General features: G+C 37.2%; 56 protein-coding genes and 1 tRNA gene (1 of these 57 running past the window's edge). 30 read left to right on the forward strand and 27 right to left on the reverse strand.

Translation table 11 applies throughout. From position 1 onward, the window contains the following. Positions 1-304 precede the first annotated feature (304 nt). The 4 genes from BTA34_RS13670 (at position 305) to BTA34_RS13685 (ending at position 3,096) form a co-directional block, all read left to right on the forward strand. Positions 305-381, forward strand: a tRNA-Ile gene (locus BTA34_RS13670). 425 nt (positions 382-806) lie between these two features. Continuing rightward, positions 807-1,166 carry a hypothetical protein gene (locus BTA34_RS13675; RefSeq protein WP_151436032.1) on the forward strand — a complete coding sequence of 120 codons (360 nt, stop codon included), beginning with the start codon at positions 807-809 and terminating at the stop codon, positions 1,164-1,166. Between the two features lie 86 nt (positions 1,167-1,252). After that, positions 1,253-1,972, forward strand: a complete 720-nt coding sequence (locus BTA34_RS13680) for an enterotoxin A family protein (RefSeq protein ID WP_151436033.1) — start codon at positions 1,253-1,255, stop codon at positions 1,970-1,972. 206 nt (positions 1,973-2,178) lie between these two features. Continuing rightward, on the forward strand, positions 2,179-3,096 hold the full coding sequence (locus BTA34_RS13685; RefSeq protein WP_151436034.1) for a bestrophin family protein: 918 nt from the start codon (positions 2,179-2,181) through the stop codon (positions 3,094-3,096). A gap of 82 nt (positions 3,097-3,178) precedes the next feature. On the opposite strand, the gene BTA34_RS13690 is transcribed toward BTA34_RS13685, so the two are convergent. Genes BTA34_RS13690 through BTA34_RS13700 form a run of 3 tightly spaced genes read right to left on the reverse strand, consistent with a single transcriptional unit; the run spans position 3,179 to position 5,695 of the window. Continuing rightward, on the reverse strand, positions 3,179-3,352 hold the full coding sequence (locus BTA34_RS13690) for a DUF2474 domain-containing protein (RefSeq protein ID WP_151436035.1): 174 nt from the start codon (positions 3,350-3,352) through the stop codon (positions 3,179-3,181). Then, entirely contained in the window at positions 3,336-4,343 is a 1,008-nt protein-coding gene (gene cydB, locus BTA34_RS13695; RefSeq protein ID WP_151436036.1) for a cytochrome d ubiquinol oxidase subunit II, read from the reverse strand. The genes BTA34_RS13690 and cydB overlap by 17 nt, the downstream gene beginning before the upstream one ends. Continuing rightward, on the reverse strand, positions 4,343-5,695 hold the full coding sequence (locus tag BTA34_RS13700; protein WP_151436037.1) for a cytochrome ubiquinol oxidase subunit I: 1,353 nt from the start codon (positions 5,693-5,695) through the stop codon (positions 4,343-4,345). Before BTA34_RS13700 ends, cydB begins: the two co-directional genes overlap by 1 nt. 670 nt (positions 5,696-6,365) lie before the next feature. Here BTA34_RS13700 and BTA34_RS13705 point away from each other — a divergent pair. Continuing rightward, on the forward strand, positions 6,366-8,651 hold the full coding sequence (locus BTA34_RS13705; RefSeq protein ID WP_151436038.1) for an FdhF/YdeP family oxidoreductase: 2,286 nt from the start codon (positions 6,366-6,368) through the stop codon (positions 8,649-8,651). A 62-nt stretch (positions 8,652-8,713) separates the two neighbouring features. Here the strand turns inward: BTA34_RS13705 and BTA34_RS13710 are convergent, their stop codons facing one another. Continuing rightward, entirely contained in the window at positions 8,714-9,607 is an 894-nt protein-coding gene (locus tag BTA34_RS13710; protein WP_265576342.1) for a LysR family transcriptional regulator, read from the reverse strand. 231 nt (positions 9,608-9,838) lie between these two features. After that, complete coding sequence (locus BTA34_RS13715) at positions 9,839-11,365, reverse strand: methyl-accepting chemotaxis protein (RefSeq protein WP_151436040.1); 1,527 nt, start codon at positions 11,363-11,365, stop codon at positions 9,839-9,841. Positions 11,366-12,497: 1,132 nt separating this feature from the next. Here BTA34_RS13715 and BTA34_RS13720 point away from each other — a divergent pair. The 5 genes from BTA34_RS13720 to BTA34_RS13740 all read left to right on the forward strand — a co-directional run bounded on the left by BTA34_RS13720 (position 12,498) and on the right by BTA34_RS13740 (position 18,314). Continuing rightward, a complete protein-coding gene (locus BTA34_RS13720; RefSeq protein WP_151436041.1) occupies positions 12,498-12,797 on the forward strand; it encodes a helix-turn-helix domain-containing protein in 300 nt (99 codons plus the stop codon). 323 nt (positions 12,798-13,120) lie between these two features. Next, the gene (locus BTA34_RS13725; RefSeq protein WP_151436042.1) at positions 13,121-13,684 is read left to right on the forward strand and encodes a fimbrial protein; all 564 of its coding nucleotides are present in this window, start codon (positions 13,121-13,123) and stop codon (positions 13,682-13,684) included. Between the two features lie 65 nt (positions 13,685-13,749). Then, positions 13,750-14,469 carry a molecular chaperone gene (locus BTA34_RS13730; RefSeq protein ID WP_151436043.1) on the forward strand — a complete coding sequence of 240 codons (720 nt, stop codon included), beginning with the start codon at positions 13,750-13,752 and terminating at the stop codon, positions 14,467-14,469. 38 nt (positions 14,470-14,507) lie between these two features. Further along, positions 14,508-17,147, forward strand: coding sequence for a fimbria/pilus outer membrane usher protein (locus BTA34_RS13735; RefSeq protein ID WP_151436044.1), 2,640 nt, complete (start codon positions 14,508-14,510; stop codon positions 17,145-17,147). Positions 17,148-17,150: 3 nt separating this feature from the next. Further along, positions 17,151-18,314 carry a fimbrial protein gene (locus BTA34_RS13740; protein WP_151436045.1) on the forward strand — a complete coding sequence of 388 codons (1,164 nt, stop codon included), beginning with the start codon at positions 17,151-17,153 and terminating at the stop codon, positions 18,312-18,314. Positions 18,315-18,385: 71 nt separating this feature from the next. Here BTA34_RS13740 and BTA34_RS13745 read toward each other — a convergent pair whose 3' ends face one another. Further along, positions 18,386-19,915: a methyl-accepting chemotaxis protein gene (locus tag BTA34_RS13745; RefSeq protein ID WP_151436046.1), complete on the reverse strand. Its 1,530-nt coding sequence runs from the start codon at positions 19,913-19,915 to the stop codon at positions 18,386-18,388. Between the two features lie 416 nt (positions 19,916-20,331). Here BTA34_RS13745 and BTA34_RS13750 point away from each other — a divergent pair, with 416 nt between their 5' ends. After that, entirely contained in the window at positions 20,332-21,006 is a 675-nt protein-coding gene (locus BTA34_RS13750; RefSeq protein WP_151436047.1) for an HAD family hydrolase, read from the forward strand. Positions 21,007-21,080: 74 nt separating this feature from the next. Here BTA34_RS13750 and BTA34_RS13755 read toward each other — a convergent pair whose 3' ends face one another. From BTA34_RS13755 to BTA34_RS13780, 6 genes are all read right to left on the reverse strand, one after another. After that, positions 21,081-21,656 (reverse strand): TerD family protein, encoded by a 576-nt coding sequence (locus BTA34_RS13755; RefSeq protein WP_151436048.1) that lies wholly within the window; start codon positions 21,654-21,656, stop codon positions 21,081-21,083. A gap of 79 nt (positions 21,657-21,735) precedes the next feature. Then, on the reverse strand, positions 21,736-22,314 hold the full coding sequence (locus BTA34_RS13760; RefSeq protein ID WP_006536043.1) for a TerD family protein: 579 nt from the start codon (positions 22,312-22,314) through the stop codon (positions 21,736-21,738). Positions 22,315-22,367: 53 nt separating this feature from the next. After that, positions 22,368-23,408 (reverse strand): TerC/Alx family metal homeostasis membrane protein, encoded by a 1,041-nt coding sequence (locus tag BTA34_RS13765; RefSeq protein WP_151436049.1) that lies wholly within the window; start codon positions 23,406-23,408, stop codon positions 22,368-22,370. A 34-nt stretch (positions 23,409-23,442) separates the two neighbouring features. Further along, positions 23,443-23,898 carry a tellurite resistance TerB family protein gene (locus tag BTA34_RS13770; RefSeq protein ID WP_151436050.1) on the reverse strand — a complete coding sequence of 152 codons (456 nt, stop codon included), beginning with the start codon at positions 23,896-23,898 and terminating at the stop codon, positions 23,443-23,445. A 25-nt stretch (positions 23,899-23,923) separates the two neighbouring features. Continuing rightward, positions 23,924-25,066: a TerD family protein gene (locus BTA34_RS13775; protein WP_151436051.1), complete on the reverse strand. Its 1,143-nt coding sequence runs from the start codon at positions 25,064-25,066 to the stop codon at positions 23,924-23,926. Further along, positions 25,067-25,651 carry a TerD family protein gene (locus tag BTA34_RS13780; RefSeq protein WP_151436052.1) on the reverse strand — a complete coding sequence of 195 codons (585 nt, stop codon included), beginning with the start codon at positions 25,649-25,651 and terminating at the stop codon, positions 25,067-25,069. It lies immediately after the preceding gene. A gap of 323 nt (positions 25,652-25,974) precedes the next feature. Here BTA34_RS13780 and BTA34_RS13785 point away from each other — a divergent pair, with 323 nt between their 5' ends. The 12 genes from BTA34_RS13785 to BTA34_RS13840 all read left to right on the forward strand — a co-directional run bounded on the left by BTA34_RS13785 (position 25,975) and on the right by BTA34_RS13840 (position 38,389). Continuing rightward, a complete protein-coding gene (locus tag BTA34_RS13785; RefSeq protein WP_151436053.1) occupies positions 25,975-27,042 on the forward strand; it encodes an ATP-grasp domain-containing protein in 1,068 nt (355 codons plus the stop codon). A gap of 14 nt (positions 27,043-27,056) precedes the next feature. Further along, positions 27,057-28,193, forward strand: coding sequence for a phosphoribosyltransferase domain-containing protein (locus BTA34_RS13790; RefSeq protein WP_265576092.1), 1,137 nt, complete (start codon positions 27,057-27,059; stop codon positions 28,191-28,193). Then, a complete protein-coding gene (locus tag BTA34_RS13795) occupies positions 28,186-28,956 on the forward strand; it encodes a hypothetical protein (protein ID WP_151436055.1) in 771 nt (256 codons plus the stop codon). The genes BTA34_RS13790 and BTA34_RS13795 overlap by 8 nt, the downstream gene beginning before the upstream one ends. Before the next feature lie 2 nt (positions 28,957-28,958). After that, positions 28,959-30,035, forward strand: coding sequence for a cysteine protease StiP family protein (locus tag BTA34_RS13800; protein ID WP_151436056.1), 1,077 nt, complete (start codon positions 28,959-28,961; stop codon positions 30,033-30,035). Then, on the forward strand, positions 30,035-30,979 hold the full coding sequence (locus BTA34_RS13805) for an HpcH/HpaI aldolase/citrate lyase family protein (protein ID WP_151436057.1): 945 nt from the start codon (positions 30,035-30,037) through the stop codon (positions 30,977-30,979). The genes BTA34_RS13800 and BTA34_RS13805 overlap by 1 nt, the downstream gene beginning before the upstream one ends. Before the next feature lie 282 nt (positions 30,980-31,261). Beyond that, positions 31,262-31,747 carry a tellurium resistance protein TerW gene (locus BTA34_RS13810; RefSeq protein WP_151436058.1) on the forward strand — a complete coding sequence of 162 codons (486 nt, stop codon included), beginning with the start codon at positions 31,262-31,264 and terminating at the stop codon, positions 31,745-31,747. A gap of 537 nt (positions 31,748-32,284) precedes the next feature. Next, a complete protein-coding gene (locus tag BTA34_RS13815) occupies positions 32,285-32,923 on the forward strand; it encodes a vWA domain-containing protein (protein WP_151436059.1) in 639 nt (212 codons plus the stop codon). A 17-nt stretch (positions 32,924-32,940) separates the two neighbouring features. After that, positions 32,941-33,582 carry a TerD family protein gene (locus BTA34_RS13820; protein ID WP_151436060.1) on the forward strand — a complete coding sequence of 214 codons (642 nt, stop codon included), beginning with the start codon at positions 32,941-32,943 and terminating at the stop codon, positions 33,580-33,582. Beyond that, the gene (locus tag BTA34_RS13825) at positions 33,582-34,220 is read left to right on the forward strand and encodes a vWA domain-containing protein (RefSeq protein WP_075672662.1); all 639 of its coding nucleotides are present in this window, start codon (positions 33,582-33,584) and stop codon (positions 34,218-34,220) included. Before BTA34_RS13820 ends, BTA34_RS13825 begins: the two co-directional genes overlap by 1 nt. Positions 34,221-34,325: 105 nt before the next feature. Continuing rightward, the gene (locus BTA34_RS13830; RefSeq protein ID WP_151436061.1) at positions 34,326-35,366 is read left to right on the forward strand and encodes a TerY-C metal binding domain-containing protein; all 1,041 of its coding nucleotides are present in this window, start codon (positions 34,326-34,328) and stop codon (positions 35,364-35,366) included. Next, a complete protein-coding gene (locus BTA34_RS13835; protein ID WP_151436062.1) occupies positions 35,366-36,862 on the forward strand; it encodes a PP2C family serine/threonine-protein phosphatase in 1,497 nt (498 codons plus the stop codon). Before BTA34_RS13830 ends, BTA34_RS13835 begins: the two co-directional genes overlap by 1 nt. A 27-nt stretch (positions 36,863-36,889) precedes the next feature. Beyond that, on the forward strand, positions 36,890-38,389 hold the full coding sequence (locus tag BTA34_RS13840) for a helix-hairpin-helix domain-containing protein (protein WP_151436063.1): 1,500 nt from the start codon (positions 36,890-36,892) through the stop codon (positions 38,387-38,389). A 67-nt stretch (positions 38,390-38,456) separates the two neighbouring features. Here BTA34_RS13840 and BTA34_RS13845 read toward each other — a convergent pair whose 3' ends face one another. After that, complete coding sequence (locus BTA34_RS13845) at positions 38,457-38,873, reverse strand: TonB family protein (RefSeq protein WP_265576093.1); 417 nt, start codon at positions 38,871-38,873, stop codon at positions 38,457-38,459. Between the two features lie 257 nt (positions 38,874-39,130). On the opposite strand from BTA34_RS13845, the gene aes reads away from it, so the two are divergent. After that, the gene (aes, locus tag BTA34_RS13850; protein WP_151436065.1) at positions 39,131-40,099 is read left to right on the forward strand and encodes an acetyl esterase; all 969 of its coding nucleotides are present in this window, start codon (positions 39,131-39,133) and stop codon (positions 40,097-40,099) included. A 47-nt stretch (positions 40,100-40,146) separates the two neighbouring features. On the opposite strand, the gene BTA34_RS13855 is transcribed toward aes, so the two are convergent. After that, positions 40,147-40,860 carry an NUDIX hydrolase gene (locus BTA34_RS13855; protein WP_151436779.1) on the reverse strand — a complete coding sequence of 238 codons (714 nt, stop codon included), beginning with the start codon at positions 40,858-40,860 and terminating at the stop codon, positions 40,147-40,149. 153 nt (positions 40,861-41,013) lie between these two features. Here BTA34_RS13855 and BTA34_RS13860 point away from each other — a divergent pair, with 153 nt between their 5' ends. Together BTA34_RS13860 and BTA34_RS13865 are read left to right on the forward strand one after the other, a co-directional pair. Then, positions 41,014-42,033: an SPFH domain-containing protein gene (locus tag BTA34_RS13860; protein WP_151436066.1), complete on the forward strand. Its 1,020-nt coding sequence runs from the start codon at positions 41,014-41,016 to the stop codon at positions 42,031-42,033. Beyond that, complete coding sequence (locus tag BTA34_RS13865; protein WP_151436067.1) at positions 42,033-42,977, forward strand: sugar kinase; 945 nt, start codon at positions 42,033-42,035, stop codon at positions 42,975-42,977. Before BTA34_RS13860 ends, BTA34_RS13865 begins: the two co-directional genes overlap by 1 nt. Positions 42,978-43,039: 62 nt before the next feature. Here BTA34_RS13865 and BTA34_RS13870 read toward each other — a convergent pair whose 3' ends face one another. The 7 genes from BTA34_RS13870 to BTA34_RS13900 all read right to left on the reverse strand — a co-directional run bounded on the left by BTA34_RS13870 (position 43,040) and on the right by BTA34_RS13900 (position 49,901). Next, the gene (locus BTA34_RS13870; protein ID WP_151436068.1) at positions 43,040-43,804 is read right to left on the reverse strand and encodes a class I SAM-dependent methyltransferase; all 765 of its coding nucleotides are present in this window, start codon (positions 43,802-43,804) and stop codon (positions 43,040-43,042) included. Positions 43,805-43,894: 90 nt separating this feature from the next. Continuing rightward, complete coding sequence (locus BTA34_RS13875) at positions 43,895-45,517, reverse strand: ABC transporter substrate-binding protein (RefSeq protein ID WP_151436069.1); 1,623 nt, start codon at positions 45,515-45,517, stop codon at positions 43,895-43,897. Positions 45,518-45,545: 28 nt separating this feature from the next. Beyond that, entirely contained in the window at positions 45,546-46,478 is a 933-nt protein-coding gene (locus BTA34_RS13880) for an oligopeptide/dipeptide ABC transporter ATP-binding protein (RefSeq protein ID WP_151436070.1), read from the reverse strand. 1 nt (position 46,479) lies between these two features. Next, positions 46,480-47,274, reverse strand: coding sequence for an ABC transporter ATP-binding protein (locus BTA34_RS13885; RefSeq protein ID WP_151436071.1), 795 nt, complete (start codon positions 47,272-47,274; stop codon positions 46,480-46,482). Beyond that, positions 47,275-48,135, reverse strand: a complete 861-nt coding sequence (locus BTA34_RS13890; protein ID WP_151436072.1) for an ABC transporter permease — start codon at positions 48,133-48,135, stop codon at positions 47,275-47,277. Between the two features lie 5 nt (positions 48,136-48,140). Further along, a complete protein-coding gene (locus BTA34_RS13895; protein ID WP_088494600.1) occupies positions 48,141-49,076 on the reverse strand; it encodes an ABC transporter permease in 936 nt (311 codons plus the stop codon). A gap of 465 nt (positions 49,077-49,541) precedes the next feature. After that, positions 49,542-49,901, reverse strand: coding sequence for a hypothetical protein (locus BTA34_RS13900; RefSeq protein ID WP_151436073.1), 360 nt, complete (start codon positions 49,899-49,901; stop codon positions 49,542-49,544). A gap of 503 nt (positions 49,902-50,404) precedes the next feature. On the opposite strand from BTA34_RS13900, the gene BTA34_RS13905 reads away from it, so the two are divergent. From BTA34_RS13905 to dhaM, 4 genes are all read left to right on the forward strand, one after another. Continuing rightward, a complete protein-coding gene (locus BTA34_RS13905) occupies positions 50,405-50,665 on the forward strand; it encodes an ogr/Delta-like zinc finger family protein (protein WP_151436074.1) in 261 nt (86 codons plus the stop codon). A gap of 272 nt (positions 50,666-50,937) precedes the next feature. Further along, a complete protein-coding gene (gene dhaK / locus BTA34_RS13910) occupies positions 50,938-52,002 on the forward strand; it encodes a dihydroxyacetone kinase subunit DhaK (RefSeq protein WP_151436075.1) in 1,065 nt (354 codons plus the stop codon). 30 nt (positions 52,003-52,032) lie between these two features. Next, entirely contained in the window at positions 52,033-52,665 is a 633-nt protein-coding gene (dhaL, locus tag BTA34_RS13915; protein ID WP_151436076.1) for a dihydroxyacetone kinase subunit DhaL, read from the forward strand. A gap of 41 nt (positions 52,666-52,706) precedes the next feature. Continuing rightward, positions 52,707-54,155: a dihydroxyacetone kinase phosphoryl donor subunit DhaM gene (gene dhaM, locus BTA34_RS13920; protein ID WP_151436077.1), complete on the forward strand. Its 1,449-nt coding sequence runs from the start codon at positions 52,707-52,709 to the stop codon at positions 54,153-54,155. A 105-nt stretch (positions 54,156-54,260) separates the two neighbouring features. On the opposite strand, the gene BTA34_RS13925 is transcribed toward dhaM, so the two are convergent. The 6 genes in view from BTA34_RS13925 to BTA34_RS13950 are tightly spaced (at most 26 nt apart) and all read right to left on the reverse strand, a layout consistent with a single transcriptional unit that may run on beyond the window. After that, on the reverse strand, positions 54,261-55,112 hold the full coding sequence (locus tag BTA34_RS13925; protein ID WP_151436078.1) for a hypothetical protein: 852 nt from the start codon (positions 55,110-55,112) through the stop codon (positions 54,261-54,263). Between the two features lie 6 nt (positions 55,113-55,118). After that, positions 55,119-55,655 carry a fimbrial protein gene (locus tag BTA34_RS13930; RefSeq protein WP_151436079.1) on the reverse strand — a complete coding sequence of 179 codons (537 nt, stop codon included), beginning with the start codon at positions 55,653-55,655 and terminating at the stop codon, positions 55,119-55,121. After that, entirely contained in the window at positions 55,655-56,146 is a 492-nt protein-coding gene (locus BTA34_RS13935; RefSeq protein WP_151436080.1) for a fimbrial protein, read from the reverse strand. The genes BTA34_RS13930 and BTA34_RS13935 overlap by 1 nt, the downstream gene beginning before the upstream one ends. 16 nt (positions 56,147-56,162) lie before the next feature. Beyond that, on the reverse strand, positions 56,163-56,648 hold the full coding sequence (locus BTA34_RS13940) for a fimbrial protein (RefSeq protein ID WP_151436081.1): 486 nt from the start codon (positions 56,646-56,648) through the stop codon (positions 56,163-56,165). 4 nt (positions 56,649-56,652) lie between these two features. After that, positions 56,653-57,399, reverse strand: coding sequence for a molecular chaperone (locus BTA34_RS13945; protein ID WP_151436082.1), 747 nt, complete (start codon positions 57,397-57,399; stop codon positions 56,653-56,655). A 26-nt stretch (positions 57,400-57,425) separates the two neighbouring features. Then, positions 57,426-57,671: the 3' portion of a fimbria/pilus outer membrane usher protein gene (locus BTA34_RS13950; RefSeq protein ID WP_151436083.1), read on the reverse strand. It continues 2,250 nt past the right edge of the window; the window shows 246 of its 2,496 coding nt (coding positions 2,251-2,496); its start codon lies off the right edge, out of view — the gene reads right to left on this strand; it ends in the stop codon at positions 57,426-57,428.

Below are 57,671 nucleotides of genomic sequence, written 5' to 3' on the forward strand. Positions count from 1 at the left end.
CAATAAAAGTTATAATAAACGCCTGTGATATCACAGGCGTTTTTTTATGGGATTTCGATACGGTATCAACAATCTATCTAATCTAGGATAGATTTCACCTACACATATTTATAAAAAATAGCCTTATTATTTATATTATTGCACCTGTGCGTAAGCTTACCTATAAATCGTTACGCTATGTTATTGATATCACAGTTATTCTCTGTTTTATTTTTTTATTGTTTAGATTGAACAGAATTTGCGCATACAGTCATTCAAAGGCTAGACCTCGTGCCAAATGGCACGTATAATCACACTCCATTAAGGCCCCTTAGCTCAGTTGGTTAGAGCAGGCGACTCATAATCGCTTGGTCACTGGTTCAAGTCCAGTAGGGGCCACCAAATTTTAGCTGTTAAATCAGCACATTAAGCCACTTCTTAGCAAGTGGCTTTTTTGTTTCTACAAGCCATTGCCCCATTTTTGCCCATCAAATATTTTTAACTACGTTAATATTTATAGAATCGCTATATTAAAACTCGTTAAATCACAAAAAATAGTTCCCAGAAAAACATAACATATTCTATTTCTATTTATTTACATTAGATAAAATCCCCAAAACACTTTCATTCTGTAAATATTATTTTTCCATTGCAACATGTTAAAAAAACATATTTTATAAACGCACCAACTCGGTATATTTAAATCGCCTCCATTACTTTGATGTACATATTTGATCCACATTAAACATCAATTATTGATCTAATGGAATGGAATGGAATGCACTGCAATTACATACAAATACTGCAAATAAATATCGAGGTTATAAATGAAAAAATTACTAATTATTAGTCTTCTTTCCTTTTCAGCATTTTCTCATGCCGGTACTGATTTTGAAGGTTACTGCAAAGAATTAAATGGAAGCGTAAAAAATGGCAAAATTTCCAGCTTCTCCGTTGTGACTAATAGTTATAATAATGGAAAAAAGCCAGTGTTAGCAGCCAATATAAAATTTACCCCTGAAACTGGTGGCTCATATCATTATGGCATTATGTACAATGCAACAACACTTTACGATATCGCTAAGGTTTCATTTCTGACACAGACAGATATAGCCGTATGTGTTGGGGAGGAAAAGACTTTTCCTGGTAAAGATGCCTTATATATGATTGGATTATCAAAACATTAATTATCCCAAAATAAAAAATTATGGCTAAATAAAAAAGAGAAATAACATGGCACTCTAAAGCTTTTATAAAAGAATAAGAGGTTATAATGAAAAAAATAATTTTAATTATATTATTTATTTTATTTAATATACAACTATCATATGCAAGACCTGTCAGTAAAGTGTACCGAGCAGATTCAAGGCCACCCGAGGAGGTATTTAAAAAAGGATTTGTCGCTTGGGGAAATAATATCAATTTCCATTCCCATGTAAACGGTGTTTCAGGGCGAAGAGGAAGTAAAGACTCTGCATTTATTCCGACAACATCAAGTTTTAAATCAAGTGAAAAATTCGCAAAAGATTTACTTAATGTCTCAAACGATAATAAATCTTATATTTATAAAATAAGAGCAACAAATAATTTTTATTCTGCACTTGATACTGTTTATTATTATCATGATAAAATTAAAGAACGTGTTAGTGATATGCTAAGAGCAGTATTAACTGAAGAGCAAGAATATTCTGCATATATAAATATTCCAAATCAATTAATAGAACTTGTCACTATTTACACTAAAGAAGGTAGTGAGATCCTTGAAGAAACAATGGTAAATCCTCATTATTCACCAGAAGAAACACATTCCTCTGATGAACCCTATAAAGGTTATAACCCATTAAAGATAGATAATTTACCTCATCTAGTGATGGGATTATCCCTGACTAATATAAACAATGAGTTAGCAGAAGCATCCGCAGTGTTACCTTCATCTTCATTCACTTGGGGTTCTGTACTAAGTACAGTTATGGAGGTGGCTGAAGCATTATGATTAATAAATCAAATCAACTATGCCTGTATTATTACATTAACGATACTCATGTTTAAGAATATAAATTTATCTTTCTGGTTCATATAGGTATATATGAATCAGAATTTTCATACTTATTAATTTTTTAATAGAATTAATTGGCTTATTACTTCTTTTATTGAGATAATATTCTCACAATTCAAATCTTGTCTTATATAATTACTATTATGGTTATACGTCCTAATCAACACTGGTTTTTTCGGTTATTTGATTGGCATGGTTCTGTGCTTTCAAAAATAATCTTTCGTTTATGTCTTAATGTTATCATGTCAATTATCGCCATTTTGATTTATCAATGGTATGAACAATTAGGCATACACTTAACAGTTGCTCCTTTTAGTTTATTAGGTATTGCTATCGCGATATTTCTTGGTTTCAGAAATAATGCAAGCTATAGCCGACTTGTGGAAGCTAGAACTCTATGGGGTAATATGTTAATTACCCATCGTAATATATTAAGAAATATAAAAGCATTATTACCTGAAGATAAACAATTTAATCGAGACTTTTCTAATCTACTCATTGCGTTTAGTTGGAGCTTAAAACACGAGTTAAGAAAAACAGATCCAATGGTTGATCTTTACCGCTTATTACCTCGAACTTTATTTAATGAAATAATGAATAGCCCTTATCCCACTAATCGTATTTTATTACATATCGGTTTAAAAATAGGCGAACTGAGAGATGACAAAATGATAAGTGACGTTATCTTTCAATCAATTAATAAAGATATTAATAATTTATCTGATGTACTCGGAGGTTGCGAACGGATCTCAAATACCCCAGTTCCATTTGCTTACACTCTGATATTGCAACGCACTGTTTATTTATTTTGTGCATTACTGCCTTTTGCGTTGGTAGCAGATCTCCATTATATGACGCCATTTGTATCAGTGTTTATTTCTTATACTTTTTTATCTTGGGATTCATTAGCTGAAGAATTAGAAGATCCTTTTGGGATATCTGCAAATGACTTACCCTTAAATGCTATTTGTAATACAATTGAAAGAAACTTATTAGAGATGCAAGATATTACGCCATTACCAATAACAGTAAGACCAGATAAACATTATAATTTATTGTGATTGATAAATTTAAAATAGAAAGCATAAAAAAGACAGTGTCAATTAATAACACTGTCTTTTTATTTATTAATGCCTCAAGTTATTAATGTGTTCTCATTCCCGCACTGTACATTAATAATTTAAATAAAGAGGCGATAATCGCAAGGCTTAATACACTTAAAGACCAAATAATGATCATCCACCCAATTTGTTGATACCAATGTGCTTTCTTTTGCGCTGGTTTTATTGTTAAAAAATGACTAATGATAGTTTTCATTGGGTTCCACCTTTCCGCGAAATACATAATAACTCCAACTGGTATACGCTAAAATCACTGGAATAATGATAACGGCACCAACTAACATAAATTTCTGACTTAAGACTGGTGAAGCCGCATCCCAAATGGAAATTGTTGGTGGAATAATATGAGGGAAAATACTCACTCCCAACCCAGAAAAGCCAATAAACACTAATAAAAGTGATAATAAAAATGGCAAATAATGACCATAATTATAAGCACTACGCACAATTCCCCAAGTACAAGCTAATACGCATAAAGGCACAGGTAATAAAAAGAATAAATTAGGTAAGCTAAACCAGCGCTGTGCAATATCTTCATGTGCTAATGGTGTCCATAAACTGACTATCGCAATCGCAACAAGTAATGCAATCGCTAAATAAACGGTGATTGAACACATTTTACGGTGTAGTTGATGTTCCGTTTTCATTATTAGCCATGAACTGCCTAAAAGCGCATAAGTAATTAATAAAGCAAAACCACAAAAAAGAGGAAATGGCGCTAACCAATCTAGTGCAGAGCCACTAAAACTACGCCCTGTTACTTCAAAACCGTTAATTACTGCCCCTACTGTAACACCCTGACAAAACGTCGCGAGAAAAGAGCCGCCAATAAAAGCCAAGTCCCAAAACTGACGATGTTTAGGTAATGCATTAACACGAAACTCAAAGGCCACACCACGAAATATAAGACCGATTAACATTAACGTTAATGGAATAGTCAACGCATCAATAATCACAGCATAAGCCAGAGGAAATGCACCATATAACGCAGCACCGCCTAAAACCAACCATGTTTCATTACCGTCCCACACTGGAGCAACACTATTGACCATAATATCTCGTTGTATTTTATCTTTCGTAAACGGCAAAATAATGCCAATACCCAGATCAAATCCATCGGCGATAATATACATCAGCGTGGCAAAAATAATGATGGCAAACCAAATAATCGAAAAATCAATATTCATTATTTTTCACCTTGATTTAAGGAAGTCGGATAAGTTTCAACAGGACCTTTTTTCATTAAGTGCATCATATAAAAATAGCCGATACCAAATACTGAGAAATACACCAAAATAAAAGCCAATAAACTCAAACTCATTTGTAAATCACCATGGGCAGAGACGGCATCTTTAGTTCGTTGCAACCCATACACAACCCATGGTTGACGGCCAATTTCTGTCGTAAACCAACCCGCAAGGATAGCAATCAATCCCGTAGGTCCCATCAATAATGTAAATCGTAAAAAAAGTGGGGAGTTATAGAGTTTCTTTTTCTTGCGTAAAATAACACTTAATAGACCAAGGCAAATCATCAACATACCAAGCCCTGCCATGATCCTAAATGACCAAAATATAATGGTGGAATTTGGTCTATCTTCAGGAGCAAAGGTATTTAACGCAGGTATTTGCTTTTCAAGACTATGAGTAAGAATAAGGCTACCTAAATACGGAATTTCAATCGCATATTTTGTTTTTTCTTCTTCCATATCAGGAATACCAAACAAAATAAGAGGGGTTGCTTCTTTCGATGTATTATCCCAATGCCCTTCAATTGCAGCTATTTTCGCTGGCTGATGTTCAAGTGTATTTAATCCATGCGCATCACCAACAAAAGCTTGTATTGGTGCAATAATCAGCACTAACCATAACGCCATTGATAACATTTTACGTACTGCTGCTGTATCTTTCCCTTTTAATAAAAGCCATGCCGCACACGCAGCAATAAATAAAGCGCTAGCTAAAAATGCCCCAATTGACATATGTAATAGGCGATAAGGAAATGAGGGATTAAAAATAATCTGTAACCAATCGATAGGAACGACGACACCATTTTCAATTTCATAGCCTTGTGGTGTTTGCATCCAGCTATTTGATGACAAAATCCAAAATGTTGAAATAATAGTGCCTAATGCCACCATGCAGGTTGCAAAAAAATGGAGCTTACGCCCTACTTTATTCCAACCAAATAACATAATACCAAGAAATCCCGCCTCTAAGAAAAAAGCGGTAAGGACTTCATAGGTCAACAATGGCCCTGTAATACTGCCTGCAAATTGAGAAAAACCACTCCAGTTTGTCCCAAATTGGTACGCCATGACTAGCCCCGATACCACGCCCATACCAAAATTGACGGCAAAAATTTTCACCCAAAATTGATATAAAGTGAGATAACTCGACTCTTTTGTTTTTAGCCACAAACCTTCTAATAAAGCTAAAAAGCTTGCCAAGCCTATTGTAATGGCAGGGAAAATAATATGAAAAGAGACCGTGAAAGCAAATTGTATTCTTGCTAAGTGAAATGCATCTAATCCAAACATAATGCCCCACCTAGTATAAATCTATTTGTCATAAATTTATTCATTTCTATTTTCCTATTTGTGTTTTTCTCAAATAAATTATTATTAACGCTTTATTATTAATACCAACTACCTTTATTCCATCGCTGAAAAATTAAAGATAAAAGTATTTAATTTATATTTACATATATTATTCATATAATCGCCTTTCTATTTTCTAATAAAAAATAGAAACAACAATAGACGCTGTATATTTAAATATACATCGATAATAAAATTACACCTCATTGATTAATAAGTATATTTCAAAAAATGCAGAGTTGAAGAGTGTATATTCACTAACGTGTTAATATTTTTAACCAGCCTATAACAGTTAGTCAAATAAATTGATTTTATTAGACGATAGATATGCTCTATCGTGCCTTGAAATATAGCGATAAAGCACTATTTAGAATGTTACTTTCGTTGACAACTAAGACACATTGATTTAACTTTTTAAACAACAGAAAATTCGTATGTTTATATAACCTCAAGCTTACTTACTTATTAACTATTAATGTTAATAAGTTTAAATATATTATTTAATTTAGATACCAATATATATTTAATTATATAACCATATTGATTTTCATATTCACCTGCCAATATTTTCATAAATAAATATTATTATTTACGTTTTAGGAATGTATATATGAGTAAAAATAAATTGCCTATTCCTGGAGTGAAACCGTATAACGGACCCGCTGGAGGATGGGGAGCATTAAAAGCAACAGCAATCGCGGTACGCACTCAAATGGATGCGCTTATTGCACCTAAAACATTGCTTAATACCAATCAACCTGATGGCTTTGATTGTCCAGGTTGTGCATGGCCAGATAAAGAGCATCACTCTACTTTTCAATTTTGCGAGAATGGCGCTAAAGCCGTTACTTGGGAAGCGACAAAAAAAAGAGTCACACCAGAATTTTTAGCACAAAACACAGTTACTGAATTACTAAAAAAATCAGATTTTGAACTTGAAGGTTACGGTCGTTTAACTCACCCACTTTCTTACGATCCTATTACTGATACACTTATTCCTGTCTCTTGGGATCACGCCTTTAGTCGTATTGGCGAGCTATTAAGAGACATCCCTTCACCAGATAGTGTGGAATTTTACACATCAGGTAGAGCTTCAAATGAAGCCGCTTATTTATTCCAGCTTTTTGCTAGAGAATATGGTACCAACAATTTTCCAGATTGTTCAAATATGTGCCATGAACCCACCAGCGTAGGGTTACCACAATCAATTGGTATTGGTAAAGGGACTGTTTCTTTAGATGACTTCGACAACACACAATTAATTATTGCCATTGGTCATAATCCCGGCACCAATCACCCTAGAATGATGGGAACATTACATGAAGTTGCTCGTCGAGGTGTACCAATTGTTGTTTTTAATCCATTAAAAGAACGAGCATTAGAGCGATTTACAGATCCTCAAAGCGTAATTGAAATGGCAACCTATAGCTCAACCAATATTGCATCATCTTATTATCAGGTTAAAGCAGGAGGTGATGCAGCCGCGTTAAAAGGCATTATGAAAACCTTATTAACATGGGATAATGAGCGTGGCGATATTCTTGATCATGATTTTATCGCAGAACATACTCAAGGATTTGAAGCCGTTATTGACGATCTTAACCATACCACTTGGCAAGATATTGAAAGTGAAAGTGGGCTATCACAAGCCGAACTTGAAAGTGTTGCACTACTTTATGCAAATTCCCCAGCCACCATTATTACTTATGGTATGGGTATTACCCAACATAATAAAGGAACCGCAAATGTTCGCTTAATTGCCGATTTATTATTAATGAAAGGCAATATCGGTAAAAAAGGAGCAGGAATATGCCCACTACGCGGACACTCTAATGTTCAAGGTAATCGAACTGTAGGGATCACTGAAAAACCCTCTACAGAATTTCTGCAAAAAATAGAACAAACCTTCGGTTTCAAACCACCTTATAAACATGGTCATGATGCTGTTAATGCCATGCAAGCAATGGTTGAAGGTAAAGCAAAAGCATTAATTTGCTTAGGCGGTAATTTTGCTGTGGCATTGCCTGATCCAGAGCTTTCCTTTTCAGCAATGCGAAAACTGGATCTCAGTGTTCATATTGGAACAAAACTAAATCGCTCTCATTTATTAACCGCTAAAAATACCTTTATTTTACCTTGTTTAGGTCGTACTGAATCCGATATACAAGCATTAGGACGCCAATCAATCACCGTTGAAGATTCTATGTCGATGGTACATGCGTCTTCAGGTAAATTAACACCCGCATCTCCTTTGCTAAAATCGGAGCCAGCTATTGTTGCTGAAATGGCTGCCACTACGTTATCTAATAGCAAAACGCCTTGGATGAGATTTACTGAAAGTTATGATCTTATTCGTGACATGATTGAAAAAACGATCCCAGGTTTTGATAACTATAATCAACGCATTCGAGTACCTGGTGGATTTCGTATGCCACTTCCTGCGGTGGATAGAGTATGGGATACGCCAACAGGCAAAGCGATGTTTTCTGTTTTTGACGGAGTTAACGAGAATGAACCTGTCGCTGGAGAAGATATATTACGCCTAGTCACTATACGTAGTCATGACCAATATAATACAACAATTTATGCATTAGATGACCGCTATCGTGGTATTTTCGGTAGACGTGATGTGCTCTTTATGAGCGAGGTTGATTTAATCTCAAGAGGCTTAAAAGAAGGCGATAAAGTGACTATTGAAACCGTAAGTCAAAATAGAAAGCTACAGCTTAATGATATTACTGTTGTTTCATTTAGTATTGCACCGGGTACGGTTGCAGCTTATTACCCTGAAGCTAATATTCTTATTCCGCTGGATTATATTGATAAAGAAAGTGGAACACCTTCATATAAAGCGACACCCGTTAGAATTTATGCCCAAAAAGCACAAGTTGCCTAATATTTTCATTTAACTAAAAAATAAAAAGCTGAGTCTATTTAGGCTCAGCTTCTCTTTATTATCTACAAGCTCATATCAACTAAATAAGCACGCATTTCAGTAAAGCATTTTTCAATCAGTATCGATCGAGGCTCTTCTCGCCGAATAATAATACCAAGAGGAGAATTTATTGTGGCGTCAGCAATAGGCACTACATCCAAATTTGGGCTGAGTTTTTCCATTCCTTTTGAAATAGGCACTATGGATGCGCAAAATCCTGTATCGACAGATTGCATAAGATGAAGTGTCGAACTGCTTTCAACTAACACTTTGGGATGCAGATTATAACGCTGAAATGCCAAATCAACAGATTGCCTAAAATGATTTGATTTATTAAGCAATGCTAAAGGCAGTTTGACTGCTTCCTCCCATGAAATCGTTTTTGCCGATGGCATAAAATAATTACGATGGAATAAAAGCCCTAATTTCGTTTGCTTTAAAGCATAAATTTCATGTTGCTGGGCATTCGCTTTTTCTAAATAACAGATACCAATATCAAGCCGATTACTATTAAGACTGTCGATTATCTCCTCGCTATTTGTCGAAGAGACTTGAAAGCGAATTTCAGGAAATGTCGATGAGATTTTCTGCAACATTTGCATCGGATTTAAATTGGTCAAAGGCACAATACCGATACGTAATTGACCTAACAGTTGTTGTCGAAAATTTGCAGCTTCTGCTTGTAATCCATCATAAGCAGACTCCATAGTTTTCGCCCATTTCAAGATTTTTTCGCCTTCTTGCGTAAATCCTTCAAAGCGAGAACTTCGCTTGATAAGTACTACATCAAGCTCTTTTTCTAAATTACGTAATCGCATTGATAAGGTCGGCTGAGTCACATGGCACATCTCAGCAGCTTGACCAAAATGTTGCGTTTTATCTAAAGCGATTAGATAAAATAATTGTTTGATGTCGATATGCGATAACCTCGTAATAAGCAGGTGAATTGGAGAAAATGCAACTTTTCATATTATGTCGTCAACAATACGCAAAAATTTGCTTATCTACCAACCATTTTCTCAATAAAGTCATAATAGAAAGGAAATAAAAGAGAGGATTAAATAATGTTTCAAAAATAAAGCTCACCCTCATATTTCGATGAAAGTGAGCTTGTTTTAAATACAATATTAACTGACTAACTTAACGGATTAATACTGTTCTTTGATTTGAAAGACTGAAACTTTGTCTGTTAAGTTTTGTGCTTTCTCATCTAAAATCATTGTTGAAGTTGCACCTTGTTCAACTAAAGCCGCATTTTGCTGAACAACAGAATCCATTTGGTTAATGGCTACTGCTATCTGTTCAATACCTACTTTTTGCTCTTCTGATGCAATACTAATGCCCTGCATGATATCGCTCACTTTCGTAATAGAAGAAACGATATCCTGCATATGCTCGCCCGTTTTATTTACCAATTCTCTACCATGAGCGACATCCGCAACAGATTCTCTGATAATTTGGTTAATTTCGCGTGCAGCATCCGCACTTCTTGCCGCTAAATTTCTCACTTCTGTTGCAACAACAGTAAATCCACGACCTTGCTCACCTGCACGCGCCGCTTCAACAGCTGCGTTTAATGCCAGAATATTAGTTTGGCTTGCTATGTTGTTAACCACATCATTGATTTCAGCAACTTTTAATGTTCCTACCTCGATTTTCTTCATCGAGTCAATGGCATCACTCATAATGTTAGAGCCATCAATTGCTAAATCGCGGGTTTCTGCGGTAATAGAGTTTGCTAAAATCGCATTATCAGTATTATTCACTACAGCGATTTTTATCTCTTCCATACTTGCTGCTGTTTGTTGCAGAGCGCTTGCTTGCTCCTCAGTACGAGAAGAGAGATCTTGGTTGCCAGAAGCAATTTCTGCTGAACCTTTTTTGATCTCTAGCGCTTCGTCTTTAACAAGTTGAATCGTCGATGTAAGCGCAGTCTGCATATCCCCAACATTAGAGAATAAGATTCCAAACTCATCATTACGTTTCTTAGGTAGAGTGAAACTTAAATCGCCCTTTCCTACTTTCTGCAAAATAGCCGACAGTGTATTCAAATTAAAGATAAACGTTTTATTTACCCAACGGATGACAACATAAAGGATCACTAAAATGGAGATCAAAGCAATAAACGTTGCATAAATAGAAAGTGTTACCATCCACTGTTGTTCAGCATTAATATCATCATTAACTTTCTGAGTAATAATTAAATACTCATCAAAGAGTTTAGATAAGCGGGTGAAATCTTTTGATAAATCCACATCCTCATATTCTAAGGTGTCCATTGGCGCAATGATTTGATCAAGAAGCTGTAAAAACAGTGCAGATAACGCTTGTGCATTTTTATCGGCTTCAGGGCTTATTTTTTTCTCTTCAGCCCAATTGATTATCGTTATTTTTGATTTTTCCCCTAACGCTTTGGCTTCTGCCACTAATGATGCTTTAGTTCTTTCTTTCTCCGCGGTCATTGTCCCCAGATTCATCAAGAAATTAACGTGTGAGCGTATTGTTGCTAACTCATATCTTGATTCCTGTACGCGACTTAATCTATTGGTTAACGAATCAAGTGATGCATAGTTATTTTGCATTCTATAAATAAAGAACGATGATAGTACTGATGACAGTAAAAATATAAATAAAAGCAATATCGAGCCAACTTTGGCTGATTTTTCAATACTCATGATTATCCACCTCACAATATAAAATGACACAAAGGTACTGATATATCGGCAGTGGATAGATTTTATTTACACATTAATCAGAATTATCGATACAAACACTTATTACAGATCTCAATCAATGATGCCAATCAGTTTTTTATTCTGTTTTCAAACCAGTAATGCAGATCATATACCATAATGAAATAGTATTTCAGTGTTATTAATTGGTTGGCAACTGGGGCTTGATTTTGATTAAAACCCAAAATCAGTAAAAAATTTAAGTTCCTAACAAAACAATAAACATTGTTTAGCAATTAATACTTCTTAAGTATTTTTACGATCCAGTGCGTAAATTTGGTATAAATAGCTTCAGAAAAAGGCACAAATGCAGTATATACACTTAGGATATTATTAACAAAAAATTATCATCTTAAAAAGAATAGAAGAGAGAAGTTAGTACTCAATTTATACATCTACTTTCTGATCGTAAGAGAAATAAGTCATTTTAGAAAATAAACCAATCATCATTGCAACTAATACTTAAAAATAAGCTCCTTTTCTTTGTATAGAACAATCAAATTACTTTCTTTTTAATATCCCCTTCAATAATTATTGCGTTAGATCAATTTTTTACATTTCATTTATTCTAATAAAAAATAGGTTAAACATATTATTTAGAAAAACACATAACCGATTTTCATCATATAACCTAAATTTTAATTTTATTCAGAGAATTCTTACATTCTACACTTTTCATAAATACCCATAATACGCGTAAAATACTTTTACTTACAATAACTAACCCTTTCATACAATTCATCTTATAAAGATTAAAAATGAAATATAAAATAACATATAACTTACCAAACAACATTTTTCACCCAAATAAAACTCATATAATGAGTATCATAATTAGTCTGTAGTTTCATTAAATTACTTAACGTATTGATATGCTTATCACTTACAAAAACTTAAGTATAACCTTACAATAATTACTCCCTTGATAGGCTAAGCCTATTACAAATAGTAATCGCATAGAGTAAACCATTTTTACGCAATAATTTATGTGTAATATAGTTATTCAAACTTAAATGACTAATTTTAATATGTGATAACTTCTATATATTAGACCTCATGTTATTGGAATTAATTTATGAACGATCTAGACACTAAAGTAGGCCTTTTTTTTAAGAAGGCTAGAAAAGAGAAGAAATTATCAGGTCGTGAACTGGCAAAAATAATCTCTGTCAGCCAGCAACAAATATCACGTTATGAAAACGGTAAAAATAGTATGTCACTTAGCTTAATAAATAAGTTACTTATTATTTTTGATAAATCATGGGATGATTTGAATCGTGAAGTAATAAGCACCTACAACGAAAAAGGACCAATCTCACAACCTAAAAAAAAGGATTATGAATTGAGTGCTAATGTTATTAGTCAGCTAAATTAAAAAACAAACATTTAACACGATTATGTAAATATCAGTATAAATAATTAACCATGAAAATAAAATATTTAATTATGTTTTATTTTCATGAGCTATTAGCTTTATGAAACCGGGAGTGTTAACAACAGACAAACTATTATTCTGCATTAATAAATAATAATTATTAGGAAAATAAAAAATGCTTATTAAGCATTTTTATTTGCCAGGGATCGCTTTATTTATTTTTACACTAATAGAGAGTCAATAAATAAATTTATAAATATTAATTTTAATATTTATCGATTTATTAAAACGTAGTTATCTAATATAAAACGAAGGAACTTAGAATGAAAAAATCTATCATTGGTGCATCATTAGCAATGGCATTTGGTCTGATGGCTGGTAATGCAATCGCTGCTGATAATACGGGTACAATTACTTTTAATGGTGAATTAACAGATACAACTTGTAAAGTTGATATCGAAGGTCAAGGCCCAGATGCAACTATTACTCTGCCAACAGTAAGTACTAATGTTTTACAAAATGCAGGTGAAGTAACTGGACGTACTTCGTTCAATATGAATCTGTCTGATTGTAAAGTTGGCACAGCAGGTCATAGCACTGTTTCTGCATTCTTTGAAACAGGTGCAACAGTAGACCAAGCGAGTGGTCGTCTGAAAAATATGGATGTTGCTGCAACGGGAGCAAAAGAGGTTCAATTACAACTGTTAGATGGAGCTAACTTCAACGCAATTAAAGTAGGTAACACATCTCAAGTAAATGATACTACTTATTATACAATTACTAATGATAAAGCCACTCTGCCATACGCTGTTGAATACTACGCTATCGGTAAAACTGAAGCGGGTAAAGTAACAAGTAGCGTTGTTTATACTCTGCAGTATAAATAATCGAAATAAACAGGGAGGGGACTCCTCCTTCCTGTTTGCTTTTTATTAATGGAATAAAGATAAATATGAAAACCCCTAGATTAATTAAAAGCTTTTTCTTGAGTTTATTATTAATTATTCCGACAGGGATAAACGCTGGCGTTATTATTAGTGGTACTCGTGTTATTTATAATGAAAATGAAAAAGAAGTCACAGTAAAAATTAGTAATGAAGGGAAAGTGCCTGTATTAATTCAAAACTGGATTGACACAGGTAATGTTGATGCAAAACCAGAAAATATTCAGGTTCCCTTTGTATTAACCCCACCGGTATTCCGTATTGAGCCAGAAAAATCGCAATCATTAAGAATTAGTTTTACTGGTGCAGCAACATTACCTAAAGATAAAGAATCTATTTATTGGTTAAATGTATTAGAAATACCACCAAATACAAATACAGAAATAGATAATAAATTACAAATTGCTTATCGCTCTAGAATAAAACTATTTTATCGTCCAGACGTACTAAAAGATAAAATAGGTGCAATAAATGCAGCTGAAGGTCTTCAATTTTCAATTGCTGGTAACAAGTTAAAAGCAATTAATAATTCACCTTATTTTGTTTCACTCGTTTCTATCACGATTGCAAATAATGAGAAAAATCCAATTGATGGTGAAGTTGTTCCACCATTAGGCCAACACGAATTTACGCTCCCCAATGGTGTATTGGCAAATTTAGGAAGCAAGGTTGTTTATCGTTATGTGAATGACTGGGGTGCAATGAAAATAGTTGAAACGAAACTCTAGCACTCTCAATACTTCATAAAATATATGGGAATATTCAAATGAGCAGTTATATTTTAAAAACTATTATAATATCTGCTAGTGCTACTTTATTTTTAGTAACACCTTATACTTATGCAGAAAATATAACAGGGATCGAAAATAATAAATGGCTACCTAATGGTACTCCTTCATTATCACCCAATACGTCGCCTTTATTACAAAATAGTACTGACTCATCAACAGAGAATAATAACTCTTCTCATACAAATAGCTCACTCTCATTTAACCCTATTTTTATGAATACTTCTCAAGGTGATATTGATATCAGTCGCTTTGATAAAGAAAATACCTTCTTGCCTGGTACATGGAATGTTGAGATTTATGTCAATAGCCAATTTATGGCAAGAACGCCAGTCACTTTTAAAGATATGAAAAATGGTCAAGTATCACCTTGTTTAACTAAAGATATTATCGACTTAATTGGCTTTAAAAGTGACAAAATCCCCCCCTTATTAAAAAGCGCACTAGAATTACATGAGTGTATTGCACTAACCGATTTTGTCCCCTCGACGGAAGTAAACTATGACCATTCAGTTCAACGTTTAACGATTAATACACCACAGGCTCTTGTTGGTTATAAACCTCGTGGTTATGTAAATCCTTCACTCTGGGATCGAGGCATAAATGCATTATTAGTGAGCTATAACGCAAACTATTTTATGTCTCGTAGCAATGGAACGAATTACAAATCTGCTTTCGTTGGTGTTAATGGCAATCTTAATTTAGGTACATGGAGTTTCCATCATACTGGCAACTATTCATGGAATGAACAGAACGGCCACGACTACACATCAACTTATAATTATCTACAACGCATTATCACGACAATAAAAGGTGTGGTTCAAGTTGGTGATGTCCTTACGACAGGGCAACTTTTTGATTCTCAACCATTAAGAGGGATCCAGCTCTTTAGTGATGAGAAAATGTTACCTGACTCTCAACGTGGCTTTGCGCCGACGATCCGTGGGGTCGCAAAATCCAATGCGCGAGTTATTATTCGCCAAGATGGGCAAGTGATCCATGAGATTGCCGTTCCACCAGGCCCATTTGAAATTGATGACCTTTACCCATCAGGATATGGTGGTAACTTGGATGTCACCATCCAAGAATCTGACGGTTCACAGCAGAATTTTAGAGTCTATTATGCTTCTGTTGTACAGTTACTGCGCCCTGGGCAACATAACTATACCGTGGCAGCTGGTCATTTAAATTCATCAGCAGTGGATTATGATCCAACCTTATATCAAGCTACCTATCGTCGTGGATTAACTAACTTGATAACGGGTTACGCTGGTATACAGAGTACTGGTGCAGATTATTATGCACTTCAAGCGGGTTTAGCATTAAGTACGCCATTAGGGGCATTTTCTGCTGACATCACCCAAGCACGCTTACACTTAAATACAACGTCATCAAAAGTGAATAGCGGGCAAAGTTATCAAATCAGTTACAGTAAATTCATTCAAGATACTAATAGTAACCTGACAATTGCCGCTTATAAATTTAATACCGAAAAATTCTATGACTATAGCTCTGCCGTTCAAGCAATAAATGAAGAACGACACGGTCGAAGTATCAACAATATTTGGCGTCCTAAAAGTCGCTTTAACGTCACGATTGATCAAGGTTTACCTGAAGGTTGGGGAACATTCTATGTTAGTGGATTTACACAAAACTACTGGAATAACGATACCACTGACTTGCAATATCAAATGGGTTATAACAATCGCTGGAAGCGCCTCTCCTATGGCTTAAACGTCGGTCAAGCACGTAATTCGGATGGTAAAAAAGAGACATCTTTTGAATTGAACTTTATTTTACCACTCTACGATTTAAGTGTTGATCATATGCCAACCTTAACCGCAGCTCTAACTCGTAATGGCCGAGGTGACGTAGGTGAGCGTATCGGGATCTCAGGATCTGCGGGTGAAAATAACCGTTATAACTATGGCATAACTGCAATGAATACTAACCATGGAATTGGCTCTAGTATGACCTTAAACGGTAGTGCAAAAACTAACTATACCAACTTAACGGCAAACTATGGCTTAGGTGAGCATTATCAAAATGGTTCGATTGGTGCTAGCGGTTCATTAATTGGCTGGTCTGGTGGTGTAGTTGCAACTCCTTATCAAGGTAATACTTTTGCTGTGGTTGAAGCCGATGGTGCTAAAGGTGCTAAAGTTAGTGGCTATCCGGGCATTGAAATCGATGGCTTTGGCCATGCTGCTGTACCTTATTTAACCCCATATCAAATGAATGACATCACGATTAACCCGAAAGGAATGTCAAATAATATCGAGCTACAAAATACACAAGTGCGTATTGCACCATTCGAAGGAGCAATTACTAAAGTTGCCTTTGAAACTGACAAAGGTATGCCATTGTTGATTACTATTCAAAGAAATAATGGACCAATTCCATTTGGTAGTGTCGCTTACGATGAACAGAACAGTGAAGTGGGTAGCATTGGTCAGGGAGGACTTCTCTACGCCCGCGTTAAAAATCCATCAGGTCGTTTAACCATTAAGTGGGGACCGGGTGAAATCCAGCAATGTACCATTAACTATAGTGCACCAGCACAAGATAAAGATAATCAAAGTAGTTTTGTTCAACTTACTAGTGTCTGTGGAGAATAAAGTATGAAGCCTATTATTAAAAACTCACTAGCTTTAATGCTTCTACTTTTTCCTGTTGCGGAGGTCATGGCACAACAAACAGTCAAGTGTTATGTTAGTGGTCCTCCAGATAATCAGACTATGTCCATTGGTGGCGCAATTCATGTTGGTGCTGATATGCCAGTAGGCTCTGTTGTTTACCAAGGTAAAATCGATATTGCTAGTTATACATACAACTATACCTGTGCATTTAATGTGCCTTCAACAGGATTAGGAAAATATTACTTTTTAGAAAGGCAAGAGGTAAAATTATTAAGTATGAGAGGAACACCTGCTGTTGGCGCAGGTATTCCTCCTAATGTCTATAAAACCAATAACCCAGGTCTTGGTATTGTATTTTATACAAATAGAAATAGAAATAATTCACTAACACCTAATATTGCTAAACTCTCTTGGGAAGGAAATCGTGAACTTATTGAAAAAAATAGAGAAAGTATGGAATATTGGGCGCACCCAATATTAAATTATTCTTTAATTAAATTAGGTCCTATTCAGCCAGGTATATTTGATTTAAGCAATATTGCAAGAATGCAACTTGATGTGAACTATCCCGAAAAAGATAAGGTTCTAGCAGAAGGATTCCCTTTTATAGCCGCATATATGAATATTACAGGTTCAGTTAGTGTTACCGCTTCAAGTTGTAAAACACAAGACTACACCGTGGAATTAGGCAAACATGAAATATCTACCTTACCTGCAAAAGGTAGTTCAACCAAATGGATAAATTCTGATATTAATTTATACAATTGTCCTGCGTTTCGAGGTTACTATTCTGGTGGCAAAGGAGATGTATTAACCACAGAGAGAGGACAAACATTCCCTGATCGTGATCCTAATGAGATTAGAGTGACCATCAAGCCTGTAAATCCAGCTATTCCTGAATATCCTGGTACTTTTAAAATTAATGATGTACCCGGAGCGGCTAAAGGTGTCGGTATCCAACTTGCATTTGGTGATGCCGGCGAAGATTTTGTTAAATTTAATACACCAACCGCCTTTGCTCAGCCAGTTACAGAAAAAGCAGGCACTGTAAGCATTCCATTGCGTGCGCGGTATCTTCGTGTCGATGACAGAATATCCGCAGGTATCGCCAATGGTGCTGCAACCTTTATGATTGAATATTATTAATCCCTTGCTCTGTTTGCCAGAATAGAATAAAACTCACTCTGATACGTTAATTCAGAGTGAGTTTTTTATCGTTATAATGCTTGTTCTTCTATTTGAAAAACGGCCACATTATCCATCAATACCTGCGCTTTCTCGTCTAACATCATCATTGAAGATGCGCCATTATCCACTAAAGAGGCGTTTTGTTGCACAACCGTATCCATCTGATTAATCGCTACCGCAATTTGTTCAATGCCAACCCGTTGCTCTTCTGAAGCAAGACTTATCCCTTGCATAATCTTATTTACTTTTGCAATTGAAGAAACGATCTCTTGCATGTGTTTTCCCGTTTTATTCACGAGAGCGGTTCCTTCAGCGACATCTTTTATAGATGCTTTTAATATCTGACTGATCTCTTTTGCGGCATCTGCACTTTTAGCCGCTAAATTTCGTACTTCCACCGCAACAACGGTAAAACCTCGCCCTTGTTCCCCAGCTCTTGCAGCTTCTACCGCAGCATTTAGCGCTAAAATATTCGTTTGGCTCGCAAGATTATTAATCACTTCGTTAATCTCACCCACTTTTAACGCACCTTGCTCTATTTTTTTCATCGATGAGATAGCTTCTTTCATTACACTCGCACCATCTATAACGATGTCATTAGATTGATTAATAATCTCATTGGCTTCTTGGGTATTTTCAGTGTTATTGGCTACAGCGGTTCTAATCTCTTCCATACTGGCTGCGGTTTGTTGCAATGCGCTAGCTTGCTCTTCAGTACGGGCAGAGAGTTCCTGATTACCTGATGAAATTTCAGAAGCTCCCCGTTTTATCTCTAATGTTTCTCTTTTTACAGTAAGAATGGTAGAGGTTAACGCTTTTTGCATATCACTAACATGTAAAAATAACTCACCAAATTCATCTTTTTTTATTTTAGGTAAAGCGAAAACTAATTCCCCTTTACCAACTTTATTTAACATATTAGACAATACATTAAGGTTATAAATAAAGGTTTTGTTTATCCAACGAATAACAAAATATAAAATAATAAATAGAATTAATAATGAGATGAGCGTGGAGTAAATAGAAAGCTGAACCATAGTATCTTGTCTATTTCTGAGTCCAGCACTGTTTTTAGCTTTAATATAAACATAGTTATCAAATAAATGATCTAATCTATCAAAGTCATTGGCAAATTCTGTATCTTTTATATGTATTGCGTCTAAACCATTTGACGCAATCAAAAGTCTATCAATTAAACTATAAAATAACTTTGCTATTTCATCCGCACTTTTTTGTGCTTCTACTGTGACTTTTTTTTCTTTTACCCATATATCCATTGCACGTTTAGCACTTACCGCAATCTTTTTATTTTTCTCAATAATTTCAGCACTTTTAGCATTTGTCTCTGCTGTATCTTGCATCAAAAAGTTCACATTAGAACGCATCGTTGCTAATTGATAACGTGCCATCAATACATCGGTGTAACGTGTTAACAATGTTTCCACTTGGGTGAAATTATTTTTCATTTTGTAGATGAAAAATGTAGATAATACAGAAGATAAAATAAAAATTAATAACAGTGCAGAGGAGCCTATTTTAGCACTTCGTTTAATACTCATAATTAAAAAGCCTATATGTAAATAGCGATAAATTTTATTTCTTATCGACCAAGTTAATTTTTTTATTTAATTATTATTGATACATATAAGTTAATAATTTTTATTTGAAAATTTTTATTCTATAAATAATCACTAATCATATTTTAAATAATTTACGCTTTATTCTTATTTTATAAAATAATGCAACCGATAGTGTTAATAATAAATAAGCTATTTTTTATCAATCACACATTACTTTATTGAGTAGTCAATATCTGCTGATGTTTTCATAGATTATTCATACACTCCATTATTCACAAAAGAATAAATAGCTTTATTTTCAATAAGTAACAACCATACTATCTCATTTTGAGAACAATGATATAATATGCGCAATGACCTTAAAAACTCTGATGATTTACGGAGCTTAACTTTTTATGCAACCCCAATTTGAAAACGCGAAAAACACCGTAAAAACGTTATCAGTGTTTGATTTTGATGGCACGCTAACCTATCACGACAGTTTTATTCCTTTTCTAAAATTTGCCTTTGGTAAACGTAAATTCTCACGCCGTTTAATTAAAATGGTATTACCGACATTACGTTGCTTTAGACGCAAGCTCACGCGTGATGAGCTAAAAGAAGTGCTGATAAAAACCTTCCTAACCAATATAGAAGAGCAATGGTTAAAAGAAAAAGCCGAAGCATTTTGTCAGCTTTACTGGGTTAAATTAATGCGCCCTACTGGCTTGTTAGCCGTTGCAGAAGAAGTAAATAACAATGCTGAAGTGACAATTTGCTCTGCATCACCAGCAATGGTATTACAACCATTTGCTGAGCGCTTAGGGATTAAATTAATTGGTACAACACTCGAAGTGGTTGATGGAAAGCTGACAGGCAAAATTATTGGTAATAACTGTCGTTGTGGTGAAAAAATAAAACGATTAGAAGCGGTATACGGTGACTTAACACAATACCATTTAAGAGCGTGGGGAGATTCTCGTGGCGATCATGAACTGCTTTTTGCTGCGCAAGATCCTCATTGGCGCCACTTTCATACGGGTCGTCGTAAATCTAAAAATTCACCCATCAAGATAGAAATAAAAAAATAATTTCCCTCGCAAAATAGAGCGCAAAAAAACCCTCGATTAACGAGGGTTTTTACGATGTACTAATGATATAGATATTAGATATTCACGCCGTGTTGTGATGCTAACGCACCTAAACCACCCGCAAAACCTTGACCTACAGCTTTAAATTTCCACTCTGTACCATGGCGATATAACTCACCAAAGATCATTGCAGTTTCTGTTGATGCATCTTCAGAAAGATCAAAGCGTGCAATTTCAGTATTATTGTCGTTGTTATAAACGCGCATAAAACTGTTGCTGACCATACCGAAGTTTTGTTTACGGCTTTCCGCTTCATAAATAGTGACTGCGAATACCAGTTTTTTCACTTCAGCAGGGACTTTTGATAGGGTGATTTTTACTTGCTCATCATCACCATCGCCTTCCCCAGTACGGTTATCTCCTTGGTGTTCAACGCTTCCACATTGACTCACTTTGTTATTAAAGAAGATAAAACTTGCATCTGAAAGTACTTTTCCATCTTCACCTACCATGAATACTGACGCATCTAAATCGAACTCTGCGCCATCAGTCACGCGGGCATCCCATCCTAGACCAACCATAGCAACCGACATTGTTGGTGCTTCTTTAGTCAGAGAAACATTACCACCTTTAACAAGGGAAACTGCCATATCAAAGCTCCTACTTTATTGAATAAACTGGCAATCACATCTTATGACTGCCAGTGGGTAGTATTTTACCAATCAGCTATCAAGAGGCATTAATACCGTATTGAGCACAAACTGAACCTAAACCACCCGCGTAACCTTGGCCTACTGCACGGAATTTCCACTCTGTACCGTGGCGATATAACTCACCAAATAACATTGCAGTTTCTGTTGATGCATCTTCCGTTAAGTCATAACGAGCAACTTCAATTTGGTTGTCATCATTAACTAAACGAATAAATGCACCCGATACTTGGCCAAAGCTTTGGCGGCGTGCTTGCGCATCATGGATTGTGACAACAAAGATCACCTTATCGACATCATTTGGGATCATGTCTAATTTGATTTTCAGCGCTTCATCATCACCATCGCCTTCACCTGTGCGGTTATCACCGGTATGAACGACAGAGCCATCAGCAGATCTTAAATTGTTATAAAAAATGAAATCGGCATCGCTACGCACTTTTCCATTTGCAGCTAACAGAAATACAGATGCATCTAAGTCAAAATCTTGACCATCTGTAGAACGGGCATCCCAACCAAGTCCGACAAGGACGTTTTTCATCGTTGGGGCTGCTTTGCTCAGAGAGACATTACCACCTTTAGAAAGAGAAACGCTCATTTTATAACCTCTTTAGTTTTGTTTTTAATATTCTGATTTTTCAAGAATATTTGTTAATTTGTCTTACCTTTATCATCTTTTTTCTCTGGGAATACAAAGCTTGCAATAATACCCAGAGCAAGAACACCTAGCACAACAAATAAGCTAGTTGTCGCGGAGATGCTGTATCCATGTTGCCAGATATGATCTGTTGCATTTAAACCTAGTTTTGCAGCAATAAAGAACAACAACACAATAACCGCTTTTTCAAGGTAAACCAGATACTGTTTTAACGCTTCTAACACGAAGTAGAGCGTACGTAAGCCTAAGATTGCAAACATCATTGCACTATAAACAATGAGGGGTTCACGGCTTACTGCGATAATAGCGGGAACCGAGTCGAAAGCAAACATCACATCGGAAAGCTCTACAACAGCCACACACAGCATAAGTGGTGTTGCATATAACGCGGCTTTTGTACCACGACCGATAGTAATTTCTTTGTTCTCTGGTTTTGCTAATTCAGCATCAACTTCTTTTTGTGTTAGTAAGAATGCATGCCCAGTAATTTTTGGCCATATAGGGAAAAATCGTTTTACTAAGCGATAAGCAAGATGTTGTGAATAGTCTTCAATCTCTTCACTATCATCACCGCTTTTCAGCATCATAACTGCTGTCCAAGCAACGATTAAGGCAAATACTATCTCAACATATGGTCCTAAACTTAACAGCCCTGTACCGATGGCAACAAAGATCCCACGGAAAACGATAGCACCGATGATCCCCCAATAAAGAACGCGGTGACGGAAGCGATCAGGTACGGCAAACCAAGAGAAAATCGCCATCATGACAAACAAGTTATCAACGGAGAGCACTTTCTCTAATGCATAACCTGTTACGAATAAGCTCGCAACTTCTGCACCATGGTGAACATAAAGGAATCCTGCGAATGCCATTGCAACGGCAACCCAGAATATAGACCAGAATATGGCATTCTTTAACGTTATCGGCTTATCTGCACGATGCATAAATAAGTCGATAAAAATAGCGCCAATCGCAAGTACAACAAAGACAATGACAGTTTCTGTCGGAAAACCAATATGTGTGGATACCATAATAATTCCTGAACGGTTCCCTATCTTAAATTAATTACAAACCAAATTCTGCGGGCTGAAAGCCTAATGCAATGGCAATAGCGCGCACCGCTTCTTTTTCATCATTGTCAAAATCACCATCACTTTTCGCAACAGCAATACCGACACGAATAGCTAATTGCGCAGCTTCTGGCTGATCTTTCATTGCCAGAATATACTTCATGGTTTCACCTTTACCGACTTCGGTATCGAATTCGAAACTCAGGATTAGCTTATTAAAGAATTCGATAACTTCAGAAGTATCAAAAACTTTAAGTTCATCTGATGCTTTTAAAAAACCAAGCATCTTCTGTTTTTCTTCAGAACTCACACCGTCACTAGCAATGGCGATTTGCGCGCAAACCGCAACAGTGCCTTGCATAAATTTTTTGTTTTTAAAGCGAGCAACTTGCTTGGTTAACTCAGAACGTCCTGTATTAAAACCTTCTTTTAATTTGTTAAAAAAACTCATGCTATTTTTCCTTATATCAACTTGATCACTTAGAACCCGCTGTCCAGCGAAATCCCCACCCGTAGGCATTATCCATATCGCGGTGGCCTTTAAAAAATTCATTGAGACGTTCAACTTTTATTGATCCGTTCTCGTTAACGAGTCGGGCTATCGCACACATATTGCGACCATTATTACCATCAGTTAAGCGAGTTTCGATAGGCGGTTGATCCGGCACATGAATGGTAACCACACCATCAGTCTTGCTCCAATTTGGTACGCCTTCATAAATAAACGCGAAAATCAGCACTTGCTTAATATTTTTCCATTCACGTCCATTTACAAAGATCCATTCACCACCAGCAACGTCTCCAGTACGATCATCACCTTGTAATTCAACATAAGGAATACGATTAAAATCACCAAATCCGTTTCCTAATGCTTGAATAACGGACTTATGTCCTTGCTGAAGTTCAACAAAAGCACCGATATCTAAATCAATACCTTTATTGCCACCGAACAACCCACCTAATAGCCCAGAACCGCCACTTTTGCTTTCACGATGCCAATCAAGGTTGATCCGAATTTTACCGAAGTCGTCTTTCTTCGTTAGGCTGATTGCCGGTTTCTCTTTAGTTAAAGAAACCTTACTTAAGTTCACCGAACTTGGCGCTGGTGCTGGTGCTGGTGCAGAGTCTGCAATATCAACACCAAAATGTTCAGCTAATGGCTTTAAACCACCGTTAAACCCTTGAGCGATAAAACGGAACTTCCAACTCCCATTACGACGATACAATTCACCTAAAATTAATGCCGCTTCAGGACGACCGTTAATATCAACATTACCGTTCGCCACAACTTCGTTATTAGCATCAACTTGAATTGATAATCGTTGTAAATTTGCGATAGTTTGTTGACCTTCACAAGTCGCTGTAAACGCAATTTTTTCAACATCTGGGCGCAAACGCGTTAGATCCACTGTGAAAGACGTGCTGTTTCCTGCTGTTGCATAAATAATGGTGCGATCATCATTAGCGGTCTGTCCATAAAACACCATATCGGTGTCGCCATTCACTTTACCTGATGCATAAAGTCTAAAAGCAGACACATCAACAGGCGCACCTGATTGAATTCTAATGATTAATGTTTGATTCGGAACAGGTACGTTCCCACCTGGAGTCATATTCATTTATCGCACCACCGTAGCCACAATATCAGGCATCATGTCGTTAATAACACGGCCTTTACAAGGCGCACCAAACGCAGTGAAATCCCATTGACCATGATTACGTTGTAAAGAAGCAATCACGATACCTGTATGAGAGCCTTGCTCTGTTAAGGTATAACGCACCAGCTCTTTATTCGTTGCTTTATCAACAACTCGACAGAATGCGTTTTCAACTTCATTAAATGTTTGTCCACGGAAACTGTTTACTGTGAATACCAAATATTCAACATTTGCCGATAAACGGGCTAAATCAACGAAAATTGTTTCATCATCACCATCGCCGTCACCTGTTAAGTTATCACCAGAGTGAATAACTGACTGACAGCTTGATTTTAATTTTCTAAACCAAATGGTATCGATTTGATTACCACTTGCGTCAAGCAATACGCAACTTGCATCTAAATCAATAGAACCACCGCCACCAAAAAGACTGCCTAATAATCCTTTTTTCTTAATCGGATCCCAGCCTAAACCAAACATTAAATGGCTCAGTGCAGGTGCTTGTTTACTGAGAGAAACTGTTTGATTCTTGCTTAATGAAACCATAATTAAATTCCTTCAGAGGTAGAGTGAAACAATAACGCCATTTGTGATTAATTCCATATCATGAAAATCATCATATCATGATGAAGTACATGAGCAAGACTATTTTTCTCACTCAAACTTAAAGTTTTGTCAACTTATTGATATTAATGATATTAAATTAAAATAAAATGTTAAAAACACAAAAAAATCACAATAATAACTTACGTAATTACACGATTTAAAAATTAACTCAAATAAATCATATTATGATTGACACAGTTCTGCGAAATCTTCATGATTATAGGCATTGAACCCTACACTTTTATTTCACGGTATACAGAGTAATGAATAACACAATTTGGTTTATGGAAGGTTTATCATCACAACGCGATATAATTCAAAGTGTTAAAGACTTTGCAAAACAGCAGCACCAAGAGATCGTTGTGCTCGCATCTCATCGTCATACTCGAAATGAGATTTTATCGCTTGCTGATGGGGCTTTTTATGAACCTCTTGAAGAGACATTACGCTTAAAATTTATCAATGATGTTGTAAAACAGCATCAAGTCAGTGCCATTCACACTGGTCGTAATAGCGCATGGTTTGAACGACACCGCCAAGAAATTGAGTCATTTGGGGTAAAATTAACAACTGGGGCAACACAACTTGAACAGCTTCAATTAGCTGATAATAAAGTTGCATTTGCACAAGCGATGGAACAATGTGGGCTTCCTGCAGTACCGTCTATTTACATTGAATCTATCGATGAATTAGAAACACATATAAAAGAGCCTCCTTTTGGCGAAATACCTTTATGTATTAAACCTGTAAAAGGGATTTACGGTATGGGTTTTTGGCGCTTTGATAATCAAGTTTCACCAATGGCACTGTTTAATCACCCAGAAAATCGCCAAGTCAATCCGCAACAATATCTTGATGCATTAAAGGCGGTTGAACGTTTTGAACCTTTAGTCTTAATGCCTTATTTACCCGGCCCTGAATACTCTGTTGATATGGTGGTAGAGCAAGGTGATGTTATTGCGGCTGTAGCTCGACGCAAAGAGGGTGCAATACAACATCTAGAAATCTCAGGCGAGGCTTATGAATTAGGTAAAGCGTGCGCAACAGCGATGAAAGCCGATGGGATTGTGAATGTGCAAACCCGCAATAATCATCAAGGTCGCCCACTCTTACTTGAAATTAATATGCGTCCTTCTGGTGGTATTGGTTATACCCAACATTGTGGAATTAATCTTGCAGGTATTTTTGCTTTACGCCAATTAGGATTAATGAGTATTGAAGAGGCGACAGCTCAAACCAACCATTTTACACCAACAAAAATACGCTCAATCACCGATTCTATTATTTTCAATTCAACGCTAACAAACTTAATCAGTACGGATAATAATTAATAATGAAAAATAGTATGAGTGACTCATCCGTTTATCGTCGCCTTCTTTCTTGTGGCACATTAAGTGTGACGCCAAATTGCTCTATTGAGTTACTTGATGAATTATTTGATATCGCAGAAAGACGCAATCCTAAGCGTGCATTTTTATTTGTCAGTAAAGTATTAGGTCGTCATATTCCAGTTTCACCGAAAAAAATGCGTGAAACCTACCAAAAACTTGCCCGTCAATTTCCTGACTCACTTGACGGCCCTGTTCTGTTTATTGGCATGGCAGAAACTGCGGTGGGTTTAGGTGCTGGCATTTTTGATGAAGTGAGAAATCGCTATCAACAAACCATTTATTTAACATCAACACGCCACCCTGTTGATAAAGGTGAGCTGCTGTGTGAGTTTAAAGAAAATCACAGCCACGCGACTGATCACTTACTCTATTTGCCTACAACAGCAGAGCAACGCCAATGGGTACAACAAGCAAAAACCGTTGTATTGATTGATGATGAAGCAACTACGGGTAACACCTTTATTAACCTGCTTTCAGCGCTACGTGAAGAAGGTGGATTAACCCATATTGAGCAGGTTATAGCGGTAACCTTAACCGATTGGAGTGGTGATTCTATCGCTGAGCGCTCCCCATTACCGATTAAGACCCTCTCTCTAGTTCAAGGGAAGTGGCAATGGGATGCCGATCCAAATGCGCCGTTACCTGTTATGCCTAATGTTAATATCACTGCATCAGGGGAAGTTGCTATCACGGGTAAACAGGGCTGGGGTCGATTAGGAATGACAACGCCCGCAAACGATCTGGGTTTATCCATCAATGCATCTTTAGGTGAAAAAATCCTTGTTTTAGGATCGGGAGAATTTGTTTGGGAGCCGTTCTTATTAGCTGAGCGGCTTGAAAAACAAGGTGCTATCGTAAAATATAGCTCAACAACACGTTCACCAATTTCAACTAATTTTGCCATTCAATCAGCAATCACATTTACTGATAATTATGGTTTAGGTATTCCTAACTTCGTCTATAACGTGGCACATCAACAATTTGATCGCATTTTGCTTTGTTGTGAAACACCCACCGAAAGTATTGATAGCCAACTGATTGAAGCCCTCAATAAAGTTGCACCTATTGTTGAGGTAATTAGTTATGACTAAGCCCGTTATTTTAACCGATCTCGATGACACTCTATTTCAAACACGTCGTAAGATGGTGGATGAATTAGCACTAGAACCCTATAAGACTGGCGCGCTAGATAGAAGCTTAGAACCCCGTAGCTTTATGACTCAAGAGCAAACCCTGCTTGTAGATTGGATGTTAGAGCATGCAGATTTAATTCCTGTTACCGCTCGTGGAACAGAAGAGATTAGCCGAGTCACTATTCCTTTTCATTCTTGGGCGATTACCACACATGGTGCGGTGATATTGACGCCTGAAGGCAACGCTGATGCCCAATGGCAACATCACATCACTCAAAGCTTAGCGCCCTATATACAGCGTTTGTTGACGCTACAACAATCAATTACGCAATTAATGGCAGAACGAAACATTAATGGTTGGGCACGAATTAACTATGAATACGGTGATTTGCCTATTTATTTAGTCATGAAGCATAACGATAGCACCCGATTAAGCGAGCTATACGCCATAGGTGATGAGATAGAAAAAATATTCTCAACCGAAGGTTTTTATATTCATCGCAACAGCAACAATATTGCTTGGTTACCAGAACCTATCGAAAAAGGCAAAGCGGTCACCTATTTGCTCAATAAATTAAAAGCTGAGCGAGGTGTTTTTCCTGTGATTGGGCTAGGTGATAGCCTAAGTGATCATCGCTTTATGAAATTATGCAGTTGGTATGGGCTTCCTCGTCAAAGCCAATTTGCAGATGCGATCAACACAAAAATTTTTGGAGAATAAACATGATGGATCATAAGCCTTTTTCAGGCTCTTATGTATCAGGGGATGTCGATTTCCTACTTCAACCGGTTAATATCGAAATGACGCCCGTTGAGTTAAAAGAAGAGCTGATACAATCGGGTAAACGCCACTATTCTGACATGCTAAGTCAAGAGCCAGAGCCAACAACATGGCATTTAGATCTCTTTGAAAAAGCACTAGAAACAGGTGCTACACGTTTAGCAACTGAAGTCATAATGTTGGCTAAATCACTGATTGAACGCTTTGGTGATACCCCAATTATCTTAACCAGCCTTGTTCGTGCTGGTGTTCCTTTAGGCGTCATGTTGCAACAAACATTGCGCAAAATGGGCAGAACCTCTTACCACTACGGCATTAGTATTATTCGAGATAGAGGCATCGATAGCGCAGCGCTTTCATGGATAGAGCAACGCCACGGCACAGAAGGTATTGTGTTTGTTGATGGGTGGACAGGAAAAGGCGCTATTACAGGTGAACTTATTCGTTCGTTATCAGGACGAAAAGGCTATCCAGCCCAGCCTCGTCTTGTCGTCCTCGCCGATCCTTGTGGTTGTGCATGGTTAAGTGCCAGCGATGAAGATTGGCTTATCCCATTTGGGATCATGGGAGCGCCTGTTTCAGGATTAATTTCACGTTCAATTTGGACTGAAAAAGGCTTTCACGGTTTTGTAGATTGCCAGCATTTAAAACAATATGAATGCAGTCGTTACCTTGTTGATACTGTCGGAAAAGTCGTTGATACATTAATCGATAATGATATTCCACTAGCCACATTTAAAGCACAACAATCAGACTTAAAAAAGCTGAGCGAAAACGTCGTTAGTTCACTTGCAAACAAATATGATATTTCAAATATCAATCGTATAAAACCCGGTATTGCTGAAGCCACACGCGCTGTTTTGCGCCGTGTACCTGACCATATTCTTGTCAGGGAAATAACCGATCCTGATGTGGCGTTACTTGTTTATCTTGCACAGGAAAAAAATATTGCTGTTATTGAAGCAGGGCAAGCGCTTGGTCAGTATCGTGCAGTGACTATCATTAAAAAGGTGAAATAATGATTGAACGATTATCCCCATGGAATTTAGGGGCAACGCTTTATATGCCCGCAACACGAACAGATATCGCGACGACAATTATCGACCAGAAAGTTGAAGGGTTACGCTCTTTAATTATCTGTTTAGAAGATGCCGTGAGTGATGCCGATATCCCTGTTGCGTTAGAAAACTTGGCAACCTTATTAAATACCTTAGCAGAGCACAAAAAAAACAGCGATTGTAGCCATTGGCCACTGCTGTTTATTCGCCCTCGCCACACTGAAATGGGTCAATGGATCACTGAAAACCTGGATATCAGTGCCATCGATGGTCTTGTTTTGCCTAAGTTTACACAAGTTTCTCTGCCAATTTGGTGGAGTATTATTGAAAACACGCATTTATGTATGATGCCAACACTTGAAACAGAAGAAGTGTTTGATGTTATTCAAATGACAGCGCTTGCAAACCACTTACTGACTCACCCTTGCCATAAAAGAATTATTGCATTGCGTATTGGTGGCAATGATTTAATGAATGTCATTTCGCTTAGACGTAATCGCCAATTAACACTTTATGATGGCCCAATGGGTTACGTGATAAAAATGTTAGTTGCTGTCTTTGGCGCTCGCCAATTTGCCCTCACAGCGCCTGTTTGTGAGCATATTGATGATCACCATATTATGGATAAAGAGCTGGCGCTTGATATTGCGAATGGTCTTGTCGGTAAAACAGCGATCCACCCAAAGCAAATTCATAAAATTGAACAAGCTCTTATGGTGTCTCAATCTGATCATTCAGATGCATTACGTATTTTAAATTCGACGCAAGCCGTTTTTAAATCACAAGGTGCAATGTGTGAACCCGCAACACATCGTCGCTGGGCATTAAGTATTTTAACCAGAGCTAAAATTTATGGCATTATTCCTAACCAACAAAATAATGCCCAACGTTTTAATGCAACATAAAATACTCTATAACTAGTGATGAATTTGATAAGATAAAATAATTATCTTATCTTGATTTTAATTTATAAGTTTCTAGTTAAAACATGTTATCTTTAACTAGAACTTATAAAAACAAGACTTACTTTTTTATTTGAAAAAATAAATTTTTTATTTCAATTATCAATTTATACTACATTTAATAGGAAGCTTATTTTATTTATCCTTGTCAACAGAGAACAAGAATAATAGAAATTATTGCTGAATATTTTAACACACGAATAACAAAACAAATGGTAACTAAGCATGCAATTAAGCACTCGTCAGGTCAGAGTCTTTACACTGGCAACCCTTTTAAGCTCAGGAAAAAAGGTTCCAACCATTAAGATTATTTCTGCTCTTGAATGCTCAGAGCCTACGTTAACTCGCGTATTAAAAGAGATAAGAGATTCTTATGGTGCTGAAATAAAATACAGCAAAGCCTCTCGCGCATATCAAATGACTGAACGAGGCCAACTCGATAGTAAAGCGTTACGCCGTATGCGTGAGGCATTATCCGCCAATGAAGATCTACGCCACAATGGAATGACAAGCCGAGTTTATCTCGATAAAGATAAAAAGAAATCTGTTTCACTTTCATTAAAAATGTCGGCATTACGCAAGATTGATAGATTATCTTATTTAAATAATTCCACACGTAGTGAAGCTGTTGAATTATTAGTTGATCACTATATTGAAAATTTAATTCAATCAACACTTGCTGAAATAGCAGAAAAAGAAAAAAAGAATTAAAAGTAAATAATATAAAGTAACTTAATATCTCAGTATCAAGTTACTTTATATAAAATAGAAAAACAGAAACAAAATAAAAAACATATAAAAACTTATTTTATAAAATTGATTCATATATTTATCCACTCACTTATTTTATTTTAAATCACTTCAAAAATAAAAAAATAATAATACATTAATGCTTTGAATTTATTGATTTTTATAATTATTACTATTTTTAGTTAAAAACGTATTTATACTTAATCATTATTAGCCATTCATTTGATATTACTCTTATTAAGATGATCCAATAAGATGTATTCTCTTTAATAAAAATAAAATAAAATCGCTTCATTACTCAATTCAAAGGGGGTAAATAGGTTAATTCTTCTTTTATTTTACTTTTCATACTATCTTCATTCGGATTAATAATATTGGACAATCATCACTGCGTTTTTCCTCTAATTTAATTAAACTAAGCATAATCTCAATTGAACACCTTCACGAGTCGGTTAGTATATTAATCGCTTATCTCTATCTCACTCACAGGATTAATGCATGAGAAGATTGCCAGTTTACCTTTTACTTGATACATCGACTTCCATGTATGGAGAGCCTATTGCAGCAGTAAAAAATGGCGTTGAAATGCTCTTATCAACACTACGCCAAGATCCTTACGCATTAGAAACGGCTTATATTTCTATCATCACCTTTGACTCAACCGCACAACAAGTTGTGCCACTCACTGATTTAATCAATTTTAAAGTACCTGATTTAGTCGCAAGTGGAACAACAGCATTAGGTTCTGCGCTCACTTTAGTTTCTAGTCGTATTGAAAAAGAAGTACAAAAAACGACGGCTGAAACAAAAGGCGATTGGCGTCCGTTAGTTTTTGTGATGACAGATGGCGCTCCCACAGACGATTGGAAAAAAGGTGTTGAGAAATTTAAAGCGGCACGCACTGGCGTTGTTATTGCGTGTGCAGCAGGACGAGCAGCACAAACTGATGTCCTAAAAAACATTACTGAAATTGTATTACAGCTAGATACTGCGGATGCCAATACCATTAAGTCATTCTTTAAGTGGGTTTCAGCCAGTATTTCTGTCGGTAGTCAAAAAGTCGATTTAACTAAGAAAGATGTTAGTGATCTTGATGACTTACCACCGCCACCTCCTGAGGTTAACGTTGTACTTTAAATAAAAAAGGAATGAATATGTCTGTTAGTTTAAAAAAAGGACAAGGTGTTAGTTTAAAGAAAAATGAATATGACCTTTCCTCTGTCACTATTGGTTTAGGTTGGGATATCAACGAAGAAAAACGCGGATTCCTTGGCGGGCTTTTTGGTAAAAAAAGCGAAGAATACGATTTAGATGTTATTGCTTTCTTATGTGGCGAAAACGGCAAAGTAAACGATTTAGGTACCATTGAAGGTGGACAACCCTCTCTCGTCAATGGCGATATTATTTTCTTTAATAGCCTACAACACAAATCAGGACAGATTTGGTTAACGGGTGATAACCGAACTGGCGCAGGTGATGGCGATGATGAACAGATCATCGTGAAATTAAACACACTTGATCCTAAATTTACCAAAATCGTCTTTATTGTTCAGATTTACAATGGTCGAGAACGACAACAACACTTTGGTAAAGTACAAAACGCCTTTATCCGTGCTGTTGATGCAAAAAATGTCGAAATGGCTCGTTTTGATTTATCGGGAGGCGAAGCCTTCAACAACCAACGTTCCATGCTGTTTGCTGAATTAGTCAGAGAAGAGAATGGCTGGAAACTTAACGCCATTGGGGAACCTTCAAGTTCAGATAGCTTTATTTCTTACTTAAAGGATTTCGCCTAATGAGAAGACTTCCTGTTTACTTGCTGATTGATACTTCAGGATCAATGAGAGGTGAATCTATTCATGCCGTTAACGTGGGGATACAAACAATGCTTAATGCATTGAGACAAGATCCTTACGCATTAGAAAGCGTGCATATCTCTATCATTACCTATGATAACGAAGCTCGTGAATTTATCCCATTAACTGCATTAGAAGATTTTCAATTCTCCGATATCACAGTGCCTAGCTCTGGCGGCACTTTCACGGGTGCTGCGCTGGAGTGTTTAATCAAGTGTGTCGATCGTGATATTAAGCGTTCCGATGGTGACCAAAAAGGTGATTGGCGCCCTCTCGTCTTTTTAATGACGGATGGCACACCTTCTGATGCTTATGCCTACGGTGAAGCGATTAAAGAAGTGAAAAAGCGCTCATTTGGTTCGATCATCGCTTGCGCTGTTGGTCCTAAAGCCAAACACGATCACCTTAAAGAGCTTACCTCTCAAGTGGTTGCTTTAGAAACGCTAGACTCTAATGCCTTCTCTGGCTTTTTTAAATGGGTTTCTGCCAGTGTCGCATCTGGCAGTTCAAGTGCAGGAGTGAATACGGATAAAGACACCCTACCGCCACCACCTCCTGAAATCCAACTGGTATTGTGATCCACAAAAGCAAAGCGCTTCAAAAGGCTTTGCTTTTATTTTATTCAGGCTTTGATTTACCCATCACAATACATAACAGCCACGATAAAGTAATAAGGTATAACAATGAGAAGGCTACCCATTTTCTTTGTTTTAGATTGTTCAGAATCCATGATCGGTGAAAACCTAAAAAAGATGAATGACGGTCTAACGACGATTATTAGCGACCTAAGGCGAGATCCGCACGCTCTTGAAACTGCTTGTATCTCTGTTATCGCTTTTGCTGGCGTTGCAAAAACGATTGTTCCACTCACTGAAGTCGTCTCTTTTTATCCTCCTCAACTTCCTTTAGGAGGAGGCACTTCATTAGGCAGCGCATTACGAGAACTTTCTCACCAAATCGACACTCAAGTAAGAAAAACCACACTTGAGCAAAAAGGCGATTGGAAACCTGTCGTTTACCTTTTAACTGACGGCAGACCGACTGATGATTGCGCGCAAGAGATCAAACGCTGGAAAGCTCACTACGCCAACAAAGTTAACTTAATTGCGATTGGATTAGGCTTAAGCGCAGACTTACATGTACTGTCGCAATTAACTGAAAATGTGCTGTTATTTACCGAAGCACAAGAAGGTGATTTTACTCGTTTCATTAAATGGATAACGATGTCAGTGGTTTCTCATAGCCGAAGTGTTGGCGAAGAGGCACCACCACTTTTAAGTCAAACAGAGCATATTGTTCGTCTTGCAAAAGATGATGTTGCTCGTGCCTATGATGAATCTTGTGTCACTTTCGTCGGGCGTTGTAGCCACACTCGTTCACCTTATTTAATGAAATATGAACGTCCACCAATGAAAGCTTCAGGGCTTGATTTTAACCTCAATCTTAATGGCTTTAATTTAACAGGTTGCTACACCTTAAATGAAGATTACTTTGCATGGAGTGATCTCAGCGCCACGGCATATCAAGTTAACACCAGCGAACTTCATGGTACACCCGGTTGCCCTTATTGCGGCAATGCGACTGCTTTTGCCGTTTGCCAATGTGGTAAATTACTCTGTGTAAATGGCCCTGAAACCGTTATTTGTCCTTGGTGTGATAACAACATCACCTTTGGAGATAACAGCAACCAATCTGACTTTGATGTCACACGAGGTAAAGGCTAATGGATAAAAAAGCCCTACTCAGAAAACTGATTATTGATGACACGCTGACACAACATCGCATTCCTGTACATGAGGAGCTTGTTATTGCGCTGTATGAAGATATGGAAATCGCTCAACACATTGATTTTATTATCGATAAAATTAACGCTAAAACGGCAGAAAAAATCACACCACAAGACAAGACACAACCTATTCTTCTGTTATTACCACCCGCTCGTAATTTAGCCGGTGAAGAAACATCATTAACAGAAGATAGCTCATTAAAGCCTGGTCAAATTCCAACGCACTCGTCGCCAATGCCAACAGAAAAACCGATTATTCATCGCCCTACGGCAAAAATTACCCTTTCTAATGCCAAAGTAGGTACAGCGTTCAATTCTACGCTCAGTATCGAGCTAAATACCCTCGAAATTGCCGAAATTGATGCGGTTGATATTCCTGAAGGGCTTGGAATAACCTTTGAGCATGAAAATCGCTGCTTAGTGGGTATGCCAACAAACAGTGGCAATTTCACATTGATTGTCCATTGGTCTGTTAATGCCGTTTGCTATCACGATGAAGTCTTATTAATCATCAATCCTGATCCGCGTAGCTTATGGCAAATCAATGAACCTCCCGCGGATAGCTCTTATCCCAAAGCCCATATAGATAGCAAACTTATTCTTGAAGAAGATATTCGAATTGCGGCAGCAAGCCGTCGTGGGCGTTCTCATGAACATGCAGGCACATTCCGTGATGATGATTTTTATATTCACCACGATAATCACAGCCAATGGAATATTTTAATTGTTGCTGATGGTGCAGGCAGCGCTCGCTATTCTCGCGAAGGCTCTCGCATTGCTATCAATACTGTAAGCCATTATTTAAAATCACAATTAAGCGTGAAAAATGATGCATTTAAACCCCATCTTGAAGCCATTCATCAATGGAATGACGCCAACGCCATTAATCAAGTGGGTAGCTTCTTTGCTCAACTCTTTCGTAATGCGGCACAATTAGCGGTTAACAACCTTAAAAACGAAGCTATACATATTAATGAGCCTGTAAAATCTTTTTCTACTACGTTATTAGCTACGGTTTCTTTACGTATCAATGATGAGTTATTTGCCGCCTCCTTTTGGATGGGAGATGGTGCGATTGCCGCTTATGGCCCTGCCGGAAAAGTGCGCATTTTAGGTATTCCTGATAGTGGTGAATATGCAGGACAAACCCGTTTTCTTGATGATAGTGCGCTCAACGATGCGGAATTTAATCGACGAATTATTATTGGTAAATGGAAAGAAATTTCACATCTTATTTTAATGACAGATGGGGTGTCCGATCCGGTATTTGAAACCGATAATGGCTTACAAGATCCCAATAAATGGGCTGCACTCATTGATGAAATATCGCCTTGTTTAGCCTCTCCTGAAAATGCAAATAACGCATTGGCTGAATGGCTGAATTTCTTTTCAGCAGGCAATCACGATGACCGCACTCTGGTTGTGGCTTGGTAATCATAAAAGAGAGAATGGGTGAATTTCATGGCAGAGATCATTACCTGTACAACGCAAAGTGGAAAAACAGTTCAGTACGTCAATGAGATCATTGGCTCTGGCTCTATGAAAGATGTCTATTTTTCCCCTGACCGAACCTACGTTGTCGCCTTCTATAAAACAAAACAGAATGCACAAGCCAAAGATAGAATCGATATGATAACAGGCTCTTATCGACATAATATCTTTGAACAAAGTGGTGGAGAATATTGGAAAAACCTCTTTTGCTGGCCAACAGATGTTGTCGAACATCAAGGCAAAATTGGTATTGTTGTTCCAACTTATCAATCCCACTTTTTCTTTAAATATGGCTCTAAAAACAATGACTTTCTTGCGATAAAAGGTCGAGAAAAAGAAGGTAAATGGTTTGCAAGTGCCAATAACCAAAATAAATTTCTCGATCCTCGTGAAAGAGGCAATCTATTAAATTATCTGAAAGTCTGTTTATTGCTCTCTCGTGCCGTACGTCGAATGCATGCAGCAGGCTTATGCCACAGTGATTTAAGCTATAAAAACGTCCTTATCGATCCTGAACAAGGTCATGCCTGTGTTATTGATATTGACGGTTTAGTGGTTCCAGGGAAATACCCCCCGGATGTAGTGGGAACGCCTGATTTTATTGCACCTGAAGTGGTAAAAACCGGCCATTTACCGAAAGAAGATCCTAACCGTATCTTGCCAAGCATCACGACAGATAGACACGCACTTGCGGTATTAATCTATATGTATCTGTTTTATCGACACCCATTACGGGGCGGTAAAATTCACGATCTTGACGATGAAATGCGCGATGAAACACTCTCTATGGGTGAAAAAGCGTTGTTTATTGAGCACCCAACTGATCGTAGTAATGCCGTAAAACTTAATCAGGTAAAACCGTCATCACTACCTTGGGCTGATCCTGAAAAAATCCCATACACAATTATGGGGCCGTACTTAACGCCTCTTTTTGAAAAAGCTTTTATTACAGGATTACACGATCCTTCACAACGCCCAACCGCAGATGAATGGGAAACGGCTTTAGTCAAAACGGTAGATTTAGTTCAGCCTTGTCAAAATAAAGATTGCGAACAACAATGGTATGTTTTTTCAGGCAAAACACAGCCTGTTTGCCCCTATTGTCACACGCCTTATAAAGGTCAATTGCCGATTTTAAATCTCTACTCTTCGCGCAAGGCAGGTAGCTTTAGACCTGACGATCACCGCTTAATGGTTTGGAGTAATCAATCACTCTTTCCTTGGCATGTTAATCGCCTTATTGCGCCCAATGAACGTACCACTGATGAACAAAAAAAACGTGTCGGTTATTTTGTTTATCACAACTCAACATGGTGGCTGGTTAATGAGCGTATTGAGGGATTGATGGTATTGCCAGAAAAAAAACAGATAGCCATTGGCGATAAAATTGCCCTAACTGATGGATTACAATTTGTGTTATCAACAGAAGAAGGCGGACGACTGGTTGTGGTGCAATTAGTCTCAAATTAATAATAACGAGAGAATAATCCGTTTAGTTTATCGTGGGTTATTCTCTTTGCTATAAGCTATTTTTAAATCAACGTTTAAATTCCATGGTTAAATTTAAATCTTTTGTCGGTTTTCCTGACTCATAACGCCATTTTTCCATAGCTCGAATAGTCGATAAACCAAAAACCTCCACTAAAGGGGAATCTAACATCCTAATATTTTGCACATATCCATTTTCATCAATATCAAATTTAATATTTAACGTTCCCTCAATGCCTTGAGAATACGCTTTTGCAGGATAATCAGGAAATACTCGTAATAAATTCTTAGGGCGATTTTTAACCGTAAGATTTGACTCATTTATTTCACTCTGAGTTATTTTCTCTGGTTCATCGGCTAATTTTGCTTTCAATAATTGCACATCCGACTGTGTTGATTGAATAGCACATCCATTTAATAAAATGGTGCTGCAAAGTAAACTTAAAATAGCTAATTTTATTTTCATTTTTCTTTTCTGAAATAAGATTAAATATAAAGATACAATAACATATCTCATTATCATTTCTATTCTCAATGAAATATTTAGTTAAGAAAAACTGTGCAATTAATCATATTTCAGCCGTTCTATTTAAATCAAAGTTAAATCACATATTCACGTCACACCCTCACTATTTAACACTAACGTTCAATATTGGATATCAAGATCCCAGTTTATTACGCCCCGATATTTACAATACCGCACAGTGATAATTGGAGGGGCTAATGAAAACTAAAAATAAAATCAATGTACTAAAACTTATTTCGCCAGAAATGCAGCAAGTTATGCAATTTTATGCAGATAATCCGCAACCTGCACCGGAAAGTAATGACTACCCTTCTATGCGCCTTGCTTATAATCAAGACCGACGTTATTGGAATGCAGATGCACCCGAAATGTTTAGCATTCAAGATATTTCCGTTAGTACCTCTTATGGCGATGTACTCACACGCCTTTATCAACCCACAGAAAAAACACCCGCAACACTCTATTATCTTCATGGCGGGGGCTTTATTTTAGGGAATTTAGATACCCACGATCGTATTATGCGGTTACTCGCGTCTTATACAGGTTGTGCGGTGATTGGTATTGATTACTCACTCTCACCAGAAGCACATTATCCACAAGCGATTGATGAATCAGCGCAAGTCTGCCAATTTTATTATCAACATGCTGACCATTACGGCATTAACACTCAATACATTGGTTTTGCGGGCGATTCTGCGGGTGCCATGTTATCGCTTGCTACTGTGCTGTGGTTACGCGACAAACAAATCCACTGTGGCAAGGTAAGTGCAGCTTTATTATGGTATGGATTATACGGTTTACGTGATTCCACCAGCCGCCGACTTTATGGTGGTGAATGGGATGGGTTGCGCCAGCAAGATCTCGAAGAATATGATAATGCCTATTTAACCGCATTAGGAAATCGTAATGCGCCTTATTATTGCTTATTTAATAACGATTTAACGCAAGATATTCCCCCTTGCTTTATCGCCAGCGCGCAATACGATCCACTTATTGATGACAGCGTGACACTATTTAAAACCTTAGAAGCCCATCAATTAGCTTGTGAATATAAAATGTATCCCGGCACATTACATGCTTTTTTACACTACTCACGTATGATGAAAGTGGCTGATGACGCCATTCGAGATGGCGCTCATTATTTTGTAAAACAGCTAGCTTTGTAAAACAGCTAGCTTTGTAAAACAACTGACTTTATAGAACAGCCATCGCTTTAAAACTCAAGATTTCGAATAAAACGATAATCCGCAGACGCCTTTTTAAGTCGATACAAACTCGCTGGGCGTCCTCTTTCTGCCCGTTTTTCTCCAGTATCAATCAATAAATCTGCTTGTTCGATGCGTCGTCTAAAGGATTTTTTCTGGATTTCTTTACCAATCAAAATTTCATGAACATGTTGCAATTCTGGCAAGGTAAAGACTTCTGGCAATGCAAATCCGGGAACAATCGAATAAAGTGATTTTTGCTTTAATCGCTCTCTCGCTTGTGTAATTAATTCATGGTGATCAAACGCTAAGCTTTGTTGTGCAATCTCATTGATAGGACACCATATTACCGAATCCACGCTATCAATATGTGCTTCACACACTTGATGCGCAATCAACGCGGTATAACAAACCGTCACCGACCAACCTCTTGCGTCACGCTGGTTATTTCCCACTGAACAGAGTTGCTCAATATAAGGGGGGATCACACCTGTTTTCTCTTTTAATTTTCTTAGCACAGTATCTTCAAGGCAGTTGTCCTGCACTTCATCGACAAATCCACCGGGTAAACCCCATTTCCCTTTTTCAGGATGCTCCGCTCTTTTTACTAACAATACTTTTAACTGCTCTTCATGATAAGTAAACAGTACCGCATCAACCGTAATCAATGGAGATAGGAAATCACGGCGGTTATAACTGGCTAAAAAATCTTGTTCATTCATGGCGTAAGTTTGATTAGAAAACGATAAAGCTATTTTAAGCCTAAACAGCAAAAAATCAAATTTTGTCATAAAGACACTAAATCGGTTGACAAGAATAGTGTCGATAGGACACAATCCAATTGTTGTCATAAAGACACTAACTGGGGAAAGACTATGTTTAACTTAAATTACTTTAAAGCAGACTCATCAACATTCATTATTAAATCGGTAAATGGCAAAATTCGCCAGCAAGGTAAAGGCTTGAGTTTTTGGTATAACTCCGCCACAACCTCTATTGCGGCACTACCTTTAAACGCCCAAGAAGCGCCGTTTATTTTCAACTTCCAAACCTCGGACTTTCAGGGTTTACGCATTCAAGGGCAAATTTCATTTCAGGTCAAAATGCCTGAAAAAGCCGCTGAAGTACTCAACTTTAACTTGAGTAAAAACGGCAAATCTTATGCCTCTGAAGATCCGCTAAAACTCAGTGATCGTGTTGTGCGTATTGCACAAACCTTAATTCAAGCAAAGATCCAAAGTACACCTCTTAGAGAAGCGTTATTACTTAGTCAATCATTAGTCACTTTGGTGATGGAACAATTAATTGAACACCCATCATTAGAAGCATTAGGTATTGCAATTTTAGATGTCTCTATTGCGGCAATCACGCCATCACCAGAAACCTTAAAAGCACTCGAAGCCGAAGCGAGAGAATCCTTACTAAAAGAAGCTGATGATGCCATTTATGCACGTCGTAAATTCTCAGTAGAACAAGAGCGCACCATTAAAGAGGCTGAATTAGAAACCGATTTATCTGTTCAACGTAAACGTCAAGAAATCGAAGAAGCACGCTTAGAAAATGAACGTACATTATTGCGTGAACAAGCAGAGATTGAAAAAGAGCGCCTTGAAGCGAAGGTTAATGCAGAAGCGAAACGCAAAGAACTGGTGGCGTTAAGTGCTGAAAATCAGCGAACACAATCAGAAGCCGATGCTTATGCTATTGAAGCGACTATGCGTGCTTATCGTGAATTGCCAGTTGAAAACCTAAAAGCCATGGCACTCGCGAAAATGGACTCACAACAATTAATGGCAATGGCATTTGAAACCTTAGCGCTGAATTCAGGAAAAATCGGCGAATTGAATATCACCCCTGATTTATTTAGCCAATTTATGAAAAAAGGGAGTAAATAATGCAACGTAACGAAGATTTTCGTTTTGTGCTGGTGATGAGAAAAAGCCGTTTACAGGAATTAATTGAACGCTTTAATACTTGGTCACAAGCCAAATTCTATTTAGAACACAACAATGTTGAGGTAACGGATTACCTCAACGAACACAATTTATATCAAAAGCAACTAACAGAAGCTGAACTGATTTTAAAATCATTAGGACGTTTTCAACTTTTAGAAAGAAGTTTACTACCTAGTTATCAATTTTCATCCCACGATATTGTGGTCGTAATCGGTCAAGATGGGCTGGTCGCCAATACGCTGAAATACCTTAATGGACAGCCTATTATTGCCATCAATCCTGATCCATCACGATGGGATGGTAAATTATTACCGTTCGAAATTGGACAATTAAAAGAGACGGTAATTAATACCATTAATCAAAAAATGCCGTTTAAATCTGTGACCTTTGCGCAAGCAACAACCAATGATGGTCAATCACTGTTAGCCGTTAATGATTTATTTATTGGCCCCAAAAGCCACACGTCTGCACACTATATTTTACAATGGAACGGTGCTGAAGAAGTACAATCCTCATCAGGGATTATTGTGTCTACGGGGCTTGGCTCGACAGGATGGTTTCAATCTATTCTTGCGGGGGCGATGGCAATTACAGGGGAAGCGTCACATCCCCTGTTACAAGGATTTAGCTGGGGTGACAAAAAGCTGCAATTTAGTGTGAGAGAACCGTTTCCAAGTCGAACAACTGGTGTAGCTATGACCTTTGGGACAATAGAGCCTGATTCACCGTTACAATTAGGATCTTTGATGCCCGAAAATGGCGTGATTTTCTCTGATGGCATCGAAGATGACTATTTACAATTTAATGCAGGTTGCATTGCTCATATTGGTATCGCTGACATACAAGGGCAATTAATTAGTCAAAAAGGACGTCAGCGTATTTAATAGCCTGATAGATAACTTTATCAGGCTTAATTTTAGTTCAATCAATTAACTAGCTGAATACACTATAATATATTTATTTGCGGTTTAGCGGCAGCAATCATAAACATTGGCGTCGAGCGATAAAGTACTTTACGTTTTTCATCATACACTTGCTCATTAATATTGGTTAAACAAGTCAATGCTGAATAACCGAGAGTAACTAGCGTATCAAGATCCCATTGTGGCCTAATTTTTTGACACATTGGCATACTTTTGCGGTAATCGAGCATTGCATCGCTATAACCTGCTGGCTTTTCATTAAACAGTTCCGTATATGCTGCAATATCTTCACTATTTTTCTGGTTTAAAGCGTCATCAAATAAATAACGATTCCAGTTAGCATCAAAAATCAGCGTTCTTGCTCCTGGTTTTAAAACACGTAGCCACTCTTTATAACCCTGTTTTGCATCTAATAACGTCCATGCCACATTACGGCTAATCACCAAATCAAAGTGGTCATCAGGAAAAGGCAAACAATGGCTATCACCTTGCATGACTTCCACATCAACTTGGTAGGCTTCAAAGTTTTTCTTCGCAACATCAACCATTGCTTCAGTGCAATCTATTGCTGTCACTTTATGCCCTGCTTTCGCCATAATGATAGAGAAAAAGCCGGGGCCAGTTCCCACATCCAGTACCTTTAATTTGCCTTGCTGACCACAATATTCATGAATAATATTCAACCACGCTTCTCGCTGAAAACCGTTTAACTCGAGTTGGATCAAATTACTGTAATTTTCAGCACCTTCAGTCCAATTTTTTAATAATTTATCTTTTGAGTCCTGCATAACAAAACCTATCAGTATGTAAACTAAAATAAATAAACAAAATCACGGCGCTGCAAGATCTTCTAAAGATAACCAAGAGCGCCGTAGAGACTATTTTTCAGATGCATGAGGTACAGTGAGCTTTTCCCATGCAACAGGTGCGTAGTTATTTACACCAACTTCAAAATTAGCCACCTTCTTAGGATTAATAGCAAAGTTGGTGACAGGATGATAAACCGGTGCGGTGATCGCCTCTTCACTAATAAAGGTCATAATGCCGTCATAACCTTTTTGGCGATCTTCTTCGTTTAATGTTGCTAAGGTTTTATAAATCATCGCAGAGAGATTTTCGTCATACCATGCTTTAGCTTGCTGATTATTGGCTTGGATATCGTAGATCTCTAGCATAGAGCTATGAGGCATCCATGAATCTGATGCCGTGCGCATTAAAGCCATATCAAAATCTTTTGATTCTAAAGTGGATTGGGTATAACCATTACGATCGAGTATTTTTAAATTAACTTGTATATCCGTTTGCGCTAATTCTGCTTGAATAAATTCAGCAAGGGTTTTCCATTCAGGGAACTCATCTGTTGTTAACAAGAAAGAAAAAGCTAAAGGCTTACCTTCTTTTTCAAAAATACCTTGAGCATTTTTGCTATATCCAGCTTCAATTAATAATGCCTGCGCTTTATCTTTATCACCCGCTAAGGTGTAGTTATTTTTTGCATTAGCATAAGGCACACCGGACTGATACATTCCGGTCGCTTCTTTACCAATATGATTAAAGAGATCTTCCGCAATACTTTTTTTATCAATGGCGTAATTAATCGCTTGGCGAATACGCTTGTCTTGTAGCTCAGGTGTACGTTGGTTAAAAGCAATAAAGTGAGAACTTAAGGTATCAGCAGTAAATGTTTCAAATTGCTTATCTTGTTCTAATTCCTGAATATTTCCCATTGGAATTTTACCAATCAGATCACCGCCAATAATATCTACCTCACCACTTTGTAAGGCAAAAACACGCGCCTGACCGTCTGGAACAACTTTAAAGATAATACGATCTAACTTTGGCTTTTCACCCCAATAGTAAGGATTTGGTACTAGCGTAAAGCTTTTATCTTTTTCATAGCTTTCTAACATCCAAGGTCCTGTTCCAACCGGCTTAGTAAAGGTTTTACCGTCTTCACCTAACGAAGCGGGGCTTAAAAAGCGCACAGGTCGAGGATAGGTCATTTCCATTAAAATAGGATAAGAAGGATTTTTGTAAGTAATACGCACCGTATGTTTATCAATGGCTTCCATTGAATCCACTAAGGTAGCGGTAATTTGGCTATAACGAGGATTATTCACCCAACGTTTTAAATTAAAAATAACCGCATCTGCATCAAACGGAGTACCATCTGAAAACTTCACATTTTCGCGCAGTTTAAAAGTATAGGTTTTACCGTCTTTTGAAATATCCCAACTGGTTGCTAATGTTGGAATAATCTTACCTTCACCGCCATCTTCTGTTAAACCGTCATAAATCATCTTAAAGACAAAATGTGGACCGTTATAACTGGCAGCATCAAGCATATTCATCGCACCATCGCGATAAATTGCAACGACAACTTCTTTTTTCTGTTCAACTTGAGTGGTGTTTTCTGTTGGTTTCTCATCATTACAGCCCGTTAATACGGTTATTGAAAGAAAACCAACCAATAAAGTTCGATGTATTAATTGTTTAAACATATTCTTTTCTCTTTCCATCTTATTGTTATCAATGCATTATTTTATGGCATGCAACCCAGTGGTCAGATGCAATTTCTATCAAAGGCGGGTTTTGTTGCTTACAGATATCTTGTCGATTTAAACAACGGTGGTAATAAGGGCATCCTGTGAGTACTTTAGATGCATCGGTGTAGATCTGTTGTTTAAAAGGCGTGCGTTGTGTGGGATGCGTTGGCAATACGGCAGATAATAAAGCCTGACTATATGGATGCTGAACACGGTTATCCATTTTAGGAATAACTTCAACAATATGACCAAGATACATCACAATAATACGGTCACTCACAAAGTTCACCGCAGAAATATCATGAGAAATAAACAGATAGGTCAGTTGTAATGTCTTTTTAAGTGTATTTATTAACGTGAGAATTTGCTGTTTTAACGCAAAATCAATACTCGATACAATTTCATCACACACCACAAATTCAGGTTCCAGCACTAACGCTCTTGCAATACCAATACGTTGTTTTTGCCCACCTGAAAGCGCATCAGAATGCCTTGATAAAAAAGTGCTATCTAAGCCGACTAATTCTAATATTTTACCGATAAGTTGCTGCCGTGCTTGGCGAGTCATATTTTTATAATTAATAAGTGGCTCAGCAATAATTTGTTCTACGGTAAAATAAGGATTAAACGAATCGGCACTAGCTTGAAAGATCATCTGCATATTTTGACGAACTTGGCGCATCTGTTTAAAACTAAAATGCGTGATCTCTTGCTTTGAAAAGGTAATAACACCGTCATCACTTTGTTCTAATTTTAGTAATAATTTGCCAAGTGTGGTTTTTCCACATCCAGATTCCCCCACAACACCGAGTGTTTCTCCTCGATAAATACAAAATGAGGCATTGGCAACAGCACAGGTTGCGACACCATTTTTTTTATAATATTTGGAAAGGTTTTTTACTTCGACTAATGGCATCTTATTCCCCCTGCTTTATTGTTGAAAATAAGCGCTGGGTATATTCATGCTGAGGATTATCAAAAAGTAGAGTCGCACTTCCTGAGCTCACAATATCACCTTGATACATCACATAAACGTTATCCGCCATTTGCGCCACAATACCCAGATCATGAGTGATCAGCAAAATAGCGATCCCTAATGATTTCAAGCGATCAATTTCATATAAAATAGCGGCTTGCGTAGTGAGATCTAAAGAAGCCGTTGGCTCATCGGCAATGATAACTTGGGCTTCAGATAACAATCCCATTCCCACCATAATGCGCTGACACATACCGCCACTTAATTCAAATGGGTATTTATTTAGCAACTCATCTGCATGGCTTAACCCAAGGCGAGATAAAATATCTTTATATCGCTGTCGCTTTTCTGTTTTTGATTTCTTACGCCATAAAGGAGGTAGCGATTCAGCAAAATGCTTTTCTATTTTAATCGTAGGATTTAAGGCACTTCTTGGCTCTTGGAAAATCATGGCAATCTTCTGCCCACGAATATTTCGCCACTGTCTTTCGCTTTTATTTGAAATCACTTCACCTGATAACGTTATTTCACCCGAAATAACCTTTCCAGGTTTATCAATTAAATTCATTAAAGAGAGTGCCGTTGCTGATTTACCACTTCCTGAGCCACCGATTAATGCGGTTATTTTTCCAGCATAAAGTTCAAGGTTGATATTATTGACCGCGACAAATTCACTCTTTTGTTGTTGAAAAACAGTCGTCAATCCTTTAACGGATAAAACAGGTTTAGAGCGCATCTAAATTTCCTCCTGTTTTTTCAAATCTAAGGCTTTCGCATTATTTTGTAAGACATCATTTAACCCTTCACCAATCATATTTAACGCCCAAACGGACAACATAATGGCGAGAGCAGGATAGATAATCATCATCGGATATTGCGTCATATATTGCCGGCTATCACTTAACATCACTCCCCAATCTGCAATCGGTGGTTGTGATCCCAAACCGATAAATGAGAATGCTGCAACGTGTGTGATCACCGCTGCAATACGCAATGTGGCGAGAACAATAATGGATGACATGGCATTAGGAATAATGTGATGAAATATGATACGACGATGAGGCGAACCAACAGATATCGCTGCTTGAATAAAATCTTTCTCTTTTAAAGCGATGACAGAGCCACGAATAATACGAGCAAAAGGCGCCCACCAAAGCGTAATAAATACCAATAAAATAGTCATTAAACTGGGACCGGTGATCCCTATCGCAGCCAATGCCAATAAACTGGATGGAAATGTTGATGCAATATCAACAAGACGCATAATCACGTTATCGGTTTTGCCGCCGACATATCCCGCTAAAATTCCCAATGGAATACCAATACTAAGCATTAATGCGGTGGCAAGTACTGCTGTCGAAAGGCTAGTTCGAATACCATAAATTAAGCGAGAAAAGACACAACGCCCCAACTGATCGGTTCCTAATGGATAATCAAAGCTAGCACTCATCAGTTTTAATTTAACGTTAGTCAAATAAGGATCATGAGGTGCTAAATAAGGCGCAAAAATACCCAAAATAACTAAAAAAAGAATGATCAAAACGCCAGTCATCGCTAAACGTTGTTGTAAAAATCGCTGAAAAAAATTCAGTTGCATCGTTATCACTCCATCATTATTTTTGGATCGATAAACACATACAACACGTCTATCAAGAGATTAATAACAATGTAGGTCACCGCTACAACAACGATATATCCCTGAATAACAGGTAAATCTTTAAGGCGAATACTGTCTACGGCAAATTTACCAATACCATTCCATGAAAAAATAGTTTCACAAGCGAATTGCCCACCTAACAACTTACCAAAATTCACGCCAATTAAAGTTATACAAGGTAAGACCGCATTTTTTAAACCATGGCGAAAAAGTGCCGCTGTTTTACCTAAACCTCTTGCTCTAGCCGCTCGAATATAATCGGTATAACTCACTTCGATTAAATTATTACGTAAAATACGGGTATACATAGCGGCATAACCGGCACTCAGTGTTAAAGCAGGTAAGAGAATATTTTGCATACTGTCGCCAGCAATCACTGGCGCAAGGTGTAATTGGATTGCAAAGATATATAGTAGTAATAATCCGAGACAAAAGTCAGGTAAGGTTGCTGCAACTGTGGTTAAGAACCGAATACCATGATCAATCGGCGTATCTTTAAAACGCACAGAAACTAACGCGATAGGGACACATAAAATGATGGCAAATAATGTGGAAACCAACGCTAATTTTAACGTTGCTGGAAATCTATCCATAATTTCTTGGCTGACAGGTAAACCGGATTGAATCGATGTGCCAAAATCACCTTGTAAGGTGTGTGCCAACCAACTTAAGTACTGAATATACAGAGGTCTATCTAATCCAAGCTCTGTTCGCACCGCGGCAATACTGTCCGGTGTTGGAATAATTCCCTTGCTACGTAAGGTAATTTCAGCAATATCACCTGCTGAAATATGGCTTAATATAAATGCCAATATACTGACAATAATAAGCATAGGAACAACTTGGATAAGTCGTTTAAAAATAAAGCGTTTAAAGTTCATTTTGATGATTTATTATAATGATAAATTTAGCGTCTAGTCACTTAAAGCCAAATTATAGAGATTAATCTTTAATGAACTATTGATATAACACGTTATTTATTCAATTTATTTAGCTAAATAAAAAATAACTTTTTTATTTTGCATATATTCTAAAGATAACCATTTATATTTTTTAAATAGTTATAAACAAAATTATATTTGGAATTTTAGAAATAATAACACTTTATTTAGATTTTATTTATACACTTTAAAATCAATAAGTTAAGGTGATTAAATAAGATAAAAGAAGATAAAATAAGAAATGCAACGCGTTTAATAAAAATAAAATGAATATTTACTTTATTTAGCATCAGCATAATCTTTCAAAAAATAGAACAACCTCGTGGAAAAGACACAAATGAATAAAAAGCAGAAGTAAAAAGTAAAAAGTAAAAAGTAAAAAGTAAAACACATTACCAAGACTTATTAATAAACAGAAATGCTTCCTAAATAAGAACTTCCCACTTCACATCGCGTATTATTAAATACCGTAATAAAATCTGTATTAATACAATGATTTTCAAAATCTGCCTTTGCTATTTCTTGATTATATTGATGGTGCAATAAAGAAAAAATTGATTTTATTTCTGACACATTCCTCATACAAATATCTGAAGAAAAAAGTTGAAGATCAAGACAAGCATCCATGTTTGCTTGATCTTCGATTGCCGTTATTAACATCCGCTGTTCCAACGCTATATTGTCTCGATGCCATCCTTGAGCAATCCAACCCAAACTAAACGCCAGTAGTGCAATCCATGCATATAACGCTTGTGTGTTGAACATGACCTAACTCCCTAGTCATTCGAGACAAAATTTATTTCATCGACTTTTTATTATAAAAATCAGCTTTTAACACTTTTCGCTTAAGCGCGATGCGAAATCCTTTCACTCGCCCCCTCAACTACTGAAAAGTATTTTTACATACTTCCTTGTTAACTTGTAATAGACATCCTTGTCTATTATTTTCTACTTACACTGAAAACCAACACAAACAATAAACAATAAATTCAATATGTTGTTTATCTCCGTATGATTTAACGTGGAGCCATTATCTACAAAGTTTGTATTTCAGGCTAGTAAGTTTGTTCGGTTAACCTCGGTTATGCGTGCTTATCCGACAATAACCGAATTAACTCGCCCATTCAAAACAATTTAACTTGTTTTATTGTCTTTTAATCACGTTAAAACAATTATTTACATCAAAAAACAATAATAATACTGGTTATAATACAAATTTAAGCTAATATAGAAGACATAATAGAACTGATAATAAAGAGAAACATAACATGCGTGTCCTTACTATTTATTGTCCTGAATGTGGCGAAAAAGCGCTTATAAAAAAAAGTAATCGTAAACACAAAGAGTTATCGGATCTCTATTGTGCTTGTCGTGATCCTGAATGCGGGCATACCTTTGTTTTAAACCTCACGTTTAGTCACACCCTTATGCCAAGTGCAAAAAACAAAGATACGTTGTTATTAGATGTGATCAAAAATCTTTCTCCAGAACAACGAGAGAAAGCACTTACTCTTTTACAAAGCATGTAGCCATCTCGAACAGATACTCTTTTTTTCATTTATTTTTATGATCTTGCTCTCATTCTGGCAGGTTATTTGACTAACCTATTCTTATAGAAAGATAAATGATGTAGATTCATTTTTAAGCTAAATAAAAATAATTCTTATGTTTTAAATAAAACAAACACCTCTATTGATGCCGTGTTTGCCAATCCTTTAATAAATAATTTGTCAGCCCCCCAAACCAGAAACCTAATTTATGGTTTGAAGACTAAACACAAATTTCAAATGGAGCATTTAAGATGAAAAAGCTGATTAATCGAGTTGATGATGTGTTATCTGAACAACTACAAGGCTTTGCAAAAGCCCATCCTGAAATCAAACTTCATCCCTCCTCTTTTTATGTCACACGCAAAGATGCTCCAGTAAAAGGTAAAGTGGCTCTGTTGTCTGGCGGTGGTAGCGGGCATGAACCCATGCATGCAGGTTTTGTTGGTAAAGGAATGCTTGATGGTGCATGCCCCGGTGAAATATTTACGTCACCAACACCTGATAAAATGTATGACTGCGCCAAAGAGATTGATAGCGGTGAAGGCGTTTTAATGATCGTGAAAAACTACACCGGTGATGTGCTTAACTTTGAAACAGCGACAGAGCTGCTTCATGACGATGGTGTAAAAATCGCAACGGTATTAGTTGATGATGATGTGGCGGTAAAAGATAGCTTATATACCGCAGGACGCCGTGGTGTTGCCAATACCGTTTTAATCGAAAAACTGCTGGGTGCGGCGGCTGAAAGGGGTGACTCTCTTGATGAACTGGTTAAATTAGGTCATCACATTAATAACAATGGTTTTTCTATCGGTATTGCCTTGGAAGCCTGTACCGTTCCAGCCGCAGGAAAACCTTCTTTTACTTTACCTGAAAATGAAATGGAGTTTGGTGTCGGTATTCACGGTGAACCAGGTATTGACCGTCGTAAATTTACGTCCCTCAACGATACTGTTGATGCTATGTTTAATACCTTAATTGAGAATGGTCACTATCAACGAGTGATCCGCAATTGGGATCGTGAAAACGGCAGTTGGATTGATGAGGCTCAGGAAAAACAGCCGTTAAAATCTGGCGACCACGTCATTGTTTTAGTTAATAACCTTGGTGCCACACCACAATCTGAACTTTATGGTGTTTATAACCGTTTAACTCAATGCTGTGAAAAATTTGGCTTAACCATCGAACGTTCTTTAATTGGTTCTTATTGCACTTCGCTCGATATGACAGGGATCTCAATAACGTTATTAAAAGTTGATAACGAATTACTTACCTTGTGGGATGCCCCTGTAAATACGCCAGCAATGGTGAAATAAGTCTTTAATAACAAGAAAAGGAACAAAAAAATGGCTTTAACTCGTGCTCAAATTATTCTTTGGTTACAACAATGTGCGCTACTGTTTGAACAAAATAGTGATTATTTAACGGATTTAGATCGTGAAATTGGTGATGCTGACCACGGTTTAAATATGAACCGTGGCTTTAGAAAAGTGCAGGAAAAACTCCCTGAATTTGAAGGGCAAGATATCGGCACTATCCTCAAAACCACAGGCATGACATTGCTCTCAAATATTGGCGGAGCAAGTGGTCCCCTATTTGGCACCTTCTTTATTCGTGCAGCCAAACCTACTGCTTCATTGCAAAGCCTAGAACTTAATCAACTTGTTGAAATGGTAACAGAAGGTGTAGAAGGCATTGTAAGCCGAGGAAAAGCAGAGCCAAATGACAAAACCATGTGTGATGTTTGGTGGCCAGTGGTTGAGTCATTAAAACACGCGAATGAACAAAACCTTTCTCTCAAAGAAGCTATCGCTCAAGCACAAGTTGTCGCTGAAAAAGCGGCTGAAAATACCATTGCGATGCAAGCACGAAAAGGACGAGCAAGCTACTTAGGTGAGCGCAGTATCGGGCATAAAGATCCCGGCAGTGCTTCGGTGGTACTGATGATACAAGCCCTTGCAAATAGCATTAATGCATAACTGACCAAACAACCAATATAAGCAACCAATAAAGGTCTACCATGATAAATATTGTTATTGTTTCTCATAGTAAACATCTCGCTGATGGTGTGGCAGAACTTGCCAGTCAGATGCTTAATCCGGCTCATTGCCAACTTGCAGTTGCCGCAGGTATCAACGATGAAGAACATGCGATTGGTACTGATGCCGTTAAAATTATGACGGCGATAGAATCGCTTTCACAAGCACAATCCATTGTTGTGATGATGGATTTAGGCAGTGCTATCTTAAGTGCAGAAACGGCAATTGAGTTACTTGATCCAGAACTAGCTGAGAAAGTCACTCTTTGCTCAGCACCCTTAGTTGAAGGCACTCTTGCAGCCGTTGTAGCGGCATCTTCTGGGGCATCACTAGAAAAAGTGATTGAAGAAGCTTCAAATTCTTTATATCCAAAGAAAATCCAACTTGGTGAAAATTTCGTTCAACCTAAAAGTGATATTAATGCCCCCGTCAAAATTCACGGTAAAGAGGCGAGTTGGGTAGTTCGTAATCCTCATGGTTTACACGTAAGACCCGCGGCAACCTTAGTTGAGGTGCTTTCTTCTTTTCAGGCTGATTATCAATTAGTTAAAGGGGATAGACGTATTAATCCTCTCAGTTTAAATCAGCTTTCATTAATACAAATTCGTCAAGGCGATGAAATAACGCTAATTGCCTCTGGTGAACAAGAAGATGAAGCGATTGCGGCTTTTCTTGAACTTGCCCAAAATGGCTTTGGTGAGGAGCTATCTTCTGATCCTAATACCATAACATTAAAAGGTCTTTTGGCCCCTGTATCTCAAATTAAAGCACCCGCTTTTGTTTGGCATGAAATAGAGCTATCACCCGCTGAAAATTTATCAGAGCCGATTGATATGGATGTTCAAATTGGCAAATTTAATTTTGCAATAAAGAGTACGTTAAAAGCACTAAAACAAAGTGCCAATAAAGCTAGCCAAAAATTAGGTGAGCATATTGGTGCTATTTTTAACGGTCATATCATGATGTTAGATGATGATGAGTTAATAACAAGCGTGATTGATCGCATCAGAGCAGAGAAGATCAGCGCCCAGCAAAGTTGGTCGGATGAAATGCAAGAAAGAGCGCAGGTGTATTGCGCACTCACCGATCCTTATTTACGCGCGCGTGAACTTGATCTTCGTGATCTACGTAATCAAGTACTTTATCATTTACAAGATAAAACTCGCCCAAGCTTTACCCCTTCACAACCCGCTATTTTGGTCGCAAAAGAGCTTTTTCCTTCCACATTAATTCAATTAGTTGATAGTCAATTGGTCGGTATTGCTTTAGCAAACGGTGATAGTCGCTCTCACAGCGCCATTATCGCGGCTGAAATGCGCTTACCTATGTTAGTCAATTTAGGATCTACGCTATTAAAAGTCACTGACTCCCAAAAGTTAAAATTAGATACGAATAAGGGCGAATTAGTTATTGAACCGGTAATGCTATAAACCTCTTTTCAAATTAACCGCATAAAAAAAACCCGCACAATAATGTGCGGGTAAGTCAACGAAAAACGCTATCAATCTAGGTCATTATTGACTCTTCTAATTTTATTAAGGTATTGATAATACCAATGTCGTAGTACCACTAAAGTTACCTAATGACGGAGTGCCATTAGCTTGAAGTTTTGATAATACTCTCACATAGGTGTATTCATTCTTGATTGCGTTAACTTGTGTACCAATTGATGCAGGTGAACCATTTAACGTTAAAAAAGAACGGATGCTGCCATCTGGTTTTAAGTTTAAATAATGATCTTCCATCGAACTGGTAATTTTTACTGGCATAGTTTCATTACAAGTGAGCGCAAATTGTTCTTCCACCTCATTACCATTAACTTGTGTCACATCAAGTACACCATGTGAAATAGTAAGATTATTAGAAATAAATGCACACTTACCTTCAGGCGGTGGAGCAATACCACATACACCACCCGGTACCATTCTTCCGCTTCCTCCCGTTGGGCTACTCGTCATAAAAAAAGCAATACATTCATCAACAGTAACAGATCCAGCATGGGTACTATAATTCACATAAGGGAAAGTCAGCCCGCATTGGTTAACAGCCACATCGCGTATTTCAGCCATAGAGCTTAAATGCTGTAAATCGACATCGCACCGCCATCTTGCCCGATGCTCAGTACCCGTTCCTCCCTTATTAGGTTTTGAGTGGAAGTGATTTAATTGAATATAACACCGACCACTCAAACCTAAACTTTTACAAGGGTTTGGCGTAAATCCTATTTCTGTCCAATATTCCAATACATAGTCGTAACGAATATTCCCTTTAATTTCTGGAGAGGGACCGGATTTAGTAATATAAGTAAAATAACCCGCTTGTACGCTAAATAGTGAAAAACTGCATAGTACAATTAATAACTTTAAAATTTGCTGTATTTTTTTCATTATCTTTTACTCATATTTCAAAGAAAACACGGCAGTAGCAGAAAAATGCCCCGGTTTAATTGACTTGTCTGCGATCGCTTTTGCTGTCGCTTGCAAATAAGCAATAAAATTAAGCTCAAAAATGCCATTATTAGGAATATTATATAAACCCGTGTAATCCCCTAATTTAATAGGGATACCCTCTTTAGTCGTAATTTTTATTCCTAAATCAGGATTATTAGCGCTATCGTCTAATGCTAATAATCCGGCAAGTTCATTATGCGTTGCCCCTTCAAATTTTATTTTCACTTGCTTGGCAATAGAAATATCGCACTCTGATAAAATAATTTTGAAATCCTTTTTCTCGAATTCAAAATAACTTTTATAAATATCATCCAAGCGAATTTCATCGAATACCACATCAACCTGAGAGTGCTCAGGTAAAACTTTGCAAGGTGCAATAATTAATGAACCAAAAATATTAAGGTTTTCAGCCGCAAAGACAGAAGATGAAAATAATAAACAACTACCAATAATACAACTAGATAACATTGATTTATTCATTATTGGTACTCCACAAACAAGGTGCCACCCGCGGTAAAATTACCTGGTGCCAGTTCACTATTTTCTTTTTTCACCAATACGGCCCAAATTTTTTCAGGGTTATTCAAATTAACCGAATATTTTTTATTTAAATCAATAATGGAATCACCAATCATAAATTTTACGGTTAATTCATTAATATTGGTTCTCAGCCCATTAGGATCGAAGCTACTTTTATTACCATCAATCGATAAATACATATTCCAGTTATTTAAATTTTCTTCACAAGTAATTTGGTAATTAATTTCTCTTTTTTGGTCATAGCCTTTAATCGTTTTTATCGCCACAGGACCAAAGTTCACCTCAATCATATTGCCGTCATTTACTTTGCAAGGAGGTGGCGTTAATAAATTACCTTTAATCAGTACTTGTGTTTCATTATCTTTTGCCAAACTGGGTGAAGAAAATACAGAAAATAAAAATAACATAATGAGGAATGGATAATAACGCATGTTGTTTATTCCTCTGTTAGTTGTAATAAACCTGCATAGTTGCAGTTGCAGTAAAGGAGCCGGTTGGTAGTGTGGCGCCACTTTTTTTCACCAGTACCGCATAAAGCTCTGGTCGAGTTTGATAGTTAAACTTAAACGGTTCTGTCATATAAACATTGGTATCAGCGGTTTTAAATAACACGCCTAAATCTGTCACGCTTGTTTTTAAATAACGCGTATCAAATCCAGCACCGTCGCCTGTAAATTTCAATGACATACTTGGATCACCCGTTGTTTTACAATCCAAGGTGTAATCCATTTTTTGTTTATAATTTTCGTTTTCTATTCTTGTGGTCATCACATCATTAAAATTCACTTCGATAGGTTTACCATCGTTAACCTTACAAGGACGTGACTCCACACTCCCGCTCACTGTCAATCTTAAAAAACCAGAAACAGCCCATACAGAAGGAGCGAGAAAACTCATACAAAGAAAAAGTATTACACCTCGGAATATAAGCATAATATTACGCCTTCTTATCTTTGATATTTGCTGAACAAATATCTCCGCGACACTGGAATGTTAATTCAACTAATCCACCGAAATCATTGAGGTATTCAATGGAGGGTGCCGCACCTAAATCACCCACTTTTGCCCCTAATGGACGTTGACCAAACGGCTCAATCATCACGGCTTCAAAACCATTAACCTCCGTATTATTTTTTCTCACTTTGGTGATAGTCAGATAATAAGGTGAAGGGTTTTTTACATTGTAATGACTCCCCTGTTTTTCAATCACAATGTCTTTTTCCATTGGATTAGCCTCTAAACGGCTAGGTGCAACAATGCTTTTTGGTCGATAAAACACTTTAATTTTTGTCTGCAATGCAATTTGCAACACATTGGGAGAATCACTACGAGGAGGAATTTCACGAACATTAAGGTAATAAATACTTTCTCTGTCTGTAGGCAACATATTGGTTGCTGGTAATGCCTGAATTTTAATTTGGCTTTTGTTACCCGCTTCTATACGTTGAACTGGCGGTGTTACCACAAAAGGAGAATTAATTTTTTCATCTTTGCTATTCTCAAGCCAAGATTGTGCTAAATAAGGTTTAGATTCATTTTCATTTTCTAAAACCATACTGACTGAGCGCTCACCTTCATTATATAAAACACGCGTTCTATCTAAGGCGATAGCGGAATAAGCGGATTGAGAAAAAAGGCAAAGTGTAACGATAGCGCTTAATGTTCTTATGTTGATATATTTCATTTCATTCACCGTTGACTTAAATTTAATTACTTACAAGGAAGCAACAACATGTTGCTTAAATTATTTTCTAGCACCTGAGGTAATTGGAATTGGCAAGTTTCACCATTCCAAACAAGATCTAAAGTTTCACCCGCTTTTACACCGGATAAATAAACAAAACCGTCATCTGAAATAATGCCAACTTCTAATTTATCTTTGTTATAAACACTGGCACCAAAAGGAGGATGTTTCTTATCAGCCATCGTGATCACTGCTAATACTTTCTCACCTTC

The sequence above is a fragment of the Proteus sp. CD3 genome, assembly GCF_008808075.1.
GTDB lineage: Bacteria > Pseudomonadota > Gammaproteobacteria > Enterobacterales > Enterobacteriaceae > Proteus > Proteus appendicitidis.

Bases quoted from the DNA above. Each gene is read 5' to 3' on its own strand.
- BTA34_RS13675 (WP_151436032.1), top strand. From the start codon at position 807: ATGAAAAAATTACTAATTATTAGTCTTCTTTCCTTTTCAGCATTTTCT.
- BTA34_RS13680 (WP_151436033.1), top strand. From the start codon at position 1,253: ATGAAAAAAATAATTTTAATTATATTATTTATTTTATTTAATATACAA.
- BTA34_RS13685 (WP_151436034.1), top strand. From the start codon at position 2,179: ATGGTTATACGTCCTAATCAACACTGGTTTTTTCGGTTATTTGATTGG.
- BTA34_RS13690 (WP_151436035.1), bottom strand. From the start codon at position 3,352: ATGAAAACTATCATTAGTCATTTTTTAACAATAAAACCAGCGCAAAAG.
- cydB (WP_151436036.1), bottom strand. From the start codon at position 4,343: ATGAATATTGATTTTTCGATTATTTGGTTTGCCATCATTATTTTTGCC.
- BTA34_RS13700 (WP_151436037.1), bottom strand. From the start codon at position 5,695: ATGTTTGGATTAGATGCATTTCACTTAGCAAGAATACAATTTGCTTTC.
- BTA34_RS13705 (WP_151436038.1), top strand. From the start codon at position 6,366: ATGAGTAAAAATAAATTGCCTATTCCTGGAGTGAAACCGTATAACGGA.
- BTA34_RS13715 (WP_151436040.1), bottom strand. From the start codon at position 11,365: ATGAGTATTGAAAAATCAGCCAAAGTTGGCTCGATATTGCTTTTATTT.
- BTA34_RS13720 (WP_151436041.1), top strand. From the start codon at position 12,498: ATGAACGATCTAGACACTAAAGTAGGCCTTTTTTTTAAGAAGGCTAGA.
- BTA34_RS13725 (WP_151436042.1), top strand. From the start codon at position 13,121: ATGAAAAAATCTATCATTGGTGCATCATTAGCAATGGCATTTGGTCTG.
- BTA34_RS13730 (WP_151436043.1), top strand. From the start codon at position 13,750: ATGAAAACCCCTAGATTAATTAAAAGCTTTTTCTTGAGTTTATTATTA.
- BTA34_RS13735 (WP_151436044.1), top strand. From the start codon at position 14,508: ATGAGCAGTTATATTTTAAAAACTATTATAATATCTGCTAGTGCTACT.
- BTA34_RS13740 (WP_151436045.1), top strand. From the start codon at position 17,151: ATGAAGCCTATTATTAAAAACTCACTAGCTTTAATGCTTCTACTTTTT.
- BTA34_RS13745 (WP_151436046.1), bottom strand. From the start codon at position 19,915: ATGAGTATTAAACGAAGTGCTAAAATAGGCTCCTCTGCACTGTTATTA.
- BTA34_RS13750 (WP_151436047.1), top strand. From the start codon at position 20,332: ATGCAACCCCAATTTGAAAACGCGAAAAACACCGTAAAAACGTTATCA.
- BTA34_RS13755 (WP_151436048.1), bottom strand. From the start codon at position 21,656: ATGGCAGTTTCCCTTGTTAAAGGTGGTAATGTTTCTCTGACTAAAGAA.
- BTA34_RS13760 (WP_006536043.1), bottom strand. From the start codon at position 22,314: ATGAGCGTTTCTCTTTCTAAAGGTGGTAATGTCTCTCTGAGCAAAGCA.
- BTA34_RS13765 (WP_151436049.1), bottom strand. From the start codon at position 23,408: ATGGTATCCACACATATTGGTTTTCCGACAGAAACTGTCATTGTCTTT.
- BTA34_RS13770 (WP_151436050.1), bottom strand. From the start codon at position 23,898: ATGAGTTTTTTTAACAAATTAAAAGAAGGTTTTAATACAGGACGTTCT.
- BTA34_RS13775 (WP_151436051.1), bottom strand. From the start codon at position 25,066: ATGAATATGACTCCAGGTGGGAACGTACCTGTTCCGAATCAAACATTA.
- BTA34_RS13780 (WP_151436052.1), bottom strand. From the start codon at position 25,651: ATGGTTTCATTAAGCAAGAATCAAACAGTTTCTCTCAGTAAACAAGCA.
- BTA34_RS13785 (WP_151436053.1), top strand. From the start codon at position 25,975: ATGAATAACACAATTTGGTTTATGGAAGGTTTATCATCACAACGCGAT.
- BTA34_RS13790 (WP_265576092.1), top strand. From the start codon at position 27,057: ATGAGTGACTCATCCGTTTATCGTCGCCTTCTTTCTTGTGGCACATTA.
- BTA34_RS13795 (WP_151436055.1), top strand. From the start codon at position 28,186: ATGACTAAGCCCGTTATTTTAACCGATCTCGATGACACTCTATTTCAA.
- BTA34_RS13800 (WP_151436056.1), top strand. From the start codon at position 28,959: ATGATGGATCATAAGCCTTTTTCAGGCTCTTATGTATCAGGGGATGTC.
- BTA34_RS13805 (WP_151436057.1), top strand. From the start codon at position 30,035: ATGATTGAACGATTATCCCCATGGAATTTAGGGGCAACGCTTTATATG.
- BTA34_RS13810 (WP_151436058.1), top strand. From the start codon at position 31,262: ATGCAATTAAGCACTCGTCAGGTCAGAGTCTTTACACTGGCAACCCTT.
- BTA34_RS13815 (WP_151436059.1), top strand. From the start codon at position 32,285: ATGAGAAGATTGCCAGTTTACCTTTTACTTGATACATCGACTTCCATG.
- BTA34_RS13820 (WP_151436060.1), top strand. From the start codon at position 32,941: ATGTCTGTTAGTTTAAAAAAAGGACAAGGTGTTAGTTTAAAGAAAAAT.
- BTA34_RS13825 (WP_075672662.1), top strand. From the start codon at position 33,582: ATGAGAAGACTTCCTGTTTACTTGCTGATTGATACTTCAGGATCAATG.
- BTA34_RS13830 (WP_151436061.1), top strand. From the start codon at position 34,326: ATGAGAAGGCTACCCATTTTCTTTGTTTTAGATTGTTCAGAATCCATG.
- BTA34_RS13835 (WP_151436062.1), top strand. From the start codon at position 35,366: ATGGATAAAAAAGCCCTACTCAGAAAACTGATTATTGATGACACGCTG.
- BTA34_RS13840 (WP_151436063.1), top strand. From the start codon at position 36,890: ATGGCAGAGATCATTACCTGTACAACGCAAAGTGGAAAAACAGTTCAG.
- BTA34_RS13845 (WP_265576093.1), bottom strand. From the start codon at position 38,873: ATGAAAATAAAATTAGCTATTTTAAGTTTACTTTGCAGCACCATTTTA.
- aes (WP_151436065.1), top strand. From the start codon at position 39,131: ATGAAAACTAAAAATAAAATCAATGTACTAAAACTTATTTCGCCAGAA.
- BTA34_RS13855 (WP_151436779.1), bottom strand. From the start codon at position 40,860: ATGAATGAACAAGATTTTTTAGCCAGTTATAACCGCCGTGATTTCCTA.
- BTA34_RS13860 (WP_151436066.1), top strand. From the start codon at position 41,014: ATGTTTAACTTAAATTACTTTAAAGCAGACTCATCAACATTCATTATT.
- BTA34_RS13865 (WP_151436067.1), top strand. From the start codon at position 42,033: ATGCAACGTAACGAAGATTTTCGTTTTGTGCTGGTGATGAGAAAAAGC.
- BTA34_RS13870 (WP_151436068.1), bottom strand. From the start codon at position 43,804: ATGCAGGACTCAAAAGATAAATTATTAAAAAATTGGACTGAAGGTGCT.
- BTA34_RS13875 (WP_151436069.1), bottom strand. From the start codon at position 45,517: ATGTTTAAACAATTAATACATCGAACTTTATTGGTTGGTTTTCTTTCA.
- BTA34_RS13880 (WP_151436070.1), bottom strand. From the start codon at position 46,478: ATGCCATTAGTCGAAGTAAAAAACCTTTCCAAATATTATAAAAAAAAT.
- BTA34_RS13885 (WP_151436071.1), bottom strand. From the start codon at position 47,274: ATGCGCTCTAAACCTGTTTTATCCGTTAAAGGATTGACGACTGTTTTT.
- BTA34_RS13890 (WP_151436072.1), bottom strand. From the start codon at position 48,135: ATGCAACTGAATTTTTTTCAGCGATTTTTACAACAACGTTTAGCGATG.
- BTA34_RS13895 (WP_088494600.1), bottom strand. From the start codon at position 49,076: ATGAACTTTAAACGCTTTATTTTTAAACGACTTATCCAAGTTGTTCCT.
- BTA34_RS13900 (WP_151436073.1), bottom strand. From the start codon at position 49,901: ATGTTCAACACACAAGCGTTATATGCATGGATTGCACTACTGGCGTTT.
- BTA34_RS13905 (WP_151436074.1), top strand. From the start codon at position 50,405: ATGCGTGTCCTTACTATTTATTGTCCTGAATGTGGCGAAAAAGCGCTT.
- dhaK (WP_151436075.1), top strand. From the start codon at position 50,938: ATGAAAAAGCTGATTAATCGAGTTGATGATGTGTTATCTGAACAACTA.
- dhaL (WP_151436076.1), top strand. From the start codon at position 52,033: ATGGCTTTAACTCGTGCTCAAATTATTCTTTGGTTACAACAATGTGCG.
- dhaM (WP_151436077.1), top strand. From the start codon at position 52,707: ATGATAAATATTGTTATTGTTTCTCATAGTAAACATCTCGCTGATGGT.
- BTA34_RS13925 (WP_151436078.1), bottom strand. From the start codon at position 55,112: ATGAAAAAAATACAGCAAATTTTAAAGTTATTAATTGTACTATGCAGT.
- BTA34_RS13930 (WP_151436079.1), bottom strand. From the start codon at position 55,655: ATGAATAAATCAATGTTATCTAGTTGTATTATTGGTAGTTGTTTATTA.
- BTA34_RS13935 (WP_151436080.1), bottom strand. From the start codon at position 56,146: ATGCGTTATTATCCATTCCTCATTATGTTATTTTTATTTTCTGTATTT.
- BTA34_RS13940 (WP_151436081.1), bottom strand. From the start codon at position 56,648: ATGCTTATATTCCGAGGTGTAATACTTTTTCTTTGTATGAGTTTTCTC.
- BTA34_RS13945 (WP_151436082.1), bottom strand. From the start codon at position 57,399: ATGAAATATATCAACATAAGAACATTAAGCGCTATCGTTACACTTTGC.